This window comes from Streptomyces olindensis, assembly GCF_040645895.1.
Classification (GTDB): Bacteria; Actinomycetota; Actinomycetes; order Streptomycetales; family Streptomycetaceae; genus Streptomyces; species Streptomyces olindensis.
On sequence record NZ_JBEYZD010000003.1, the window covers coordinates 1 to 55,635 of the forward strand.

General features: G+C 73.3%; 53 protein-coding genes (1 of these 53 only partly in view). 18 read left to right on the top strand and 35 right to left on the bottom strand.

What is annotated here, in order from left to right:
* Positions 1–123: 123 nt before the first annotated feature.
* The 4 genes from pepN to ABZ948_RS02135 form a co-directional block, all read right to left on the bottom strand.
* Positions 124–2,625: an aminopeptidase N gene (gene pepN / locus ABZ948_RS02120; protein ID WP_359756404.1), complete on the bottom strand. Its 2,502-nt coding sequence runs from the start codon at positions 2,623–2,625 to the stop codon at positions 124–126.
* Between the two features lie 67 nt (positions 2,626–2,692).
* Positions 2,693–3,244 (bottom strand): response regulator, encoded by a 552-nt coding sequence (locus ABZ948_RS02125; RefSeq protein WP_359756406.1) that lies wholly within the window; start codon positions 3,242–3,244, stop codon positions 2,693–2,695.
* 128 nt (positions 3,245–3,372) lie between these two features.
* Entirely contained in the window at positions 3,373–3,723 is a 351-nt protein-coding gene (locus ABZ948_RS02130) for a chorismate mutase (protein ID WP_359756408.1), read from the bottom strand.
* A 45-nt stretch (positions 3,724–3,768) separates the two neighbouring features.
* Complete coding sequence (locus ABZ948_RS02135) at positions 3,769–4,221, bottom strand: GNAT family N-acetyltransferase (RefSeq protein ID WP_359756409.1); 453 nt, start codon at positions 4,219–4,221, stop codon at positions 3,769–3,771.
* A 124-nt stretch (positions 4,222–4,345) separates the two neighbouring features.
* Between ABZ948_RS02135 and ABZ948_RS02140 the strand changes: the two genes are divergently transcribed.
* Positions 4,346–5,233, top strand: coding sequence for a hypothetical protein (locus ABZ948_RS02140; protein WP_359756411.1), 888 nt, complete (start codon positions 4,346–4,348; stop codon positions 5,231–5,233).
* A 15-nt stretch (positions 5,234–5,248) separates the two neighbouring features.
* Here ABZ948_RS02140 and ABZ948_RS02145 read toward each other — a convergent pair whose 3' ends face one another.
* Positions 5,249–6,166, bottom strand: coding sequence for an SDR family oxidoreductase (locus tag ABZ948_RS02145; protein ID WP_359756412.1), 918 nt, complete (start codon positions 6,164–6,166; stop codon positions 5,249–5,251).
* A complete protein-coding gene (locus ABZ948_RS02150; RefSeq protein ID WP_359756414.1) occupies positions 6,150–6,926 on the bottom strand; it encodes an SDR family oxidoreductase in 777 nt (258 codons plus the stop codon). The genes ABZ948_RS02145 and ABZ948_RS02150 overlap by 17 nt, the downstream gene beginning before the upstream one ends.
* Before the next feature lie 54 nt (positions 6,927–6,980).
* On the opposite strand from ABZ948_RS02150, the gene ABZ948_RS02155 reads away from it, so the two are divergent.
* Genes ABZ948_RS02155 through ABZ948_RS02170 form a run of 4 tightly spaced genes read left to right on the top strand, consistent with a single transcriptional unit; the run spans position 6,981 to position 10,325 of the window.
* Positions 6,981–7,727: an enoyl-CoA hydratase family protein gene (locus ABZ948_RS02155; protein WP_359756416.1), complete on the top strand. Its 747-nt coding sequence runs from the start codon at positions 6,981–6,983 to the stop codon at positions 7,725–7,727.
* Complete coding sequence (locus tag ABZ948_RS02160; RefSeq protein WP_359756417.1) at positions 7,724–8,560, top strand: CoA transferase subunit A; 837 nt, start codon at positions 7,724–7,726, stop codon at positions 8,558–8,560. Before ABZ948_RS02155 ends, ABZ948_RS02160 begins: the two co-directional genes overlap by 4 nt.
* Positions 8,557–9,276, top strand: coding sequence for a CoA-transferase subunit beta (locus tag ABZ948_RS02165; protein ID WP_359756418.1), 720 nt, complete (start codon positions 8,557–8,559; stop codon positions 9,274–9,276). The genes ABZ948_RS02160 and ABZ948_RS02165 overlap by 4 nt, the downstream gene beginning before the upstream one ends.
* Positions 9,273–10,325 (top strand): NAD(P)H-dependent flavin oxidoreductase, encoded by a 1,053-nt coding sequence (locus ABZ948_RS02170; protein WP_359756420.1) that lies wholly within the window; start codon positions 9,273–9,275, stop codon positions 10,323–10,325. The genes ABZ948_RS02165 and ABZ948_RS02170 overlap by 4 nt, the downstream gene beginning before the upstream one ends.
* On the opposite strand, the gene ABZ948_RS02175 is transcribed toward ABZ948_RS02170, so the two are convergent.
* From ABZ948_RS02175 to ABZ948_RS02185, 3 genes are read right to left on the bottom strand one after another with little or no spacing between them, the layout of a single operon-like run.
* Positions 10,309–11,466 carry an acetyl-CoA C-acetyltransferase gene (locus ABZ948_RS02175; RefSeq protein WP_359756422.1) on the bottom strand — a complete coding sequence of 386 codons (1,158 nt, stop codon included), beginning with the start codon at positions 11,464–11,466 and terminating at the stop codon, positions 10,309–10,311. The two genes, ABZ948_RS02170 and ABZ948_RS02175, sit on opposite strands and share 17 nt — an antisense overlap.
* Positions 11,467–11,489: 23 nt before the next feature.
* Positions 11,490–12,128, bottom strand: coding sequence for a TetR/AcrR family transcriptional regulator (locus ABZ948_RS02180; protein ID WP_359756424.1), 639 nt, complete (start codon positions 12,126–12,128; stop codon positions 11,490–11,492).
* A gap of 15 nt (positions 12,129–12,143) precedes the next feature.
* Positions 12,144–12,932 carry an SDR family oxidoreductase gene (locus ABZ948_RS02185; protein ID WP_359756426.1) on the bottom strand — a complete coding sequence of 263 codons (789 nt, stop codon included), beginning with the start codon at positions 12,930–12,932 and terminating at the stop codon, positions 12,144–12,146.
* A gap of 48 nt (positions 12,933–12,980) precedes the next feature.
* Here ABZ948_RS02185 and ABZ948_RS02190 point away from each other — a divergent pair, with 48 nt between their 5' ends.
* Together ABZ948_RS02190 and ABZ948_RS02195 are read left to right on the top strand one after the other, a co-directional pair.
* Positions 12,981–14,120: an acyl-CoA dehydrogenase family protein gene (locus ABZ948_RS02190; protein ID WP_359756427.1), complete on the top strand. Its 1,140-nt coding sequence runs from the start codon at positions 12,981–12,983 to the stop codon at positions 14,118–14,120.
* A 100-nt stretch (positions 14,121–14,220) separates the two neighbouring features.
* Complete coding sequence (locus tag ABZ948_RS02195) at positions 14,221–15,222, top strand: acyl-CoA dehydrogenase family protein (RefSeq protein ID WP_359756428.1); 1,002 nt, start codon at positions 14,221–14,223, stop codon at positions 15,220–15,222.
* Here the strand turns inward: ABZ948_RS02195 and qcrB are convergent.
* Positions 15,197–16,852: a cytochrome bc1 complex cytochrome b subunit gene (gene qcrB / locus ABZ948_RS02200; protein WP_359756430.1), complete on the bottom strand. Its 1,656-nt coding sequence runs from the start codon at positions 16,850–16,852 to the stop codon at positions 15,197–15,199. The genes ABZ948_RS02195 and qcrB overlap by 26 nt on opposite strands.
* 75 nt (positions 16,853–16,927) lie before the next feature.
* Entirely contained in the window at positions 16,928–17,230 is a 303-nt protein-coding gene (locus ABZ948_RS02205; protein WP_435857451.1) for a MerR family transcriptional regulator, read from the bottom strand.
* 13 nt (positions 17,231–17,243) lie between these two features.
* Between ABZ948_RS02205 and ABZ948_RS02210 the strand changes: the two genes are divergently transcribed.
* On the top strand, positions 17,244–17,729 hold the full coding sequence (locus ABZ948_RS02210; RefSeq protein ID WP_435857448.1) for an aldo/keto reductase: 486 nt from the start codon (positions 17,244–17,246) through the stop codon (positions 17,727–17,729).
* A gap of 1 nt (position 17,730) precedes the next feature.
* On the opposite strand, the gene ABZ948_RS02215 is transcribed toward ABZ948_RS02210, so the two are convergent.
* Together ABZ948_RS02215 and ABZ948_RS02220 are read right to left on the bottom strand one after the other, a co-directional pair.
* Positions 17,731–18,447 carry a vWA domain-containing protein gene (locus ABZ948_RS02215; RefSeq protein ID WP_359756433.1) on the bottom strand — a complete coding sequence of 239 codons (717 nt, stop codon included), beginning with the start codon at positions 18,445–18,447 and terminating at the stop codon, positions 17,731–17,733.
* A gap of 12 nt (positions 18,448–18,459) precedes the next feature.
* Entirely contained in the window at positions 18,460–19,191 is a 732-nt protein-coding gene (locus ABZ948_RS02220) for an ABC transporter ATP-binding protein (RefSeq protein WP_359756434.1), read from the bottom strand.
* A 138-nt stretch (positions 19,192–19,329) separates the two neighbouring features.
* Between ABZ948_RS02220 and ABZ948_RS02225 the strand changes: the two genes are divergently transcribed.
* Genes ABZ948_RS02225 through ABZ948_RS02235 form a run of 3 tightly spaced genes read left to right on the top strand, consistent with a single transcriptional unit; the run spans position 19,330 to position 26,462 of the window.
* A complete protein-coding gene (locus ABZ948_RS02225; protein WP_359756435.1) occupies positions 19,330–22,665 on the top strand; it encodes an FtsX-like permease family protein in 3,336 nt (1,111 codons plus the stop codon).
* A 21-nt stretch (positions 22,666–22,686) separates the two neighbouring features.
* Positions 22,687–25,419 carry an ABC transporter permease gene (locus ABZ948_RS02230; protein WP_359756436.1) on the top strand — a complete coding sequence of 911 codons (2,733 nt, stop codon included), beginning with the start codon at positions 22,687–22,689 and terminating at the stop codon, positions 25,417–25,419.
* On the top strand, positions 25,416–26,462 hold the full coding sequence (locus ABZ948_RS02235; protein ID WP_359756437.1) for an ABC transporter ATP-binding protein: 1,047 nt from the start codon (positions 25,416–25,418) through the stop codon (positions 26,460–26,462). The genes ABZ948_RS02230 and ABZ948_RS02235 overlap by 4 nt, the downstream gene beginning before the upstream one ends.
* A 101-nt stretch (positions 26,463–26,563) precedes the next feature.
* Here ABZ948_RS02235 and ABZ948_RS02240 read toward each other — a convergent pair whose 3' ends face one another.
* From ABZ948_RS02240 to ABZ948_RS02250, 3 genes are all read right to left on the bottom strand, one after another.
* Positions 26,564–28,027, bottom strand: a complete 1,464-nt coding sequence (locus ABZ948_RS02240; RefSeq protein WP_359756438.1) for a glutamate synthase subunit beta — start codon at positions 28,025–28,027, stop codon at positions 26,564–26,566.
* Positions 28,020–32,624 carry a glutamate synthase large subunit gene (gene gltB / locus ABZ948_RS02245; protein ID WP_359756718.1) on the bottom strand — a complete coding sequence of 1,535 codons (4,605 nt, stop codon included), beginning with the start codon at positions 32,622–32,624 and terminating at the stop codon, positions 28,020–28,022. Before gltB ends, ABZ948_RS02240 begins: the two co-directional genes overlap by 8 nt.
* Positions 32,625–33,006: 382 nt before the next feature.
* Positions 33,007–33,738, bottom strand: coding sequence for a VIT1/CCC1 transporter family protein (locus ABZ948_RS02250; RefSeq protein ID WP_359756440.1), 732 nt, complete (start codon positions 33,736–33,738; stop codon positions 33,007–33,009).
* Between the two features lie 215 nt (positions 33,739–33,953).
* On the opposite strand from ABZ948_RS02250, the gene ABZ948_RS02255 reads away from it, so the two are divergent.
* From ABZ948_RS02255 to ABZ948_RS02280, 6 genes are read left to right on the top strand one after another with little or no spacing between them, the layout of a single operon-like run.
* On the top strand, positions 33,954–35,018 hold the full coding sequence (locus tag ABZ948_RS02255) for an ADP-ribosylglycohydrolase family protein (RefSeq protein WP_359756441.1): 1,065 nt from the start codon (positions 33,954–33,956) through the stop codon (positions 35,016–35,018).
* On the top strand, positions 35,015–36,253 hold the full coding sequence (locus ABZ948_RS02260; protein WP_359756442.1) for an ADP-ribosylglycohydrolase family protein: 1,239 nt from the start codon (positions 35,015–35,017) through the stop codon (positions 36,251–36,253). The genes ABZ948_RS02255 and ABZ948_RS02260 overlap by 4 nt, the downstream gene beginning before the upstream one ends.
* A 7-nt stretch (positions 36,254–36,260) precedes the next feature.
* Complete coding sequence (locus ABZ948_RS02265; protein ID WP_359756444.1) at positions 36,261–37,430, top strand: ADP-ribosylglycohydrolase family protein; 1,170 nt, start codon at positions 36,261–36,263, stop codon at positions 37,428–37,430.
* Complete coding sequence (locus ABZ948_RS02270; RefSeq protein WP_359756446.1) at positions 37,418–38,779, top strand: ADP-ribosylglycohydrolase family protein; 1,362 nt, start codon at positions 37,418–37,420, stop codon at positions 38,777–38,779. Before ABZ948_RS02265 ends, ABZ948_RS02270 begins: the two co-directional genes overlap by 13 nt.
* A complete protein-coding gene (locus tag ABZ948_RS02275) occupies positions 38,776–39,987 on the top strand; it encodes a CaiB/BaiF CoA transferase family protein (protein WP_359756447.1) in 1,212 nt (403 codons plus the stop codon). Before ABZ948_RS02270 ends, ABZ948_RS02275 begins: the two co-directional genes overlap by 4 nt.
* A complete protein-coding gene (locus tag ABZ948_RS02280; RefSeq protein ID WP_359756448.1) occupies positions 39,984–40,796 on the top strand; it encodes an HpcH/HpaI aldolase/citrate lyase family protein in 813 nt (270 codons plus the stop codon). The genes ABZ948_RS02275 and ABZ948_RS02280 overlap by 4 nt, the downstream gene beginning before the upstream one ends.
* A gap of 72 nt (positions 40,797–40,868) precedes the next feature.
* Here ABZ948_RS02280 and lgt read toward each other — a convergent pair whose 3' ends face one another.
* The 11 genes from lgt to hisI form a co-directional block, all read right to left on the bottom strand.
* Positions 40,869–41,801, bottom strand: a complete 933-nt coding sequence (gene lgt, locus ABZ948_RS02285) for a prolipoprotein diacylglyceryl transferase (RefSeq protein ID WP_359756450.1) — start codon at positions 41,799–41,801, stop codon at positions 40,869–40,871.
* Positions 41,802–41,885: 84 nt separating this feature from the next.
* Entirely contained in the window at positions 41,886–42,662 is a 777-nt protein-coding gene (locus ABZ948_RS02290) for a DsbA family protein (protein WP_359756452.1), read from the bottom strand.
* 86 nt (positions 42,663–42,748) lie between these two features.
* Entirely contained in the window at positions 42,749–43,585 is an 837-nt protein-coding gene (trpA, locus tag ABZ948_RS02295) for a tryptophan synthase subunit alpha (RefSeq protein ID WP_359756453.1), read from the bottom strand.
* Positions 43,582–44,868, bottom strand: a complete 1,287-nt coding sequence (trpB, locus tag ABZ948_RS02300) for a tryptophan synthase subunit beta (RefSeq protein ID WP_359756455.1) — start codon at positions 44,866–44,868, stop codon at positions 43,582–43,584. The genes trpA and trpB overlap by 4 nt, the downstream gene beginning before the upstream one ends.
* Before the next feature lie 77 nt (positions 44,869–44,945).
* Entirely contained in the window at positions 44,946–45,146 is a 201-nt protein-coding gene (trpM, locus tag ABZ948_RS02305; protein WP_359756456.1) for a tryptophan biosynthesis modulator TrpM, read from the bottom strand.
* 21 nt (positions 45,147–45,167) lie between these two features.
* Positions 45,168–45,977, bottom strand: a complete 810-nt coding sequence (trpC, locus tag ABZ948_RS02310) for an indole-3-glycerol phosphate synthase TrpC (protein ID WP_359756457.1) — start codon at positions 45,975–45,977, stop codon at positions 45,168–45,170.
* Positions 45,978–46,117: 140 nt separating this feature from the next.
* Complete coding sequence (locus ABZ948_RS02315; protein ID WP_359756458.1) at positions 46,118–46,552, bottom strand: DUF2752 domain-containing protein; 435 nt, start codon at positions 46,550–46,552, stop codon at positions 46,118–46,120.
* An 82-nt stretch (positions 46,553–46,634) separates the two neighbouring features.
* Entirely contained in the window at positions 46,635–46,886 is a 252-nt protein-coding gene (locus ABZ948_RS02320; RefSeq protein WP_359756460.1) for an HGxxPAAW family protein, read from the bottom strand.
* Positions 46,887–46,995: 109 nt separating this feature from the next.
* Positions 46,996–47,646, bottom strand: coding sequence for a TIGR02234 family membrane protein (locus ABZ948_RS02325; RefSeq protein WP_359756462.1), 651 nt, complete (start codon positions 47,644–47,646; stop codon positions 46,996–46,998).
* Positions 47,647–47,687: 41 nt separating this feature from the next.
* On the bottom strand, positions 47,688–49,169 hold the full coding sequence (locus tag ABZ948_RS02330; RefSeq protein ID WP_359756463.1) for an anthranilate synthase component I: 1,482 nt from the start codon (positions 49,167–49,169) through the stop codon (positions 47,688–47,690).
* An 11-nt stretch (positions 49,170–49,180) separates the two neighbouring features.
* Positions 49,181–49,579 (bottom strand): phosphoribosyl-AMP cyclohydrolase, encoded by a 399-nt coding sequence (gene hisI / locus ABZ948_RS02335; RefSeq protein WP_359756464.1) that lies wholly within the window; start codon positions 49,577–49,579, stop codon positions 49,181–49,183.
* Positions 49,580–49,699: 120 nt separating this feature from the next.
* Between hisI and ABZ948_RS02340 the strand changes: the two genes are divergently transcribed.
* Positions 49,700–50,335, top strand: a complete 636-nt coding sequence (locus ABZ948_RS02340) for a TIGR03085 family metal-binding protein (protein WP_031115711.1) — start codon at positions 49,700–49,702, stop codon at positions 50,333–50,335.
* A 57-nt stretch (positions 50,336–50,392) separates the two neighbouring features.
* Here the strand turns inward: ABZ948_RS02340 and hisF are convergent, their stop codons facing one another.
* The 8 genes in view from hisF to hisD are tightly spaced (each overlapping or abutting the next) and all read right to left on the bottom strand, a layout consistent with a single transcriptional unit that may run on beyond the window.
* Positions 50,393–51,148: an imidazole glycerol phosphate synthase subunit HisF gene (hisF, locus tag ABZ948_RS02345; protein ID WP_359756465.1), complete on the bottom strand. Its 756-nt coding sequence runs from the start codon at positions 51,146–51,148 to the stop codon at positions 50,393–50,395.
* Positions 51,148–51,546 carry a RidA family protein gene (locus ABZ948_RS02350; protein WP_359756467.1) on the bottom strand — a complete coding sequence of 133 codons (399 nt, stop codon included), beginning with the start codon at positions 51,544–51,546 and terminating at the stop codon, positions 51,148–51,150. The genes hisF and ABZ948_RS02350 overlap by 1 nt, the downstream gene beginning before the upstream one ends.
* The gene (priA, locus tag ABZ948_RS02355) at positions 51,543–52,268 is read right to left on the bottom strand and encodes a bifunctional 1-(5-phosphoribosyl)-5-((5-phosphoribosylamino)methylideneamino)imidazole-4-carboxamide isomerase/phosphoribosylanthranilate isomerase PriA (RefSeq protein WP_359756469.1); all 726 of its coding nucleotides are present in this window, start codon (positions 52,266–52,268) and stop codon (positions 51,543–51,545) included. Before priA ends, ABZ948_RS02350 begins: the two co-directional genes overlap by 4 nt.
* Complete coding sequence (hisH, locus tag ABZ948_RS02360; protein ID WP_389614040.1) at positions 52,265–52,909, bottom strand: imidazole glycerol phosphate synthase subunit HisH; 645 nt, start codon at positions 52,907–52,909, stop codon at positions 52,265–52,267. Before hisH ends, priA begins: the two co-directional genes overlap by 4 nt.
* On the bottom strand, positions 52,906–53,070 hold the full coding sequence (locus ABZ948_RS02365) for a CG2302 family histidine operon protein (RefSeq protein WP_359756472.1): 165 nt from the start codon (positions 53,068–53,070) through the stop codon (positions 52,906–52,908). The genes hisH and ABZ948_RS02365 overlap by 4 nt, the downstream gene beginning before the upstream one ends.
* A complete protein-coding gene (gene hisB / locus ABZ948_RS02370) occupies positions 53,067–53,660 on the bottom strand; it encodes an imidazoleglycerol-phosphate dehydratase HisB (RefSeq protein ID WP_030932889.1) in 594 nt (197 codons plus the stop codon). Before hisB ends, ABZ948_RS02365 begins: the two co-directional genes overlap by 4 nt.
* On the bottom strand, positions 53,657–54,778 hold the full coding sequence (locus tag ABZ948_RS02375; RefSeq protein ID WP_359756474.1) for a histidinol-phosphate transaminase: 1,122 nt from the start codon (positions 54,776–54,778) through the stop codon (positions 53,657–53,659). The genes hisB and ABZ948_RS02375 overlap by 4 nt, the downstream gene beginning before the upstream one ends.
* Positions 54,775–55,635, bottom strand: the 3' portion of a protein-coding gene (hisD, locus tag ABZ948_RS02380) for a histidinol dehydrogenase (RefSeq protein ID WP_359756476.1). It continues 465 nt past the right edge of the window; the window shows 861 of its 1,326 coding nt (coding positions 466–1,326); its start codon lies off the right edge, out of view; the stop codon is at positions 54,775–54,777. The genes ABZ948_RS02375 and hisD overlap by 4 nt, the downstream gene beginning before the upstream one ends.

Consider the following 55,635-nt stretch of genomic DNA (forward strand, 5'->3'; position numbering starts at 1 on the left):
GCCGGGCATTACGGTGGGACACGAAGACCTCCGTGCGGTGCAGTCCTAGACAGCTCCACCACACCGGAGGTCTTCGCCATGATCAAGCCCTGCCCACGTTAACAACGCTCGTGATCAATACACCTAGACGTCCCGGTCGCTGCCGCTCTGGACCCGTAGCGCCCGCGTCAGGTCGTCCAGTTGGTCGACGAGCTTGCGGCGCAGTGCCGGGGTCGGGTCCGCGTCGCGCAGGCATTCCTCGCCGAGACGGAGGGTGTCCGCGTCGACGGCGTGGGCGGGGAAGGCCCAGCGGCCGGCGGCTTCGGCGATGGCGGGGCCGCGGCGCTCGGCGACGGCGACCGCGTCGGTGTAGTAGCGCGGCACGTACTCCCGCACCAGGTCGGCCTGTTCCGGCTGCCAGAAGCCGACGGCGGTGGCGGTGAAGAGGTAGTTGGACAGCTCGTCGGAGGCGAACATCGCCTCCCAGGCGCGGGACTTGGCCTCCGGGTCGGGCAGGGCGGCCCGGCAGCGGGCGGCGCCCTCCTGGCCGGTGGCGCTCGGGTCGCGTTCGAGTTCGGCGGCGATGGCGGCCTCGTCGGTCGCGCCGAGGACGGCGAGCCGGGCGAGCACGCGCCAGCGCAGCTCGGGGTCGAGTTCCGGGCCGCCGGGGACGGTGCCGTCGGCGAGCCAGGCGGCGATGGTGTCGGGGTGGGCGGCCACGTCGATGCGGTGGCGTACGGCGATCAGGCGCAGGCCGGGGTTGTCGCCGTCCTCGGTGCGGCGGATGAGGTCGCGGCACAGCTCGGAGAGGGTGGCGAGGGCGGCGGGCCGCTCCTCGGGGGTGACGTAGCGGTCGGCGATGTACCCGGACGCGAAGGCGAGGACGCCCTGGACGATGGCGAGGTCGGTTTCGAGCGGGAGGTGGGCGCGGGCGGTCTCCAGGTAGGCGCCGGGGGCGAGTTCGCCGTCGCGGACGGCGTCCCGCAGGGCGTTCCAGACGACCGCGCGGGTGAGCGGCTCGGGCAGGCCGGAGAGATCCTTGCGGACGGTCTCGAAGGACTCGGGGTCGAAGCGGACCTTGGCGTAGCTGAGGTCGCCGTCGTTGAGGAGGAGCAGCGCCGGGCGCTTGCCGATGGGGTGGGCGCCGTCCTGCGGGAGGTCCAGGTGGAGGCGTTCGCGCAGCACGAGGTGGCCGCCGTCGTCCCCGAGGTCCCGGTCGTACAGGCCGGCGGCGATGCGGTGCGGGCGGCTGCCGGCGCGGTCGACGGTGAGGGCGCAGGTGCCGTTGTCACCGGGGGCGACGCGTGGGGTGAGGGTGTCGACGCCGGTGGTGCGCAGCCAGGCGTCGGCCCAGGCGTGGACGTCGCGTTCGGTGGCGCTCGCGAGGTTGTCGATGAAGTCGGCGAGGGTGGCATTGGCGAACTTGTGCCGGGCGAAGTGGTTGTTGATGCCGGCGAGGAAGTCCTTCTCGCCGAGCCAGGCGACGAGCTGCCGCAGGGCGCTGGCGCCCTTGGCGTAGGAGATGCCGTCGAAGTTCAGCAGCGCGGAGGCGGTGTCGTCGACGGCTTCGGGGGCGACGGGGTGGGTGGAGGGGCGCTGGTCGGCGTCGTAGCCCCAGGACTTGCGGGTGACGCCGAAGTCGGTCCAGGTGTCGGTGAAGCGGGTGGCTTCGGTGAGGGTCTGGTAGCCCATGTACTCGGCGAAGGACTCGTTGAGCCAGATGTCGTCCCACCACTTGAGGGTGACGAGGTCGCCGAACCACATGTGGGCCATCTCGTGGGCGACGACCATGGCGCGGGTCTGGCGCTCGGTGTCGGTGACGGCGGAGCGGTAGACGAACTCGTCGCGGAAGGTGACCAGTCCGGGGTTCTCCATGGCGCCGGCGTTGAACTCGGGGACGAACGCCTGGTCGTAGGAGTCGAACGGGTAGGGCTCGTCGAACTTCTCGTGGTAGCGGTCGAAGCACGCGCGCGTGACGTCGAGGAGTTCGTCGGCGTCGGCCTCGAGGTGGGGGGCGAGGGAGCGGCGGCAGTGCAGGCCGAAGGGCAGGCCGCGGTGCTCGGTGCGCACGGAGTGCCAGGGGCCGGCGGCGACGGCGACGAGGTAGGTGGAGATCAGCGGCGTGGGGGCGGCCTGCCAGAGGCCGTCGCCGGTGTGCTCGGTGATGCCGTTGGCGAGGACGGTCCAGTCCTCGGGGGCCCGCACGGACAGCTCGAAGACGGCCTTCAGGTCGGGCTGGTCGAAGGCGGCGAAGACGCGCTGGACGTCGTCCAGGAAGAGCTGCGTGTAGACGTAGGTCTCGCCGTCGGTGGGGTCGGTGAAGCGGTGCATGCCCTCGCCGGTGCGGGAGTAGCGCATGTGCGCGTCCACGCGCAGTTCGTGCTCGCCGGCGGTGAGGTTCTTCAGGGGGAGGCGGTTGCCGTCCAGGGCTTCCGGGTCCAGGGGTTGTCCGTCGAGGGTGACGGAGCGCAGCTCGGCGGGCTTGACCTCGACGAAGGTGTCCCCGTCCGCGCGGGCACTGAACCTGATCGCGGTGCGGGAGCCGAAGGTGTCGTCGCCGCTGGTCAGGTCGAGTTCGATCGTGTAGCGGTGGACGTCGAGGAGCTCTGCTCGGGTCTGCGCTTCGTCGCGCGTCAGTACGGACATGCAGGACATGCTGCCTGATGGCACGGGCAAGGCACAGAGGCGGATCGGTACGTGCCCAATGTCCGGTCTATGTGCGGTCTTTTTCGAGCTCCCCGGCGTGCGCCCCCAGGGGTCGCTGCGTGGGCACGCGGGCTTCCGGATGCGGCAGGCCGGGGCGCGGGGGGTGCGCGGCCGGCTCGGTGTGCTCCCGGACGACGGAGCGCAGCCGGCGCACCTCCCGCTCCAGGGCGAGGTGGCGCCGGTGGGCGTCGTAGAGGTAGCGGACCTTGGTGCGCAGGGCCCAGGGGTCCACGGGTTTGAGGACGAGGTCGGCGACGCCGAGTCCGAAGGCGGCGGTGGTCAGTTCGTGGTCGGCGCCGAAGCCGGTGAGCAGGATGACGGGGATGTGCTGGGTCTGTTCGACGCGCCGCATGTAGCGCACGACCTCCAGTCCGCTGACGCCGGGCATGCGTACGTCGAGCAGGAGCAGGCCGACCTGGCCGCGGAGCACCTGCTTGAGTGCCTCGTCGCCGCTGGTGGCCCGGCCGAGCTGGTAGCCCAGCGGGGCCAGGGCGCTCTCCAGCGCGTACAGCGTGTCCTCGTGGTCGTCGACGATGAGGATCCTGGTATCCGACGGCATGGCCCGACGCCCCTCCCTCGTGGAGGACCAGAGTAAGTCCGGGACACTGACGCGCAGTGCTCGTCAGCTGACATGCTGTGCACAGCGCAGCATGCACCGCCCGGGCCGCCGTGTCACCACCCCCGAGGTCAGTTACCGGCGGTCGCGGAGCCGTTGAGTGCCTCGTCGGCGATGCGCTCGTGGTGGCGGATCACCTCGGCGACGATGAAGTTGAGGAACTTCTCCGCGAAGGCCGGGTCCAGTTTGGCGTTCTCGGCGAGGGCGCGCAGCCGGGCGATCTGGCGGGCCTCGCGCGCCGGGTCGGCGGGCGGCAGCTGGTGCCGTGCCTTGAGGTGGCCGACCTGCTGGGTGCACTTGAAGCGCTCGGCGAGCATGTGGACGACGGCCGCGTCGATGTTGTCGATGCTGTCGCGCAGCCGTGCGAGTTCCGCGCCGACCGCGGGGTCGACATCACCGGTGGGGGTGTTGCTGGTGGTCATGGAGGGTCAGCGTAGAGGGCCGGGGCCGGGCGGCCGCAGGGTGTCTCACGCATCGGCCGGGCCGAGCCGCTTGTGGAAGTGGACGTCCTCGTGGCCGCCGGGCACGCCCTCGACGCGGGCCCGTTCCCGGTAGCCGAGCCGCGGGTAGAAGCCGGGTGCCTGGAAGCTGTACGTGGAGACGATCATGTCCGTGCAGCCGCGCCGGACGGCCTCGGTCTCCGCGGCGCGCATCAGGCGGCTGCCCCAGCCGGCGTGCCGCTGGTCCTCGCGCACCCAGAGCATGTCCACCGAGCACAGGCTGCCCCAGGTCCAGGCGGTGAGGCCGCCGACGAGATCGCCGGTCGCGTCGGTGGCGCGGACGGAGAGGGCTTCGGTGGGGGCGCCGCCGGCGGCGGCGGTGTTGAAGGCGGTGAGCTCCTCGTCGAGCCGCTTCTCGAGGTCGTCGTCCTGGCCGCCCACCTGGAGCGCGGCGGCCACGGAGCGCTGTTCACCGGTCACGGCCCGGATTCTGCCAGCGGCCCCGGGGGAGGACGACCGGTTTTCGCCGGGGCCGGGCCGACCCGCGGCGCGCCGCGCCCTCGTACAGTGGAACCGGGTTTCAGGGGCGTCTTGGGGGTGAGGCGTGGCCAACGACGGGCCGGTCGAGCACGGCTACCCGCATCTGGAGACGGTGCGGGCCGCGATCACGGCGCTGTACAGGCGGCTGTCGTACGACACGATCCAGACGTTCGCGACCAGTGTGCTCCCCGCCGACGTGGCGTTCGGCGACGCCGACGACCTGTATCTGGGGGCGCAGCGGGTGGCGCACGAGCTGGTGCGGCACTACCGGCTGCCGGACGCCCGGCTGATCGTGAGCTTCCGGGAGATGCGGCACGCGGCGAACGTCGAGCTCGCGGCCGGGCCGGAGTACTTCGTGGAGCTGAACGACCGGTTCCGCAGGCATCGGCGGGACATCGGGGCGGCGCTCGCGCACGAGGTGATGCACGTGTACCTGCACCGCCTGGACCTGTCCTTCCCGGGCGTTAGGGACAACGAGATCCTGACGGACACGGCGACGACGTACCTGGGCGCGGGGTGGCTGCTGCTGGACGCGTTCCGGGAGGACGGGGCGTCGTCGCAGAAGCTGGGGTATCTCACGCCGGAGGAGTTCGGGTACGTGCTGGCCAAGCGGGCGCTGGTGTTCGGGGAGGACCCGTCGGTGTGGTTCACCAGTCCGCAGGCGTACACGGCGTACGTGAAGGGCAGGGAGCTGGCCCTTCACGACGGCCGGCAGCCGCCGTTGACCGCGGCGGGGTGGGCGGGGCGGCGGAGGTACGCCAGGGACCGGCGGCACGCGTCGGCGGGGCCGCCGCAGCCGGGGGTGCGGTACGCGTTCTCCCCTGACGGGGGCGGCCGGTTGCGGGTGTCGTTTCCCTGTCCGACGTGTCATCAGCGGATCAGGGTGCCGGTGCGGGGGCGTGTGCGGGCGCGGTGTGCGTTGTGCCGGAGTGTGCTGGAGTGCGACACGTGACACCTGGGGGCGCTCTCACGCCCCGTGGACGGCCCCGTAGACGGCCCCCGGCGGATCGGCCTCCGCCAGGAGCTCGCGGGTCCGCTCCCCCGCCTCCGCCGGGCACCACCGCCCGCCCTTGTCCGCGCTCGGCCCGCGCCTCCAGCCCTCCATGACCGTGATCCGGCCCCCCTCCGCCTCGAAGACCCGGCCCGTCACCCCCGCGCTCGCGGCCGAACCAAGCCAGACCACCAGGGGGGAGACGTTGTCGGGGGCCATCGCGTCGAAGCCCTCGTCGGGGGCCGCCATGGCGTCGGCGAAGGTGTGCTCCGTCATGCGGGTCCGGGCGGCGGGAGCGATGGCGTTGGCCTGGACGCCGTAGCGGCGCAGTTCGGCCGCGGCGACCAGCGTCAGGGCGACGATCCCGGCCTTGGCGGCGCTGTAGTTGCCCTGCCCGACCGAGCCGAGCAGGCCGGCTCCGCTGCTGGTGTTGACGATCCGGGCGTCGGGCCGGCGGCCCGCCCTGGCCTCGGCCCGCCAGTGGGCGGCGGCGTGCCGCAGGGGCAGGAAGTGGCCTTTGAGGTGGACGCGCACAACGGCGTCGAAGTCGTCCTCGTCGAGGTTGACGAGCATCCGGTCGCGCAGGAAGCCCGCGTTGTTGACGAGGGTGTCGAACCGGCCGTACGCCTCCAGGGCCGTGGCGACGAGCGAGGCGGCGCCGTCGGTCGTGGCGATGTCGCCGCCGTGCGGCACGGCCTCGCCGCCCCGCGCGCGGATCTCCTCGGCGACCCGGGCGGCGGGCCCGCCGGGTTCGGGGGTGCCGTCGAGGCCCACGCCGAGGTCGTTGACGACCACCAGCGCCCCCTCGGCCGCGAACGCCAGGGCGTGGGCCCGGCCGAGCCCGCGGCCCGCGCCCGTGACGACGACGACCCGCCCCTCACAGATTCCGCTCATGTCGGCTCTCCTTGTCGGCAACAGGCGTGTGACCGGCGTGCGCCGCGTCCAGGAACGCCGGCCGCTCTCCGCCCCCGTGCACGAGCAGGCTCGCCCCGCTGATGTACGCGGCGGCGTCGGACGCCAGGAAGACCGCGGCCGCGCCCACGTCGGACGGCTCGGCGAGACGGCCCAGCGGGACCGTGCGGGAGACGGCGGCGACGCCGTCCCGGTCGCCGTAGTGGAGGTGGGACAGCTCGGTGCGGACCATGCCCACGACGAGGGTGTTGACCCGGATGTCGGGCGCCCACTCCACGGCCATCGAGCGGGCGAGGTTCTCCAGGCCCGCCTTGGCGGCGCCGTAGGCGGCGGTGCCGGGTGAGGGGCGGCTGCCGCTGACGCTGCCGATCATGACGATCGCCCCGCGGGCGCGCCGGAGGTGCTCGTACGCGGCGAGGGACACGGCCAGCGGGGCGAGGAGGTTGAGTTCGACCACGCGCGCGTGCCGGTCCGGCCCGGCCTCGGTGAGCAGCCGCGGGGGTGCGCCGCCCGCGTTGTTGACGAGGACGTCGAGCCGGGGCAGGGCGGCGAAGAAGCGCCGGACGGCCTCGGTGTCCCGGACGTCGAGCGGCATGAACTCGGTGCCGGGGGCGGCCACTCGCGGAGGGCGGCGGGCGCAGACGACGACTTGGGCGCCGGCCCGGGCGAGGGCACGCGCGATGCCGGCACCGACGCCCCGGGTCCCGCCCGTGACGACGGCGACCTTCCCGTCCAACTCCATCCGCTGCTACCTTCCACCTAACAAACGTTTGGTGGAAAGGTAGCTGATGCGGCCATGGGTGTCTCCACCTCGTGCGGGGAAAAGGGCATCGCCGTCGTCACGGTCGACTTCCCGCCGGTGAACGCCCTGCCGGTGGCCGGCTGGTTCGCCCTGGCCGACGCGGTGCGCGCGGCGGGGCGCGACCCGGAGGTCCGCTGCTTGGTGCTGGCGGCGCGGGGGCGCGGGTTCAACGCGGGCGTGGACATCAAGGAGCTGCAGCGGGACGGGAACAGCGCGCTGATCGGCGTCAACCACGCCTGCGCGGAGGCCTTCACGGCGGTGTACGAGTGCGAGGTGCCGGTCGTGGCGGCGGTGCAGGGTTTCTGTCTGGGCGGCGGCGTCGGCCTGGTGGGGAACGCGGACGCGATCGTGGCCAGCGAGGACGCGGTGTTCGGGCTGCCGGAGCTGGACCGGGGCGCCCTGGGCGCGGCCACGCATCTGTCCCGGCTGGTCCCGCAGCACCTGATGCGGGCCCTGTACTACACGGCGCGCACGGCGAGCGCGGCGGAGTTGCACGCGCACGGCTCGGTGTGGCGGGTGGTGCCGCGCGGGGAACTGCGCGCGGCGGCCCTGGAACTGGCCCGGGAGATCGCCGCCAAGGACGGCCGGCTGCTCCGCCTGGCGAAGGCCGCGCTCAACGGCATCGACCCGGTCGACGTGCGCCGCTCCTACCGCTTCGAGCAGGGCTTCACCTTCGAGGCGGGCCTGAGCGGAGTGGGCGAGCGGGTGCGGGCCGGCTTCGGGAAGGAGGGGCGCGAATGAGCGACAAGACGATGACCGCCGACGAGGCCGTTGCCCGGCTGCGCAGCGGCATGACCCTCGGCATCGGCGGCTGGGGCTCGCGCCGCAAGCCCATGGCCCTGGTCAGAGCGGTGCTCCGGTCGGGGATCACCGATCTCACGGTGGTCTCCTACGGCGGCCCGGACGTGGGTCTGCTGGCCGCCGCCGGGCGGATCCGGAAACTCGTCACGGCCTTCGTCACCCTCGACTCGATCCCCCTGGAGCCGCACTACCGCGCGGCCCGCGAGCGGGGCGCCTTCGCGCTGACGGAGATCGACGAGGCGATGTTCATGTGGGGGCTGCACGCGGCGGCCAACCGGCTGCCCTTCCTGCCGGTGCGAGCGGGGCTCGGCTCGGACGTGATGCGGGTCAACCCCGGCCTGCGCACGGTCACCTCGCCGTACGAGGACGGGGAGACGTTCGTGGCGATGCCCGCCCTGCGGCTCGACGCCGCCCTGGTGCACGTCAACCGCGCCGACCGGTCGGGCAACGGGCAGTATCTCGGCCCCGACCCGTACTTCGACGACCTGTTCTGCGCGGCGGCCGACACGGCGTACCTGAGCTGCGAGCGGATCGTCGACACGGCCGAGCTGACGAAGGCGGCCCCGCCGCAGACGCTGCTGATCAAGCGGCACACGGTCACCGGTGTCGTCGAGGCCCCGAACGGCGCGCACTTCACGTCCTGCGCGCCGGACTACGGGCGTGACGAGGCCTTCCAGAAGACGTACGCGACCACACCCTGGCCCGAGTTCGCGGCCCGGTTCCTCGCCGGGGACGAGCAGGCGTACCAGTCGGCCGTCCGGGAGGGGACATGACGGGGGCCACCCGCGCCGAGTACTGCGTGATCGCCTGCGCCGAGGCATGGCGGGGCGACGGCGAGGTGCTGGCCAGTCCCATGGGCCTGATCCCCTCCCTCGGCGCCCGGCTGGCCCGGCTCACCTTCGCGCCGGACCTGCTGCTGACCGACGGCGAGGCGATGCTCGTCCGCCCGGACGGGACACCGGAGGGCTGGCTGCCGTACCGGCAGCACCTGGCCCTGGTCACCGGCGGGCGGCGGCACGTGATGATGGGCGCGAGCCAGCTCGACCGGTTCGGCAACCAGAACATCTCCTGCATCGGCGACTGGGAGCGGCCGCGGCGGCAGCTGCTCGGAGTGCGCGGCGCCCCCGTCAACACCCTCAACAACCCGACCAGTTACTGGGTCCCGAGGCACTCCCGGCGGGTCTTCGTGGAGCGGGTCGACCTGGTCTGCGGCGTCGGGTACGACCGTGCGGCCGGGGCGCCGTACCACCGCATCCCGCGGGTCGTCTCCGACCTGGGCGTCTTCGACTTCGCCACGTCCGACCGGTCGATGCGGCTGGCGTCGCTGCACCCGGGGGTCACGGTGGAGCAGGTCAGGGAGGCGACGGGCTTCGAGCTGGCCGTCCCGGACGGGGTGCCGGCGACCCGCGAGCCGACCGCGGTGGAACTCCGGCTGATCCGGGAGGCCCTCGACCCGGGCGGCACCCGGGCCGGGGAGGTCGCCGCGTGAGGGAGACGCCGCTGACCCGGCTGACCGGCGTCCGCCATCCGATCGTGCAGACCGGGATGGGCTGGGTGGCCGGCCCCCGCCTGGTCTCCGCCACGGCGAACGCGGGCGCCCTCGGCATCCTGGCCTCCGCGACGATGACACTCGACCAGTTGCGCGCGGCCGTACGGGAGGTCCGGGGGCGCACGGACCAGCCGTTCGGGGTGAACCTGCGCGCCGACGCGGCCGACGCGGGCGACCGCGTGCGGATCCTCGTCGAGGAGGGTGTCCGGGTCGCCTCCTTCGCCCTCGCCCCGTCCCGGGAGCTGATCGGCGAGCTCAAGGAGGCGGGCGTGGTGGTCATGCCGACCGTGGGGGCGCGGCGGCATGCCGAGAAGGTCGCGGCTTGGGGCGCGGACGCGGTGGTCGTGCAGGGCGCGGAGGGCGGCGGGCACACCGGCGAGGTGGCCACGACCGTGCTGCTGCCGCAGGTGGTGGACGCGGTGCGGATCCCGGTCGTCGCGGCGGGCGGGTTCTTCGACGGGCGCGGGCTGGTCGCGGCCCTGTCCTACGGGGCGGCGGGCATGGCGATGGGCACGCGGTTCCTGCTGACGTCGGACTCGACCGTGCCGGACGCGGTGAAGGCGCGGTATCTGGCGGCGAGCGTGCGGGACGTGACGGTGACCAGGGCGGTGGACGGGCTGCCGCACCGCATGCTCCGGACGGAGCTGGTGGACGCGCTGGAGCGCTCAGGTCGTGCCCGGGCGCTGCTCCACGCCGTGCGCCGGGCGGCCGGTTTCCGGCGGCTGTCCGGGCTGACCTGGCGGCAGACGGTCCGCGACGGGCTCGCCCTGAAGCACGGCAAGGACCTGTCCTGGAGCCAGGTGCTGCTCGCCGCGAACACGCCGATGCTGCTGAAGTCCGCGATGGTGGACGGCCGTACGGATCTGGGGGTGATGGCGTCCGGGCAGGTCGCCGGGGTGATCGACGACCTGCCGTCGTGCGCGGAGCTGGTGGAGCGGATCATGCGGGAGGCCGACGAGACGCTGGCGCGGCTCAGAGCCGTTCGATGATCGTCACGTTGGCCTGGCCGCCGCCCTCGCACATGGTCTGCAGGCCGAACCGGCCGCCGGTGCGCTCCAGTTCGTGCAGCAGCGTGGTCATCAGCTTCACGCCCGTGGCGCCGAGGGGGTGGCCCAGGGCGATGGCCCCGCCGTTGACGTTGACCCGCTCCGGGTCGGCGCCGGTCTCCTTCAGCCAGGCCAGGACGACCGGGGCGAACGCCTCGTTGATCTCGACGAGGTCGATGTCGTCGATGGTCATGCCGGTCTTCTTCAGGGCGTGGGCGGTGGCGGGGATGGGGGCGGTGAGCATGCGGATCGGGTCCTCGCCGCGCACCGAGAGGTGGTGCACGCGCGCGCGTGGCGTGAGCCCGTGGTCGCGCACGGCCCGCTCGGAGGCGAGCAGCATGGCCGCCGCCCCGTCGGAGACCTGCGAGGAGCAGGCGGCGGTGACCGTGCCGCCGTCGAGGACCGGCTTGAGGGCGGCCATCTTCTCCAGGGAGGTGTCCCGGCGCGGGCCCTCGTCGGTCGTGACCTCCGCGTACGGCACGGTCTCGCGGGCGAAGCGGCCCTCGTCGACGGCCCGCAGCGCCCTCCGGTGGGAGCGCAGGGCGAACTCCTCCTGGTCCGTCCGGCCGATCCCCCACTTCGCGGCGATCATCTCGGCGCCCACGAACTGGTTGACGGGCTTGTCCCCGTACCGGGCCCGCCAGCCCGCGCTGCCCGCGAACGGGCCCCGCGTCAGCCCGAGCGGCTCGGCGGCCTGCCGGGTGGCGAAGGCGATGGGGATCATCGACATGTTCTGCACGCCGCCCGCGACCACCAGGTCCTGCGTGCCGGACAGCACGGCCTGGGCGGCGAAGTGCACGGCCTGCTGCGAGGAGCCGCACTGCCGGTCGACGGTGACGCCCGGCACCTCCTCGGGCAGCCCCGCCGCCAGCCAGCAGGTCCGCGCGATGTCCCCGGCCTGCGGCCCCACCGCGTCCAGACAGCCGAGGACGACGTCCTCCACGGCGGCCGGGTCGGCGCCCGAGCGGCTCATCAGCTCCTTGAGCACGTGCGCGCCGAGGTCGGCCGGGTGGACCTCGCTCAGCCCTCCCCCGCGCCGCCCGACGGGCGTGCGGACCGCTTCGACGATGTAGGCCTCGGCCATGACGACTCCCTCGCGTCTGGGCGTTACTCGCGTACGGCGATCCCGTCCAGCACCATCGACAGGTACTGCCGGGCGATCTCGTCCGGGCTGTGCTGTCCGCCGGGCCGGTACCAGGAGGCGGCGACCCACACCGTGTCGCGTACGAACCGGTAGGTGAGCCGGACGTCCAGGTCGGCGCGGAAGGCCCGCTCGGCGACGCCGCGCTCCAGCGTGGACAGCCAGGCCTTCTCGAACCTGCGCTGCGACTCGGCGAGGAACGCGAACCGCTCCTGCGCCACCAGCTGCCTGCTCTCCTTCTGGTAGATCGCGACGGCCGCCCGGTGCCGGTCGATCTCCCGGAACGACTCGGTGACCAGGGCCTGAAGCGTCTCGCGCGGCCCGAGTCCGGCGCCCAGGACGGTGTCGTAGCCGTCCCACAGCTCGTCGAGGAAGGTGCGCAGGATCTCCTCCAGCATCGACTCCTTGGAGTCGAAGTGGTAGTAGAGGCTGCCGGCGAGCATCCCCGCGTGGTCCGCGATCTTGCGGACGGTGGTGGCGTTGTAGCCCTGCTCGGCGAAGACCTCGGCGGCGGTGGAGAGGAGTTCGCCGCGGCGATCGCCGGAGGTGGCGGCCGCGGCGGGCCCGGTGGCGGTCACCTGGGGCTTCTTCTTCGTAGGAGGCACGGGTCCATTGTCGTCCTAGGGGTGCCTGCTGCTGACGGAGACCACTTCTCCGGTCATGTAGGAGGAGTAGCCGGAGGCGAGGAACACGATCACGTTGGCCACCTCCCATGGCTCGGCGTGGCGCCCGTAGGCCTCGCGGGCGGTCAGCTCGGTGAGCAGCTCGGGGGTCGTCACCTTCACCAGGTGCGGGTGCAGGGCGAGGCTGGGCGCCACGGCGTTGACCCGCACCCCGTAGGCGGCGGCCTCGACCGCCGCACACCGGGTCAGCGCCATCACGCCCGCCTTCGCGGCGGCGTAGTGGGCCTGGCCGGCCTGGGCGCGCCAGCCGACGACCGAGGCGTTGTTGACGATCACGCCGCCGCCGGTGTCGCGCATGAGGCGCAGGGCGGCGCGGGTGCACCGGAACGTGCCGTTCAGCGTCACGTCCAGGACGCGGGACCACTGGTCGTCGGTCATGTCGACCAGTTCGGCGGTGCCGCCGAGGCCGGCGTTGTTGACGACGACGTCGAGGCGCCCGTGTTCCCGCACGGCGGTGTCGAAGAGGGCGCGGACCTGCGTCTCGTCGGTGACGTCGCAGGGCACGGCGGAGACCGGGCCGGTGCCGAACTCACCGGCCAGCTCCGCCTCGTACTCCTTGAGCCGCCGCACGTGCGCGTCGCTGATCAGCACGCGCGCGCCCTCCTCCAGAAGGCGCCGCGCCGTGGCCCCGCCGATGCCCGCGCCGGCCGCCGCGGTGACGACGGCGGTCCGCCCTTCCAGCAGGCCGTGACCGGGCACGTACGACGGACTCTCGACGTCTGTCATGGGCTCACGCTAACCTACCAAACACTTGTTAGGGAAGGAGGGGTGGCCGTGGACCTGGCGTTCTCCCCCGCGGACGAGGCGTTTCGCACCGAGGTGCGCGCGTGGCTGCACGCGCACGTGCCGCGTGAACCGCTGCCCTCCCTGGAGACCGAGGAGGGCTTCGCCGCGCACCGCGCCTGGGAGGCGGAGCTGGCCGCGGACCGCTGGTCGGTGGTCGACTGGCCGTCCGAGTACGGCGGGCGGGACGCGGGGCTCGTGCGTTGGCTGCTCTTCGAGGAGGAGTACTACGCGGCGGGCGCGCCGGGCCGGGTCGGTCAGAACGGCATCCATCTGCTCGCCCCGACCCTCTTCGCCCACGGCACCGCGGAGCAGCGGGCCCGCGTGCTCCCCCCGATGGCCCATGGTGAGGCGGTGTGGGCGCAGGCCTGGTCGGAGCCGGAGGCCGGTTCGGATCTGGCGTCCCTGCGGGCGAGGGCCGTGCGCACGGACGGGGGCTGGCGTTTGAGCGGGCAGAAGACCTGGTCCTCACGGGCCGCGTTCGCCGACCGCGCCTTCGGCCTGTTCCGCAGCGACCCGGACGCGCCGAAGCCCCACCAGGGCCTGACGTACCTGATGTTCGGCCTGCGGGCTCCCGGTGTCACGGTCCGCCCGATCGCCCGGCTCGACGGCAAGCCGGCGTTCGCGGAGCTGTTCCTGGACGAGGTCTTCGTGCCCGACGAGGACGTGATCGGCGCACCGGGCCAGGGCTGGCGGATCGCGATGTCGACGGCGGGGAACGAACGCGGGCTGATGCTCCGCTCCCCCGGCCGTTTCCTCGCCTCGGCGCGGCGGCTGGCCGGCCTGTGGCGGGAGCGGGGCGGCCCGGTGACCGCGCGGGACCGGGTGGCCGACGCCCTGATCGGTGCCCGCGCCTATCAACTCTTCACGTACGCGGCGGCCTCCCGCTTCCTGGACGGCGAGTCCGTCGGCCCGGAGTCGAGCATGAACAAGGTCTTCTGGTCCGAACTGGACCTGGCGCTGCACGAGACGGCCCTCGACCTCCTCGGCCCCGAGGGCGAACTGGCCGGCACGGACTGGGCGGAGCGGTACGTCTTCGCGCTGGCCGGGCCCCTCTACGCGGGGACGAACGAGATCCAGCGCGACATCATCGCCGAACGGCTGCTCGGCCTGCCGAAGGGGCGCCGCTGATGCCGGGGGCTCCGCGGGGGCCGGGGATCTCGCTGCCGCCTGGGGCGCCGCAGGTCTCACCCGAGCGGCTGACCCGGCTCACACCGAAGGAGCGCCGCTGATGCGTTTCCTCCTCGATGCCGAGCAGCGCGCCTTCGCCGCGTCGCTGGACGCCCTGCTGACGGCGGCGGACACACCGGCCGTGGTGCGGGAGTGGAGCCGGGGCGACCACGCGAGCGGGCGGGCGCTGTGGTCCCGGCTCGCGGCGGCGGGCGTGTTCGCGCTGGCGGTGCCGGAGGCGTACGAGGGCCTGGGGCCGCGGCCCGTGGAACTGGCCGTCGCCTTCGTGGAGCTGGGCCGTCACGCGGTGCCCGGGCCCCTCGTCGAGACGGTCACGGCGGCGGTGCTCCTGGCGGACTCCGCCCCGGGCACCGCGAAGCGGCTCCTGCCCGGCCTGGCGAACGGGGAGACGATCGCGACGGTGACCCCACCGGGGCCGACCGGACCCGCGCCGGAACAACCGGATCTTCCTCAGGGCCCCTACGCCCTCGACGGCGACGTCGCCGCCCTCCGGCTCTGCTGGGAACCCGACGGCGTCCGCCTCTCCCCCGGCCACGGCCCCGTCCTGCCCTCCCTGGACCCCGCCCGTCGCCTGACGCCCGTCACCCCGGGTGGTGAAATCCTCGCCGCACCCTCGCCTGCCGCCCTCCCCTGGGCCCGGCTCGCCACCGCCGCCCAGGCCCTCGGCGTGGGCCTTGCGCTGCTCGACAGGACCGTCGATCACGTCAAGCGGCGTCACCAGTTCGGCGTGCCCGTCGGCTCGTTCCAGGCGGTCAAGCACCGGCTGGCCGACGCGAAGATCGCCCTGGAGTTCGCGCGCCCCCTGGTCTTCGGCGCCGCGCTGACCCTGGACCCGGCCGACGTCGCCGCCGCCAAGGTCGCCGCGTGCGAGGCCGCGTACGCCACCGCCCGTACGGCGCTGCGCCTGCACGGCGCGATCGGCTACACCGCGGAGTACGACCTGTCGCTGTGGCTGACCAAGGCCCGGGCCCTGCGCGCCGTGTGGGGCGCCCCCGAGGAGTGCCGGGCCCTGGTCGTCAGTGCCGGTGATCGCCGCTGGTGATCTCCCGGTACTCCTCCACCGTCGGCTTCTCGATCCGCGCGTCGGGCCCGAACATGGCGTGCGCGAGCCGGGCGCGCAGCCGCTCGGACCACTTGACCTTGCGGCGTACCCCGCCCGCGTCGACCTCGGGCCCGACCTCGTACGGCGGGTTCTGCTCGTGCTGGGTGAGGGTGAACAGCTCGGCCTGCGCGAGGGGCTCGTGCACCTCGATGTACTCGCCGGTCGGCAGCCGCTTGATGGTGCCGGTCTCCCTGCCGTGCAGGACCTTGGCGCGGTCGCGGCGCTGGAGCCCCATGCAGATCTTCTTGGTGACGATGAAGGCGACGACCGGCAGCACGAACACGCCGATCCGCACGAACCAGGTGATCACGTTGATGGACAGGTGCAGATGGGTGGCGACGATGTCGTTGCCGCCGCCGATCAGCAGCACCGCGTACAGGGTCAGCCAGGCCACCCCGAGGCCGGTGCGCACGGGCACGTTCCGCGGCCGGTCCAGGATGTGGTGCTCGCGCTTGTCGCCGGTGATCCACGCCTCGATGAACGGGTAGGCGCCGAGCGCGAGCAGGATCAGCGGGAACAGCGAGAAGGGGATGAACACGCCCAGGACCAGCGTGTGGCCCCAGAGGTTGATCTCCCATCCCGGCATCACCCGGATCAGGCCCTCGGAGAAGCCGAGGTACCAGTCGGGTTGGGCGCCGGTGGTGACCAGGTCCGGGCGGTAGGGGCCGAAGGCCCACACGGGGTTGATCTGGGCGATCGCGCCCATCACCGTCAGCACGCCGAAGACGAGGAAGAAGAAGCCGCCGGCCTTGGCCATGTAGACCGGCAGGAACGACATCCCGACCACCGACCGCTCCTTGCGCCCGGGCCCCGGGAACTGGGTGTGCTTGTGGTAGAAGACCAGGATCAGATGGGCCGTCACCAGGCCCAGCATGATCCCGGGCAGCAGCAGCACATGGACCGGGAAGAGGCGCGAGATGATGTCGTCGCCCGGGAACTCCCCGCCGAACAGGAAGAACGCCACGTACGTCCCGACGATCGGGATCGACAGGATCGCGCCGTGCGCGAAGCGGATGCCGGTGCCGGACAGCAGGTCGTCGGGGAGGGAGTAGCCGGTCAGGCCCGTGATGATGCCGAGCATCAGCAGGGTCCAGCCGAACACCCAGTTGAGTTCGCGCGGCTTGCGGAAGGCGCCCGTGAAGAACACCCGCATCATGTGCACCAGCATGCCGGTGATGAAGACCAGCGCGGCCCAGTGGTGGATCTGCCGGATCAGCAGTCCGCCGCGCACGTCGAAGCTGATGTCCAGCGTGGACTCGAACGCCCTGGACATGAGCACGCCGTTCAGCTCCGTGTAGGAGCCGTGGTAGACGACCTCCTGCATGCTCGGTTCGAAGAACAGGGTGAGGTAGACGCCGGTGAGGATCAGCACGACGAAGCTGTAGAGGGTGACCTCGCCCAGCATGAAGGACCAGTGGTCCGGGAAGACCTTGCGCATGTTGGCCTTGGCCAGCGCGTAGAGCCCCAGCCGGCCGTCCGCCCAGTCGGCGAGCTTCTCGCCCTTGCCCGCGGGAGGTCTCCTGCGGGCGGAGGCCGTCCCGTACACCCGTCGTGCGCCGTCGTCGCCCATACGTCGTCGCCTCCCCGTCGGATCCTTCCCAGCGTGGCACGGCTGCACGACGGCGCCAACGGGGCGAGGAGGCGGCTAGGCCAAGGGGGCGAGCAGGCGGCTCAGCGACCGCCGGGAGCCCTCCAGCCGGGCGATGCGCTCCTCGATGCCGTGCAGCTGGTCCAGGAGCAGCGGGATCATGCAGGGCTCGATCTCGGTGTCGGCGCCGCAGACGCAGTCCAGCACCTCACGGATCACCCGGGAGGGCAGGCCGGCGTCGAGGAGCGCGCGGATCCGGCGCACGGTCAGGGGCGCGTCGGCGGCGTACACGCGCCGGCCGCCCGGGGTGCGGTCGGCGTCGAGCAGTCCCTGTTCCTCGTAGCTCCCGGTCCGGCGGATCGGCTACGGCGCGATGCGCCTGGCGAACGCCCCGCACGAGCGCTCCGGCATGACCGCCCCCATCTGGACCGCGCCCACCGACCGCCCCGAGGCGATCGCCCTGCTGCGCGAGGCGGTCGACCTCGGCGTGACCTTCTTCGACACCGCCGACGCCTACGCCCTCGGCTCGAACGAGGAACTCCTGCTCGGCCGGCTGCGCACCGACCGCATCGACCTGTTCCAGCTGCACCGGATCGACCACACGGCCGCGCGCGGGATCGCGTTCCTGCCGTACTTCCCGGTGGCCATGGGCGAGCGCGCCCGCTCGGGCGGTCCTGTCGCGCGGGTCGCGGCGGAGCTGGGCGCGACCCCGTCCCAGACGGCTCTCGCCTGGCTGCTGCACCGCGCCCCGAACGTGATCCCGATCCCCGGCACCTCGTCCCCCGCCCATCTGGCGGAGAACGCCGCCGCCCTGGAAGTCACCCTCACGGAGGACCAGTTCAAGCGCCCGGGCGCCTGATTCACACGATCCCCCGGGCCCGCGCGGCCACGAGCCACTTCGGGAACTCCCCCACCAGCCGGTCGTACAGCTCGGCGTCCGACACCTTCCGCGGGTCCTCGCCCGCGTGGAAGAACCCGGCGTTGTCGACGACCCGCTTGTCCGGCACGGCCAGCTCGTCCAGCTTGCGCAGGAAGTCGAACTGCTTGCTGCGCGGGTCACCGAAGCCGATGAACTGCCAGAACAGCGGCAGCTTCGCCGCCTTGCACAGGTACCGTTCGGCGGCGAGCTTGTTGATGGGCCCGCCGTCGGTCTGGAAGACGACCAGGGCGGGCTCGGCCGTGCCGCTGTCGAGGTAGTGGTCGATGACGGCGTCCATCGCCAGGTGGTAGCTGGTCTTCCCCATGTGTCCGAGCCCCGCCACGATCCGGTCGATCCGCCCCTGGTGATCGGCCAGGGCGATCTCCGTCTCGGCGTCGACGTCGGTGGAGAAGAACACGACCGGTACCGTGCCGTCGTCGTCCAGGTGCGCCGACAGCCCGAGCACCCGGTCGGCCAGGGCCTGCACACTGCCGTCCTTGTAGTACGGCTTCATCGAGCCGGAGTGGTCGACGACGAGGTAGACCGCGGCGCGCAGCCCGTCCAGCCCGTGCTTGGTGAGGGACACCCCGGCGCTCTTGTAGAGGTTCACCAGCGCGGGAGCGCTCTGCTGGACCTTGGTGAGACTGATCGCGGCCATGGCCTCACTCTCTCACCCCTCGACGACCACTCCGTCGCTCAGTTCCAGCACCCGGTCGGCCAGGCCGAGGAGTTGGGGGTCGTGGGTGGCGACGAGGGCCGTGACGCCCTCGCTGCGGACGACGGCCCGCAGCAGCTCCATGACCGCGAGGCCGGTGGCGGCGTCGAGCTGGCCGGTCGGCTCGTCGGCGAGCAGCAGGGCCGGGCGGTTGGCGAGCGCCCGGGCGATGGCGACGCGCTGCTGCTGCCCGCCGGACAGCTCGGCGGGCCGCTGCGCCTCGTGGCCGGCGAGGCCCACGAGGGCCAGCAGCAGCGCCACCCGTTCGTCGCGTTCGCGCGGCTCGGTCCGGCGCAGCCGCAGCGGCACGCCGACGTTCTCGGCGGCGGTGAGGATGGGGATGAGCCCGAAGGACTGGAAGACGAAACCGATCCGGTCGCGGCGCAGTTCCAGCAGCCCGCCCTCGCCCAGGGCCGACAGGTCCGTGCCGCCCACGACTACCCGGCCGCGCTGCGGGGAGTCGAGGCCGCCGATCAGATGGAGCAGCGTCGACTTGCCGGAGCCCGAACGGCCCTTGAGCGCGACCAGTTCACCGCGCCGCACGGCGAAGGTGGCCCCGCGCAGCGCGTGGACGACCGCGGCGCCCGTGCCGTAGGAGTGGTGCAGGTCCTCCACGCGCAGCATCGGCTCGTCGGAGGCGTCGTCGGCGAGGGCGGCACCGGACCCCGGGCTGGTGTTCTCGGTCATCACCGCATCCCATACGGAACCGGTCCGGACGGTCAAGAGCTGAACGACCCAGGTTCGAACGCATGTGCCGTACTCGTAAGTCCATGATATGCATGCCGAGTTGGGGAAACAGTGGCTCGGCCATCGGGTGGGGGAAGAGTGACGGGCTTACTGCTGCTGCGCCTGCGCGCGCACCGGCTGCTGCTCACGGCCGCCCTGCTCGCCGTCCTGCTGACCACCTCGGTGCTCGCCGCCCTCACGGCCTTCTCCGGCTCCGTCGGGGACGCGGCACTGCGCGGCACCCTGGGCGGCCGGGCCGCGGCCTCCGCCTCCCTCGTCGTCGAGGCGGACGTGCCCCGGGAGCGGCGGGACGCGGCACAGCGGGCCGTGGTGCGCGGGGCGCGGGAGGCGTTCGGCGGACTGCCGGTGACCGTGCGGAGGCTGGAGCGGTCCGGGCCGTACGCGCTGCCCCGCTCCCTGCAGAGCGCCGAGGCCCGCGCCGGGGAGCCCGACCTCACGCACCTGGCCGCCCTGGACCGGTCACGGATCAGGCTCGTCTCGGGCACCCTGCCGGGACCGGCCCCGGCCGCCCGCACGGCCGCCGTGCCCGTCGCCCTGCCGGAGGCGGCCGCCGAGAAGCTCGGGCTCGAGCCCGGGGCGCAGGTCACGCTCACCGACCGGCTGGGCGGCGAGCCCCTCCGGGTGCGGGTGACCGGCGTGTACCGGGCGGCCGACAGCTCCGATCCCTACTGGCAGGCGGACACGCTCGGCGGCCAGGGCGTGCGCACCGTCGCCTTCACCACGTACGGGCCGCTGCTGGCCGACGCGTCGGTGCTCGCCTCCGGCCGCGCCACCGAGGACGGCACGGGCTGGGTGGCGACGGCCGACTACCGGACGTTCACCACCGACGGCATGGACGCGCTCCGCGCGGCCGCCGTCCGCGCGGCCGGGGCCCTGCGCGAGGACCCGGCGCTCGGCGGTGACGCCGATGTGCGCACCGGGCTGCCCGAGGTGCTCGACCGGACCGGGCGGACCCTGCTGGTGTCCCGCTCCACGCTGCTGATCGTCTCCGTGCAGCTGGTGCTGCTCGCCGGGTACGCGCTGCTGCTGGTGGCGCGGCTGCTGGGCAGTGAACGGGCGGGCGAGACCGAGCTGTTGCGGGCCAGGGGCGCGTCGCGCGGGCGGATCATCTCGCTCGCGGCGCTGGAGGCGCTGCTGCTCGCGGTCCCCGCCGCGGTCTGTGCCGCGCTGCTGTCCGGGCCGCTGGCGCGGCTGCTGGCCCGGTGGTCCTCACTCGACCGGATCGGGCTGCGGCTCGACACGGCGCCGTCGGGCGGGGTCTGGCTGGTCGCGTCCGGGGTGGCGGTGGCGTGCGCGGCGGCGGTCGTGGCGCCCGCGCTGGCGGCGACGGCGGGTACGACGGTACGGCTGCGGCGCGTGCGCGCGGCCACGGCGGCCGCGCCCGTGCGCGCCGGAGCCGACATCGGGCTGCTGCTGATCGCGGGTGTGGCGTACTGGCAGCTGGAACGGCAGACCGACGCGACCGGCGGCGGGGTGCTCAGCCGGGACCGGGCCGGGGAGCTGGGCATCGACCCGCTGCTGGTCGCGGCGCCCGCGCTGGCGCTGCTGGCCGGCACGGTGCTGACGCTGCGTCTGCTGCCGCTGCTGGCCCGGCTCGCCGAGCGGCGGTCCGCGAGGGGGCGCGGGCTGCCGGCGGCACTGGCGGGCTGGCAGTTCAGCCGGCGCCCGCTGCGCGGGGCGGGCCCGGTGCTGCTGCTGGTCATCGCCGTGGCGACGGGGATGCTGGCGATCGGGCACGGCGCGTCCTGGGACCGGTCGCAGGACGACCAGGCCGACTTCCGGACGGGCGCCGCCGTCCGGGTCCTCGACCACCGGCCGGGCAGTCCCGGCCAGACCGGCCTCTACGCCGCGCTGCCCGGGGCCCGGGACGCCGCGCCCGCGCACCGCACCACCCTGGCGCTCTCCGGCGACCGCGAGGCGACGGTCCTCGCCCTGGACACGGCCCACGCCCGGGACGGCATGCTGATGCGCGGCGATCTCGCCGAGCAGCCCCCGGCGGCACTGCTGCGGGCCCTCGACCCGCCCGCGCGGGACGACGACCGGGCGCTGCGGCTCCCCGACGGCACCCGGCGGATCACCCTCGACGTGCGGATCGCCGACGAGCGGTCCCGCACGGGGCGCTCCCCTTCCGGCCGCGCGCCCCTGCTCACGGTGGTCGTGGAGGACCGGTACGGCATCGCGTACCGGCTGGGCGCCGGGAGCGTCCCGGTGGACGGCCGGGTCCACCGGGCCACGCTCGACCTGGACGTGACGGCGACGGGCCGCCGTGCCGCCCCGGCCGGACCGCTGCGGCTGACCGGGCTGCAGCTCGACGACACCTCCCCCGCCGTCCGACCGGAACACCACCGGTTCACCCTCGAACGGCTGCTCGCCACCGGCCGCGACGGCGCCGCGCGGACCGTCCCGGCGCCCGCCGGGACGCGCTGGCGGGGCGACCGGTCCGTGACGGAGAACGGCGAGGTCGTCGCCCGTTCGGCCGCCGGGCCGGCCGTGTCGGGGACCGCGCCGATGACCGTGGCGTACGGCACCGGCGCCGACCCCGACGCGAACGAGGGAGCCTCGCGGATCTACACGGTCCGCGTCGCCACCACCGGAGCCGGGGCACCGCGCGGCCTCTTCGCCGTCGCCACCCGGGACTTCCTGCGGGCGGCGGGGGCCGGGCCCGGCGACACCATCGACGTACCGCTGTCCGGGGAGCAACTGCGGGTGCGGATCGTGCGGTCGGTCGAGGACCTGCCGACCACCGCCGCCGGCCTGGACGGGGAGGCCGTGGACGGCGGGGCGCTGCTGCTCGACCTGCGGGCCGTCGACGCCGTGCTGGCCCAGCGGGCCGCGACGCCGCTCGCCCCCACCGAGTGGTGGGTGAGCGCCGCCCCCGGCAAGGCCGCCGAGGTCGTCGCGGCGCTGCGGGCGCGTCCCGACCTCGAACCGCAGCGGGTGCTGGTGCGGGACGAGACCGCGGCCGAGCTGCTGCGGGACCCGCTCGGCGCCGGGCCGCGCTCGGCGCTGACGGCGGTGGCGCTGGCCGCCGTGGCCCTCGCCGCCGGCGGGTTCGCGGTGAGCGCGGCCGGGGCGCGGCGGGAGCGGTCGGCGGAGTTCGCGGTGCTGCGCGCCCTGGGCACGCCCCGCCGGGATCTCGCCCGGCTCGTCGCGACGGAGCAGAGCCTGCTCATCGGCGCCGGTCTGCTCGCCGGGCTCGGGCTCGGCACCGTCCTGACCCGGGCCGTCGTGCCGCTGATCGTGCTGAGCTCCTCGGCCGCGCGGCCGGCCCCGCCCGTCCTCGTCGAACTCCCGGTGTCCCGGGTGGCCCTGCTCCTGGCGGGGGTGGCCGCCCCGCTGCTGCTGATCACCGTCGCGTCGGCGCTGCGCCGTGCCGAGCCGGCGGTGGCGCTCCGCCATCAGGGGGAGGACTGAGCCATCAGGGGGACGACTGAGATGCCGCCGAACGCGCAGGGCGCGCCGTGGGTGCGGACCCGGCTGCGGACCGCGCCCTGGTCCGCCGTCACCTTCGGTGTGCTGGTGCTGGTCACGGCGTTCCTCGCGGCCGTCCTGCCCCGGGCCGTCGAGGCGTACGAGACGGACGGGCTGCGCGAGGCCGTCGCCGAGGCCTCGCCCGAGTCCACCGTGCTGGAGCTGAAGGCGCCGCCACCCGGTCTCGAACGGCCGGAGGCGGCCCGGGCGGACGCGGTCCTGCCGGAGGCGCTCGCGGCGGTCGACGCCCAGGCGCGGACGCTGCTGCCCGGGCCGCTGCGGGCGGACCCGGCCGAGTCGGCGTACGGGGTGCGGACCGGAAAGAGCCTGGAGGCCCTGGACGCCTCGCTGCCCCGGCCGGACGGGCTGCCGCCGCGGTTCACCCTGCTGGCGCAGTCGGGAGCGGCCGGCCACGCCACCGTGCGGGAGGGACGGCTGCCCACCGCCGGCGCGGTGAGCGTGGACACCAGGTCGGTCGAGGGCGCCGTGACCAGCGACACCGCCCGCACGCTGCGGCTGCGGGCCGGCTCCACCCTCAGCCTGGCGGGCTTCCCCGACGGGCCGCTGACCGTGCGGATCACCGGCGTCCTCGAACCCCGCCACCCGCAGCGGAGTTACTGGTCCGCAGAACCGGTCCTGCGCACCCCGGCCCTGGCCACCACCTCCGGCCGGCCGCCGCAGTTCTACTGGGAGGCGGGCGTCCTGCTGGCGCCCGGAGCCGCGCCGGCGCTGCTGGGCGGCCAGGGCGAGCCGGAGAAGTACTGGCGCATCGCGCCCGCGACCGGGCGGCTCACCGGGTCGGACACCTCGGCACTCCTCGCGGCGGTCGCGTCCCTGGAGGACGGGCCCGGGCTGGTGCGGATGCGCGGGGTCGCCGGTCCGACGGCGCAGCTGTCCACCGGTCTGGAGCAGGTGATCGGCGCCTACGCCGAGACCCGGGAGGCGATCACGCCCGTGGTCGCCGTCGCGGCCTTCGGGATCGCCGCGGTCGCCGTCGTCGTCCTGGTCATGGCCGCCGGCCTGGCCGCCGCCCGCCGCGACGAGGAACTCGCCCTGCTGCGGGCCCGGGGCGGCTCCCTGCGCGGCATCGGCGGGCGGCTGCTGGCCGAGACCGCGGTGCCGGCGGTGCCGGCGGCGGCCTGCGGCCTGCTGCTCGCCCTGCTCGTGGTGGACGAGGGCCCGCCGCTGCCCGCCGTGCTCGGGGCGGGCGCCGTGGCCCTGCTCGCCTGTGCCGGGCTGCCGGTGCGCGCGGTCGTGGCGCATCGTCGGCCGCGGGCGCACCGGGAGCGCGACGACCTCGCCCACGCCCGGCCCGGCGCGCGCCGCACGGTCGCCGAACTGACCGTGCTGGTGCTGGCGGCCGGCTCGGTGGCGGCGCTGCGCCGCCGCGGTACGGAAGGGTCGGGAGACGTGCTGGTGAGCGCCGCACCGGTGCTCGTCGGGGTGGTCGCCGCGCTGCTCCTGGTGCGGCTGTACCCGCTGCCGCTGCGGTGGGCCGCCGGTCCGGCCGGGCGGCTGCGCGGCCTGGTCGGGTTCCTGTCGCTGGCCCGCGCGGGCCGCTCCCCGGCGGCGGTCGCCGTGCTGCCGCTGCTCGCCCTGCTGACCGCCCTGACGATGGCGGCGTTCGGAGGGTCCGTGCTGACCGGCGTGGCGGACGCCCGGGACCGGGCCGCGCTGCTGGAGGCGGGCGCGGACGCGCGGATCGACACCACCGACGGCGACCCGCTCCCGGCGGAACTGGCCCCGGCGGTACGGGGGGTGGCGGGCGTACGGCAGGTCACGGCCGTGCGTTTCGAGTTCGCCGGGGAGCGCCCCTCGGACGAGACGCGGTCGCTGACCGTGGTCGGGGTGGAGCCGGGGACGTACGCGGACGTGGCCCGGCGGATGGGGCTCGGGAGTTTCCCGGCCGGCCGGCTGGGCGCCGGGGGCGGGGTGCTGGACGCCGTCGCCTCACCCGAGGTCGCGGAGCGGCTCGGGCGGGCGCCGCGCCGGATCGTCACGGACGGCGGGCCCGTCACGGTTCGGATCACCGCCGTCCGCCCCCGCACCCCGGCCGTCCCCGAGGGCGAGTTCCTGCTGGTCGACGCGGCGGGCCTGAAGGGCCGCGGGGGTCCCACGACCCTGCTGGCGGCCGGTGCCGGACTCGACGCGAAGGCGCTGCGGGCGGCCGTGCGCGGCGCCGGGCCCGGCCTCTCCGTGACCCTGCGCGGCGAGGAGCGGGCGGCGCTGTCCGACTCGCCGCTGCAGAGGGGCGCCGAACGGATCTACCTCTGGGCCGTCGTCGCCGGTGCGGGGTACGCCGTGCTCGCCCTGGTGCTCGGCCTGCTGCGGGCCGCGCCGGAACGGGCCGCGCTGCTGGCCCGGCTGCGCACCCTGGGCCTGACGACCCGCCAGGGGCGCCGGCTGCTCGGCCTGGAGGCGCTGCCCCAGGCGCTCCTCGCGGCCGGCGGGGGCATGGCCGTCGGCTGGGCCACGGTGGGGCTGCTCTCACCGGGCGTCGACCTGGACCGGCTCGCCCTGGCCGACGCGTCCGGCGGCGGGGTGCCGGGCGGTGCCGTGCTGCGGGCCGACGTGTGGGCGCTGGCCCTGCCGGCCGCGGTCACGGTGCTGCTGGCGGCGGCGGTGGCCGTCGCGCAGGCCTGGTGGGCGGGGCGCCGGACACCGATCACTCACCTCAGGGCAGGAGATATGCGATGAGCGGTACGACGGAGTCGCTCGCGGAGCTGGAGCGGCGGGCGGCGCACCACCGCGACCGGCCGGCGTACGGGCACGATGCCCTGATCGCCTGCGACCGGCTGGTGCGCGTCTTCGCCAAGCGCGGCGGCGGGGACGCGGTGGAGGTGCAGGCGCTCCAGGGGCTGGATCTGCTGGTCCGCGAGGGCGAGTTGATGGCGCTGGTGGGGGCGTCCGGCAGCGGCAAGTCGACGTTGATGAGCATCCTCGCGGGCCTGGACGTGCCCACCGCGGGTGCCGCGAAGGTCGCGGGGCACGATCTGCTGGCGATGGACGCCAAGGCGCGGCTGCGGTACCGGCGTGAGGTGGTCGGCTTCGTCTGGCAGCAGACGGCCCGCAATCTGCTGCCGTATCTGACGGCGGCGCAGAACGTGGCGCTGCCCATGCAGCTGGCGGGCCGCTCCCGGAGGGAACGGGCCGGGCGGGCGGACGAGTTGCTCTCCCTGCTGGGCGTCGCGGACTGCCGGGACCGGCGTCCGCAGCAGATGTCCGGCGGCCAGCAGCAGCGCGTCGCGATCGCCGTCGCCCTCGCCAACGCCCCCGCCGTGCTGCTCGCCGACGAGCCTACCGGCGAGCTGGACTCGGCGACCGGGCAGCAGGTCTTCGCGGCGTTCCGCCGGGCCAACGAGGAGCTGGGCACGACGATCGTCATCGTCACGCACGACCAGGCGGTGTCCGACGAGGTCCGCCGCACGGTCGCGATCCGCGACGGCCGCACCTCGACGGAGGTCCTGCGCCGCACGGAGGTCGACGAGGCGGGCCGGGAGTCCCTGGTGGCGCGCGAGTACGCGATGCTCGACCGCGCGGGCCGCCTGCAGCTGCCGGCCGAGTACACGGCGGCCCTGGGCATGCGGGACCGGGTGCTGCTGGAGCTGGAGGAGGATCACGTCCAGGTATGGCCGGACGGGAACGGCAACAGCAACAGCAACAGCAACAGCAACAGCAACAGCAACAGCAACAGCAACGGAAACGCGAAGGGGGACGCGAACGGGGACGAAACCGGCTGAGGACGTGCGACAGCGCCTGCCCGGGCGTCCGGTCGGGGACTGTCGGGCAGACGCTGTCTGTGTTCCGTACGCCGTTGTACGGGACGTCTTGTGAGGTTCCGTCAGACCATCAGGGCCCGGTCCGTCGGGCGGATCGGCGCCGGCAGGTCGCTGGCGCCCGTGAGGTGGCGGTCCACTCCGCGCGCCGCCGAGCGGCCCTCCGCGATCGCCCAGACGATGAGCGACTGGCCGCGGCCCGCGTCACCGGCGACGAACACGCCCGGCACGTTGGTCTGCCAGTCGGCGTCGCGGGCGATGTTGCCGCGCTCGTCGAGCTCCAGGCCGAACTGCTCGACCAGGCCGTTCTCGCGGTCGGTGCCCGTGAAGCCCATCGCCAGCGTCACCAGCTGGGCCGGGATCTTGCGCTCGGTGCCCGGCTTCGAGGTCAGCTTGCCGTCGATGAACTCCACCTCGGTGAGGTGCAGCCACTGGACGTTGCCGTCCTCGTCGCCCTCGAAGTGGGTCGTCGAGACGGAGTAGACGCGCTCGCCGCCCTCCTCGTGGGCCGAGGTGACCTTGTACAGCATGGGGAAGGTCGGCCAGGGCTGGTTGGTCGGGTGCCGCTCGTCGTTCGGGCGGGGCATGATCTCCAGCTGCGTGACGGAGGCCGCGCCCTGGCGGTGGGCGGTGCCCACGCAGTCCGCGCCGGTGTCGCCGCCGCCGATGACCACGACGTGCTTGCCCTCGGCGGAGATCGGGGGCGCCACGTAGTCGCCCTCCTGGACCTTGTTGGCCAGGGGCAGGTACTCCATGGCCTGGTAGATGCCCTTGAGCTCGCGGCCGGGCACCGGCAGGTCGCGGGCCGTGGTCGCGCCGACGGCCAGGACGACCGCGTCGTAGCGCTTCTTCAGGTCCGTGGCCTTCAGGTCGCGGCCGATCTCGATGCCCGTGCGGAAGCGGGTGCCCTCCGCGCGCATCTGCTCGATGCGGCGGTTGATGTGCCGCTTCTCCATCTTGAACTCGGGGATGCCGTAGCGGAGGAGGCCTCCGATGCGGTCCGCGCGCTCGTAGACGGCGACGGTGTGGCCGGCGCGGGTCAGCTGCTGGGCGGCGGCGAGGCCCGCCGGGCCCGAGCCGACGACCGCGACGGTCTTGCCGGACAGGCGCTCCGGGATCTGCGGGGCGACGTCCCCGGTCTCCCACGCCTTGTCGATGATCGAGACCTCGACGTTCTTGATGGTGACCGGCGGCTGGTTGATGCCGAGCACACACGCCGACTCGCACGGGGCCGGGCACAGGCGGCCCGTGAACTCCGGGAAGTTGTTCGTCGCGTGCAGCCGCTCCGACGCCGCGCCCCAGTCCTCGCGGTAGGCGTAGTCGTTCCACTCGGGGATGAGGTTCCCCAGCGGGCAGCCGTTGTGGCAGAACGGGATGCCGCAGTCCATGCAGCGGCTGGCCTGCTTGCTGATGATCGGCAGCAGGGAGCCGGGGACGTAGACCTCGTTCCAGTCCTTGACGCGCTCCTCGACGGGGCGGGACTTGGCGACCTCGCGCCCGTGGTTCAGGAAGCCCTTCGGGTCAGCCATTGATCGCCGCCTCCATCATCTTCTCGTGGGTCTCGGTCTCGGAGAGACCGGCTCGCTCGGCGGCGTCCTTGGCGGCGAGCACTGCCTTGTACGTGCTGGGGATGATCTTGCTGAAGCGCTCGACGGCGGTGTCCCACTCGGCCAGGAGCTTCTCGGCGACGGTGGAGCCCGTCTCCTCCTGGTGGCGGCGGACCACGTCGTGCAGCCACTGCTTGTCGGTGTCGTCCAGCGCCTCGATGGCGTCCACGTTGCCCACGTTGACGTTGTCCCGGTCGAGGTCGATCACGTAGGCGATACCGCCGGACATGCCGGCCGCGAAGTTGCGGCCCGTCTCGCCGAGGACCACCGCGTGACCACCGGTCATGTACTCGCAGCCGTGGTCGCCCACGCCCTCGGAGACGACCGTCGCGCCGGAGTTGCGGACGCAGAACCGCTCACCGGTCTTGCCGCGCAGGAACATCTCGCCGCCGGTGGCGCCATAGCCGATGGTGTTGCCGGCGATGACGCTGTACTCGGCGAGGTGGTCGGCCGCGCGGTCCGGGCGGACGATGATCCGGCCGCCGGACAGGCCCTTGCCGACGTAGTCGTTGGCGTCGCCCTCCAGGCGCAGCGTCACACCGCGCGGCACGAACGCGCCGAAGGACTGGCCGGCGGAGCCGGTGAAGGTGATGTCGATGGTGTCGTCGGGCAGGCCCGCGCCACCGAACTTCTTCGTCACCTCGTGGCCGAGCATGGTGCCGACCGTGCGGTTGATGTTGCGGATCTCGACCTGGGCGCGCACCGGCTGGGCCTCGGTGGCGTCCGAGGCGGCCAGGGCGTCCGCGGCCAGCTTGATCAGCTGGTTGTCGAGCGCCTTCTCCAGGCCGTGGTCCTGGGCGATGAGCTGGTGGCGCACCGCGCCCTCGGGCAGCTCGGGCACGTGGAACAGCGGCTCCAGGTCCAGGCCCTGCGCCTTCCAGTGGTTCACCGCGCGGGTGACGTCGAGGGCCTCGGCGTGGCCGACGGCCTCCTCGATGGAGCGGAAGCCCAGCTCGGCGAGGATCTCGCGGACCTCTTCGGCGATGTACTGGAAGAAGTTCACGACGTACTCGGCCTTGCCGTTGTACCGCTCGCGCAGCACCGGGTTCTGCGTGGCGATGCCGACCGGGCAGGTGTCCAGGTGGCAGACGCGCATCATGACGCAGCCGGAGACGACGAGCGGCGCGGTCGCGAAACCGAACTCCTCGGCGCCGAGCAGCGCGGCGATGACCACGTCACGGCCGGTCTTCAGCTGGCCGTCCGTCTGGACGACGATCCGGTCGCGCAGGCCGTTGAGCAGCAGGGTCTGCTGGGTCTCGGCGAGGCCCAGCTCCCACGGACCACCGGCGTGCTTCAGCGAGGTGAGCGGGGAGGCACCCGTACCACCGTCGTGACCGGAGATCAGGACGACGTCCGCGTGCGCCTTGGACACACCCGCGGCGACCGTGCCGACGCCGACCTCCGAGACCAGCTTCACGTGAATCCGCGCCTGCGGGTTCGCGTTCTTCAGGTCGTGGATCAGCTGCGCCAGGTCCTCGATGGAGTAGATGTCGTGGTGCGGCGGCGGGGAGATCAGGCCCACGCCCGGCGTCGAGTGCCGCGTCTTGGCGACCCAGGGGTAGACCTTGTGGCCGGGCAGCTGGCCGCCCTCGCCGGGCTTGGCGCCCTGGGCCATCTTGATCTGGATGTCGTCGGAGTTGACCAGGTACTCGGAGGTCACGCCGAAGCGGCCGGAGGCGACCTGCTTGATCGACGACCGGCGGGCCGGGTCGTACAGGCGCTCCGGGTCCTCGCCGCCCTCACCGGTGTTGGACTTGCCGCCCAGCTGGTTCATGGCGATGGCGAGGGTCTCGTGCGCCTCCTGCGAGATGGAGCCGTACGACATGGCACCGGTGGAGAAGCGCTTGACGATCTCGGAGACCGGCTCGACCTCGTCGATGGAGATCGGCTGCCGGTCCGACTTGAAGCCGAACAGGCCGCGCAGCGTCATCAGCCGCTCGGACTGCTCGTTCACGCGCTCGGTGTACTTCTTGAAGATGTCGTACCGGCCGGAACGCGTGGAGTGCTGGAGGCGGAAGACCGTCTCCGGGTCGAACAGGTGCGGCTCGCCCTCGCGGCGCCACTGGTACTCGCCGCCTATCTCCAGCGCGCGGTGCGCCGGGGCGATGCCGGAGGCCGGGTAGGCCTTGGCGTGCCGGGCGGCGACCTCCTTGGCGATGACGTCGATGCCGACGCCGCCGATCTTGGTGGCCGTGCCGTTGAAGTACTTCTCGACGAAGGCCTCGTCGAGACCGACGGCCTCGAAGACCTGGGCGCCGCGGTAGGAGGCGACGGTCGAGATGCCCATCTTCGACATGACCTTCAGCACGCCCTTGCCGAGGGCGTAGATGAGGTTGCGGATGGCCTTCTCGGGCTCGACGCCGGGCAGGAAGGTGCCGGCGCGGACCAGGTCCTCGACGGACTCCATCGCCAGGTACGGGTTGACGGCGGCGGCGCCGTAGCCGATGAGCAGGGCGACGTGGTGGACCTCGCGGACGTCGCCGGCCTCGACCAGCAGGCCCACCTGGGTGCGCTGCTTGGTGCGGATGAGGTGGTGGTGGACGGCCGCGGTGAGCAGCAGCGACGGGATCGGCGCGTGCTCGGCGTCGGAGTGGCGGTCCGACAGGACGATCAGGCGGGCACCGTTGTCGATGGCGGCGTCGGCCTCGGCACAGATCTCCTCGATCCGCGCGGCCAGCGCGTCACCGCCGCCGTGCACCCGGTACAGGCCGGACAGGGTCGCGGCCTTGAAGCCGGGCATGTCGCCGTCGGCGTTGATGTGGATGAGCTTGGCCAGCTCGTCGTTGTCGATGACCGGGAAGGGCAGCACGACGCTGCGGCAGGAGGCCGCGTTCGGGTCGAGCAGGTTGCCCTGCGGGCCCAGCGAGGAGCGCAGGGAGGTGACGAGTTCCTCGCGGATGGCGTCCAGCGGCGGGTTGGTGACCTGCGCGAACAGCTGCGTGAAGTAGTCGAACAGCAGCCGCGGGCGGTCCGACAGCGCGGCGATCGGCGAGTCGGTGCCCATCGAGCCGATCGGCTCGGCGCCCGCCTTGGCCATCGGCGCGAGGATGACGCGCAGCTCCTCCTCGGTGTAGCCGAAGGTCTGCTGGCGGCGGGTGACCGAGGCGTGGGTGTGGACGATGTGCTCGCGCTCGGGCAGGTCGCCCAGCTCGATCTCGCCGGCCTCCAGCCACTCCGCGTACGGGTTCTCGGCGGCCAGCTCGGCCTTGATCTCGTCGTCCTCGATGATGCGGTGCTCGGCGGTGTCGACGAGGAACATGCGGCCGGGCTGCAGACGGCCCTTGCGGACGACCCTGGAGGGGTCGATGTCCAGGACGCCGACCTCGGAGCCGAGGACGACGAGGCCGTCGTCGGTGACCCAGTAGCGGCCGGGGCGCAGGCCGTTGCGGTCGAGGACCGCGCCGACCTGGGTGCCGTCGGTGAAGGTGACACAGGCCGGGCCGTCCCAGGGCTCCATCATCGTGGAGTGGAACTGGTAGAAGGCGCGCCGGGCCGGGTCCATGGAGTCGTGGTTCTCCCACGCCTCCGGGATCATCATCAGCACCGAGTGCGGCAGGGAACGGCCGCCCAGGTGCAGCAGCTCCAGGACCTCGTCGAAGGAGGCGGAGTCGGAGGCGTCCGGGGTGCAGATCGGGAAGATCCGCTCCAGGTCGTCGCGGCCGCCGAAGAGGTCGGAGACGAGCTGCGACTCGCGGGCCACCATCCAGTTGCGGTTGCCCTTGACGGTGTTGATCTCACCGTTGTGCGCGACGAAGCGGTAGGGGTGGGCCAGCGGCCACGACGGGAACGTGTTCGTCGAGAACCGGGAGTGCACGAGCGCGATCGCGGAGGCGAAGCGGCGGTCGGACAGGTCCGGGAAGAAGGGCTCCAGCTGGCCGGTGGTCAGCATGCCCTTGTAGACGATGGTCCGCGCGGACAGCGACGGGAAGTACACGCCGGCCTCGCGCTCGGCGCGCTTGCGCAGCACGAAGGCCTTGCGGTCGAGGGCGATGCCCGTGGCGGGCACGGCGGTGCCGTCGCTGACGAAGATCTGGCGGAAGACCGGCATGGTCGACCGGGCGGTGGCGCCCAGCAGCTGCGGAGCGACGGGCACCTCGCGCCAGCCGAGGACGGTCAGGCCCTCGTCGGCGGCGATCGTCTCGATCTGTGAGACGGCTTCGGCGGTGGCGTCCTCCGGCAGGAAGGCGATGCCGACCGCGTAGGCACCCGCCTCGGGGAGTTCGAATCCGGCCACGTCACGGAAGAAGGCGTCCGGGACCTGCGACAGGATTCCGGCGCCGTCACCCGAGTCGGGCTCGGAGCCGGTGGCACCGCGGTGTTCGAGGTTGCGCAGGACGGTCAGAGCCTGCTCGACCAGGGTGTGGGACGCCTCGCCGGTGAGGGTGGCGACGAAGCCGACGCCGCAGGCGTCGTGCTCGTTGCGGGGGTCGTACATACCCTGCGCAGCAGGGCGAGCATCCATGAACGACCAGTTCTGGCCATTCGCGGAGTGCTGGGACGGCTGGCGCGGCGTACGCATCGGCTCTCCCGTCGTCGTCATGTGGCATATGCAAAGTGCCGAGGGACGACGTTGGCCCTCGCGTGATCGCAAAATTTCGTGCAGGTTACATGATGGAGCGGTTCTCGGGAACCGGGATAACCCGTTCCAACATGCGGACACCGCTGGCTCGCGGCGGGGGTACCGCGCCCGCGGTGGAAGCTATGGGGGGCCAGCACGGAACGACCGGGTGAGATCGATGCCCGTCGGGCCCGACGGTGGTACGGGCGTCTTCGCCCGCCCCACTGGGATGCGCGGCGGGCCTCATTGCCCGCAGCGCTTACGGCTCATGCCCCGTGGTTGCAGGTTCGAAACCAGCGAGTAACGGCTACTTATGCGGCCCATCGCATAAGTCGGAGCCGCGCTATCCTACGGCCGTTCCGAACAGCGTGCCCAGGGCGTACGTCACACCGGCCGCGGCACCCCCCAGGAACAGCTGGCGCAAACCGCTGTACCACCAGGTCCGGGCGGTCACCCTCGCCACCACCGCACCGCACATGAAGAGCCCCAGCAGCGCCAGCAGCACGGCCGGCCACAGGCTGCTCGCCCCCAGCAGATAGGGCAGTACGGGAATCAGCGCGCCCAGCGCGAAGGAGCCGAAGCTCGACACGGCGGCCACGGTGGGCGAGGGCAGATCGGCGGGGTCGATGCCCAGCTCCTCACGGGCGTGGATCTCCAGTGCCTGCTCGGGATCCTTCGACAGCTGCCGGGCCACCTCCGCGGCCAGTCCCGGCTCGACGCCTCTCGCCTCGTAGAGCGCGGCCAGCTCGGCCTCCTCGTCCTTCGGATGCTTGCGCAGCTCGCGCCGCTCCACGTCCAGCTCGGCCTCGACGAGCTCGCGCTGCGAGGCGACGGAGGTGTACTCGCCGGCGGCCATGGAGAAGGCGCCGGCGGCCAGGCCCGCGAGCCCGCTGAGGACGACGGTGTGCTGACCGGCCGCCCCGCCCGCGACACCGGTCATCAGGGCGAGGTTGGAGACGAGGCCGTCCATCGCACCGAACACCGCGGGACGCAGCCAGCCGCCGTTCACGTCCCGGTGGGTGTGGTTGTCCCGGTGCGCCTCGTGCAGCGCCGCCTCGGTCTCGATGATGGCCATGGAAAGAACCCCACTCCCCTACTTTGGACAAGTTCCAGAGTTTTACAACACCAAAACTACGCCCGGAATTCCGTTCCCGCCAGCAAGGAAAGGCTGGGCTAACCTGCGGTTTTACCGTTTTCCGCTCACTTGATCATGGGCCCGCGCAGATGTCGACCGGGTGATGCTGGGGCTCGTGAGGCTCGCCGGGGTCGTCGCAGTGGGACACATGCCGTATGGCATCGATCGCCTGCATCCCCTCCGCCCCGGCGCCCGGGGACGCCGCCGGACTCCGCGCGCGGGCCCGGGGCGCACTGCTGGGCCTGGCCGTCGGTGACGCCCTCGGGGCGCCCGCCGAGAACATGAAGCCGTCCGAGATCCGCGCCCGGTGGGGCCGCATCACGGGCTACGTGGCCGAGAAGCCGTCCGGCACGGACGACACCGAGTACGCGATCTTCTCCGGCCTCCTCCTCGCCCGGCACGGCTCCGCCCTCACCCCGGCCCATGTGGAGGCGGCCTGGCACGAACTGATCGCCGACCGCGACGAGGGGCCCTTCCGGGGCGCCGGGTTCAGTGAACGCGGCACGCTGGAGAACCTGCGCCGGGGCCTGGCCGCCCCCATCTCCGCCCAGCACCGGCACGCCTGGAGCGACGGCCTGGCCATGCGCGCGGCCCCCTTCGGGGTGTTCGCGGCGGGCCGCCCCGCGGAGGCGGCCCGGCTGGTCGCGATCGACGGCTCGGTGAGCCACGACGGCGAGGGCATCTACGGCGGCCAGGCGGTGGCGGCCGGGGTGGCGGCGGCGATGGCCGGGGCCCCGCCGATCGCGGTCGTGGCCGCCGCCCTGGCGGTCGTGCCCGACGACTCCTGGACGGCCCGCAGCCTGCGCCGCGCGGTGACCGTGGCCCACCGCGGCGAACGCGCGGTCCGCTCGGCGGTCGTCATCGGCGGCTACCCCTGGACCGACCTGGCCCCCGAGGCGGTCGCCCTCGCCTTCGGCGCGTACGCGGCGGCCGACGGCGACTTCGAGCAGTCCGTCCTGACCGCGGTGAACATGGGCCGCGACGCGGACACGACGGCGGCGGTGGCGGGCGCGCTGGCGGGCGCGACCAGGACGATGTCGGCGATCCCCGCGGCCTGGGCGTCGGCCATCACCCCGGCCCGGGGCACCTGCCTCCCGGCGATGGCGGGCCACCACGTCCTGGAGGTGGCGGACCTGCTGACACCGGCGGCCCCCGGCCCACAACCGGAGCCGACGGACTTCGTCCTGGCGGCGGGCGAGGGAACGGAGGCCGTTTCATGACAACGCACGAGCCCGCGGCCGCCGACGGCGAGGTCGCCCCACGGGAGACCAGGACCCCTCGGGTGACAGTCACGGGCGGTGCGCGGGCGGGAGACAAAAGGGCCGAAGGCGAAGCCGAGGCCCCCGGACGCGCCGAAGGCCTCCTGCTGGGCCTGGCGGCCGGCGACGCCGCCGGCTGGCCCGCCGCCCGCCACCGAGCCGCCCGGATGCCCGACTGGACCCGCCGCCTCACCCGCGAACTCGACACCTTCGCCGAACACAACGCGACGACCACCCTCCCCGTCCCCATCGCCCTGAACCAGCCCCCCGAGCCCCTCCGCCTCGGCCCCTCCGACGACGCGGAATGGGCGGCCTTCGCCGCGGAAGCCCTCCTCCTCGCCGGCGACGACACCGTCCTGAACGACCTCGGCCGGGACCGCCGCACCCGCGCGGCGATCGACCTCACCTGGAACGCCCTCGCCGGCGAGGTCGCCGCGGCGGCGGACCGCGCCCCCGAGATCGAGTCCGCCGTCCTCCCCCTGCGCGCCCGCATCTCCGTCCGCGCCGGCCTCGGCAACCTCGCCACCGGCCTGCGCCCGCCCGCCACCGGCCACGACAACCCGCACTACTTCGACGACGCCGCCTGCGTCCGCGCCTGCGTCCTGGCCGTGGCCCACCCGGGCGACCCCCGCCGCGCCGCCGGCCTCGCCGAGTTCGACGCCCGCTACACCCAGGACGGCGACGGCGTCCACGGCGCCCGCGCCATGGCGGCGGCGCTCGCCCTCGCCCTGGCCGGCGCGCACGTCGACGCCTGCGTCACGGCGGCCCTCGCCGAACTCCCGGAGGAGACGGAGATCGGCCGCAACGCCCGGCACGCACTGAAGCTCGCCGCCGCCGCGGACAGCGCCTTCGCCCTGGTCCCGCCCCTGGAGCACCAGATCGTCGACCACGTCTACAGCTACGGCATCGCCGCCGCCGAGACCGTCCCGGTCGCCCTCGCCCTGGCCACCGCGGCCCGCGGCCGCATCACCGAGGCGGTCCCGGCGGCGGCCTGCCTGTCCCGCGTCGCGGACTCCGCCCCGGCCCTGGCGGGCGCCCTCACCGGAGCCCTCGGCGGCGGCGCGTCGATCCCGGCGTCCTGGCGCGAGACCTGCCGCACGCTCTCCGGCTGCGTCCTGCCCCGCCTCACCGGCACCGACCTCGTGGAACTCGCCGGACTCCTGGAAGCCGCACAACCGGCCCGCCCGGGTGGATGATGCGGCCATGCAGCCCAAACCACACCAAAACGCCCCACTGGACGAGAGGATCACCGGAGCGCTGGTCGGAGCGGCCGTCGGCGACGCCCTCGGCGGCCCCGTCGAGGGCTACGCGCCGGAGCAGATCCTCGAACGCCACGGCGGCCGCGTCCACGGCATCGTCGGCCCCTGGCACGGCGACGACTGGCGCACGGCCCGGCCCCTCGCCCCGTACCACAAGGGCGACGGCCACGTCACCGACGACACCTTGATGACGCACGCCCTGGTCCGCGTCTACGCCCGGGTCCGCGACCACCTCGACGCCTACGCGATCGCCGACCACCTGGTCCCCGACCTGATGACCGAGCCCCGCTGGATCCCGGAGCTGGAGACCGAGGCCCTCCCCCTCCAGCGGATCTTCCTCGCGGAGAAGTGGCTGGTCGCCAGGCTCCACTACGGTCATGCCGACCCGCGCGAGGCCGGCACCGGCAACATCGTCAACTGCGGTGCGGCGATGTACATGGCCCCGGTCGGCCTGGTCAACGCGGCCGACCCGCGGGCCGCGTACGCCGAGGCCCTGGACGTCGCCGGCGCGCACCAGTCGTCGTACGGCCGTGAGGCGGCGGGCGTCCTGGCCGCGGCGGTGGCAGCGGCCTGCACCCCCGGAGCGACCCCGGACTCGGTCGTCTCGGCGTGCCTGTCCCTGGCGAAGGACGGTACGCGCACGGCGATCGAGCGGGTCTGCGAGGAGGCCGCCCGCCACACGGACTTCGAGTCGGCGCTGCGCCCCCTGCGCGAGGCGGTGGCCCCCTACGACACGGTGGGCCCCGACTACCGCGCCCCGTCCCTGGGCGCCCGCCGCCCCTCCCGCCTGCACGCGATCGAGGAACTCCCCGTCGCCCTGGGCATGCTGCTCCTCGCACAGGGCGACTACCGCCATGCGGTGCTCGGCGCCGTGAACTACGGCCGGGACTGCGACTCCATCGCCACGATGGCGGGCGCCCTGGCGGGAGCCCTGGGCGCACCGGTCCCGGAGGACTGGGCCAAGGCCGTCGCGGAGGCCAGCCGCCTGGACCTCTGGGAACCGGCGGCCACGCTCACGGAGGTGACCCGCGAGATCTTCGCCCGGGACGTCTCCCGCCGCCGCGCCCACGAACGGGCCTTCGCATCGCTCGGAGGCGGGGAATGCTCCGACTGACCTGGGTCCAGCCGGAGGACCTGCTCGGCCACGAACTCCGCCAGGCGGCGCAGGACGGCCGCGAACCGAAGGCCGTCGCGGCCCGCTGGCGAGCGGCGGGCGGCCCCGAGGCCCCCACCACGGCGGGCGCCTCCCCCACCCCGGTGTCCCGCTACCTCCGCCAACTGGCGGAAGACCTCCTGGACGAACTGGCGGACCTGCCCAGCGCGTTGGCGGACGACGAACCGACGGACCTGGAGCGGATCAGGGCCGTGTGCGCCGACTGGCCGGAGCCCGCCCCCGCCTCCGCCACACCCCACCGGCCCCTCGAAGCCGCCTGGCTGGGCCGGGCCACCGGCTGCCTCCTCGGCAAACCCGTCGAGAAACTCCCCCTGGAAGCCATCCGCCACCTGGCCAGGGCAACCGGCAACTGGCCCCTCACCACCTACTTCACGGCCAAGGGCGTCCCGGGCGAACTCCTCGCCGCACACCCCTGGAACCGCCGCTCGGCCACAACCTCCCTCGCCGAGAACATCGACGGCATGCCCGAGGACGACGACCTCAACTACCCCCTGCTCAACCTGGTCCTCCTCCAACGGCACGGCAGGACCTTCACCACCACGGACGTGGCCCGCACCTGGCTCGACGAACTCCCCGCCGGCCGCACCTTCACCGCCGAGCGCGTCGCCTACCGCAACCTCCTCACCGGTCTGGAACCCCCGCACACGGCCCGACACCGCAACCCGTTCCGCGAATGGATCGGCGCCCTGATCCGTGCCGACGTCCACGGCTGGACCAACCCCGGCGACCCGGCAGCCGCGGCCGCACAGGCCCACCGTGACGCCACCCTCACCCACACCGCCAACGGCGTCTACGCGGCGATGTTCACGGCGGCAGCCATCGCGACCGCCGCCACCGGCACCGCCGACGTCCACACCTGCCTGCGCACCGGCCTCACGGTCGTCCCACCACGCTCCCGCCTCGCCCGAGCCGTCCGCCAGGCCATCGAACTGGCCCGCGAGCACACCGACTTCGACACGGTCGTCGACGCACTCCACGCCACCCACGCCGCCACCCACCACTGGGTGCACGCCGTCCCCAACACCGCCCTGATCGCCGCCGCCCTCACCCACGCGGACGGCGACTTCACCGGCTCCATCTGCCGTGCGGTGAGCGGCGGCTGGGACACCGACTCCAACGGCGCCACGGCCGGCAGCATCGCCGGGCTGCTCGCGGCAGACCCCGCGGCGCTCCCCGACCGCTGGACGGCCCCGCTGAAGAACCGCCTGTCCACCTCCATCGGCGACTTCAACGGCATCGGCTTCGACACCCTCGCCCACCTCACCCACCGGGAGACCCACCGCTCATGACCGCGCCCCAGTCCGCGCCTCTGCCCGCGCCCCTCACCGGGCTGCGCGTCCTCGACCTCGCCACCCTCTTCGCCGGACCGATGGCCGCCACCCTGCTCGGCGACTTCGGCGCGGAGGTCATCAAGGTCGAGCACCCCGGGAAACCGGACCCCTCCCGCGGCCACGGCCCCTCGAAGGACGGCGTGGGCCTGTGGTGGAAGATGCTCGGCCGCAACAAGCGGACCATCACCCTGGACCTGTCGAAGCCCGGCGGCCGCGCCGCCCTGCTGCGCCTCGCCGCCACCGCCGACGTGATCGTCGAGAACTTCCGCCCCGGCACCCTGGAGAAGTGGGACCTGGGCTGGCCGGAGCTGTCGGCCGCCAACCCCCGCCTGGTGCTGGCCCGCGTCACCGGGTTCGGCCAGTTCGGCCCCTCCGCTCACCGCCCCGGCTTCGGCACCCTCGCCGAGGCGATGAGCGGCTTCGCCGCGATCACCGGCGAGCCGGACGCGCCCCCGACCCTGCCGCCGTTCGGCCTGGCCGACGCCATCGCGGGCCTGACCACGGCGTACGCGGTGATGACGGCCCTCGCCGCCCGGGAGCGCACCGGGGAGGGGCAGGTCGTCGACCTGGCCCTGATCGAGCCGATCCTGGCCGCCCTCGGCCCCCAGCCCCTCTGGTACGACCAGCTCGGCCACGTCCAGTCCCGCACCGGCAACCGCTCCCCGAACAACGCCCCGCGCGGTGTCTACCGCACCGCCGACGGCACCTGGGTCGCCGTCTCCACCTCGGCCCAGTCGGTCGCGGAACGCGTGATGCACCTGGTCGGCCGCCCGGAACTGATCGACGAGCCGTGGTTCGCGACCGGCGCCGACCGCGCCCGCCACGCCGACGTCCTGGACGAGGCCGTCGGCTCCTGGATCGCCGAGCGCACCCGCACCGACGTCCTCGCGGCCTTCGAGAAGGCGGAGGCGGCGGTGGCCCCGGTCCAGGACGTCCGGGACGTGATGGCCGACCCGCAGTACCAGGCGCTGAACACCATCACCACCGTCGACGACCCGGAACTGGGCCCGCTGCGCATGCAGAACGTCCTCTTCCGCCTCTCCGCCACGCCCGGCGCGATCCGCTGGGCCGGCCGCCCGCACGGCGCCGACACCGACGAGGTCCTCACCGAACTGGGCCTGTCCCCGGACGACCTCACGGCGCTGCGCGCGGAGGGCGCCCTGTGACGGCGTTCCCGCTCACCTGGCTCTACGCCCCGGGCGACCGCCCGGACCTGGTGGCGAAGGCCCTCACCCGCGGCGCCGACGTCGTCGTCGTCGACCTGGAGGACGCGGTCGCCCCCGACCGGAAGGAGTACGCCCGCGCCGCCACCGCCGACCTGCTCGCCGACCCGCCGCCGGTCCCGGTGCACGTCCGCGTCAACGCCCTGGACGGCCCCTGGGCCGAGCGGGACATCGCCACCCTCGCGACGGCCCCCGGCCTGTCCGGGCTGCGACTGCCCAAGGTGACCTCCCCGGCCGGGATCACCCGCGTCGCGCCCCGGGTCACCGCCGGGCTGTACGCCCTGCTGGAGACGGCCCTCGCCGTGGAACAGGCGTACGCCGTCGCCACCGCCCACCCGAACCTGCGCGGCATCGCGCTCGGCGAGGCGGATCTCCGGGCCGACCTGGGCGTACGGGACGACACGGGCCTCGACTGGTCCCGCTCCCGGGTCATCGTGGCGGCCCGGGCGGCGGGCCTGCCCCCACCGCCGCAGTCGGTCCACCCCGACACCCGTGACCTGGAGGGCCTGGCCGCGTCCTGCGCGCACGGCCGCGCCCTGGGCTTCCTGGGCCGCGCCGCGATCCACCCCCGCCAGCTCCCGGTGATCGAACGGGCCTATCTGCCCACCGAGGAGGAGATCGAGCGGGCCGAGACGGTCCTCAAGGCGGCCGCCGCGCGGCAGGGCGCCCAGGCCCTGCCGGACGGGCGCTTCGTCGACGCGGCGGTGGTGACGGCGGCCCAGCGCACCCTCTCCCTGGCCCGCCGCCGCTGACCATCCCCCCACCGGAAAACGCCGAGGGCGCCCGACAAGCTCCGGGCGCCCTCGGTCACGTACGGCAGACCGTCAGATCTTCTTCGCCGACCCCGCCTCGTCATCGACCTGGCTCTTGGCCCCGTCCTTACGGGACTCCGCCTCGTCCTCGGTCGCGGCGTCCCCGCCGGTCTCACCGCCGGAGGCCTCCGCTCCCGGCTCCACCACTTCTTCCCGGCCGGGCCGCTTCTTCGACGACAGCACCAGGTACGTCACGGCGAGCAGGAACACGAGGATCGCGGTCCACACGTTCAGCCGGACGCCCAGGATGTGGTGGGCGTCGTCGACGCGCATGTACTCGATCCACCCGCGCCCGGCGCAGTACGCGGCGACGTACAGCGCGAACGCCCGCCCGTGCCCGAGCCGGAAGCGGCGGTCCGCCCAGATGACCAGGAGCGCGACGCCGATGCACCACAGCGACTCGTACAGGAACGTCGGGTGGTAGGTGCCCGGCACCCGCCCGTCCGCCGAGGAGGTGATCTCCAGGGCCCACGGCAGGTCGGTGGGCTTGCCGTACAGCTCCTGGTTGAACCAGTTGCCCCAGCGGCCGATCGCCTGCGCGAGGGCGATGCCCGGCGCGACGGCGTCGGCGTACGCGGGCATCGGGATGCCACGGCGGCGGCAGCCGATCCACGCGCCGAGCGCGCCGAGCGCGATCGCGCCCCAGATGCCGAGGCCGCCCTCCCAGATCTTGAAGGCGTCCACCCAGTCGCGGCCCTCGCTGAAGTACAGCTCGTAGTCCGTGATCACGTGGTAGAGGCGGCCGCCGACGAGGCCGAAGGGCACGGCCCAGACAGCGATGTCGGCCACCGTGCCGGCCCGCCCGCCCCGGGCGATCCAGCGCTTGTTGCCGAGCCAGACCGCGACGAAGACGCCGATGATGATGCAGAACGCGTAGCCGCGCAGCGGAATGGGGCCGAGGTACAGCACCCCGCGCGACGGGCTGGGAATGAAGGCAAGTTCCATGGCAAGGTCGACGCTACCGTGCGGGACCGGGCCCCGGGCAGGGGGCCCGGCTACGGGTCCATAACAGGGGCGTGAGAAAACGCCTTACGCCTTGTTCGCCTCCTGCACCATCTGCTTCAGCTTGGCCGGCGTCATCGTCCGGTCCTGGTAGATGTTCTTGCCGTCGAACAGGACGGTCGGCGTGCCGGAGAAGCCGCCCTTGTCGAAGGCCTGGTGGGACTTGTCGACCCAGGCGTTGTGCGTGCCGTCCTCGACGCAGGTGCGGAAGGCCGGGGTGACCAGGCCGTCGACCTTGCCGGCCAGCTCGATCAGCTTGTCGGTGCTCGCGTAGGCGTCGTCGATCTCGGGCGGCTGGTTGTCGAAGAGCACGTCGTGGTACGCGGGGAACTTCCCGGCGTCCTGGGCGCAGGCCGCGGCGTTGGCCGCGTTGCGGGAGCCGCTGCCGCGCATGTTGCCGTCGATGAGGGTGACCAGGTGGTACTCGACCTTGAGCTGGCCGGCGTTGGTCAGCTCGTGGATCACGGGCCGGTATGCCGTCTCGAAGGACTTGCAGGCCGGGCAGCGGAAGTCCTCCCACACCGTGAGCGTGGACTTGGCGCTGTCCTTGCCGACCGGGATCGCCAGGCCGTCCTTGCCCTGGGCGCCCGAGGGGGCCACGACCGGGCCCGAGGCCTCGCCGCCGTCGTCCTTGCCGGCGTTGGCCGCGACGACGCCGATCACCGCCGCGAGTCCCAGGACGGCGACGACGGCGCCGCCGACGATCAGCGCGCGCCGGCGCTTCTCCGCGGACTTCTGCTTCTCGCGCTCGGCCGCCATCTTCTCCCGGGCGGTGCGCTTTCCCTCACGGTTCTTCTCGCTCACACCCCGGAAACGAACCGGGGAGGCGCACCGCGCCTCCCCGGCCTCAGGTCCACCCGTACGAGGGACCTGTATGACTTCCGGCTTTCTTACGCCCGCCCGCGCACGCCCTTTGCGAGGTCGCCGGCGAGCGCGCGCACGGCCTCGACGCCGGCCGCGTCGTCCGGGGCGTCGAGCATCGCCTTGACGAAGGCCGAGCCGACGATCACGCCGTCGGCGAAGCCGGCGACCTCGGCGGCCTGGGTGGCGTTGGAGACGCCGAGCCCGACGCACACCGGCAGGCCGGTGCCGGTGGCCCGGGTGCGTTCCACCAGGTCCTTGGCCTGCGAGCTGACGGTGGCGCGGGTGCCGGTGACGCCCATGAGGGAGGCGGCGTAGACGAAGCCGCTGCCCGCCGCGGTGATCTGCGCGAGCCGCTCGTCCTTGCTGCTGGGAGCGACGACGAAGACGGTCGCGAGACCGTGCTTCTCCGCGTGTTCCCGCCACAGCGCCGACTCCTGCACGGGCAGGTCGGGCAGGATGCAGCCCGCGCCGCCCGCCTCGGCCAGCTCCGCCGTGAACCGCTCGACGCCGTAGCGGTCGATGGGGTTCCAGTACGTCATGACGAGGATGGGATTGCCGGTGGCCTCGTGGGCCTCGCGGACCGTGCGCATCACGTCGGCGATCTTGACGCCGCCGCGCAGGGCGATGTCGTCGGCGGTCTGGATGACCGGGCCGTCGAGGACGGGGTCGCTGTGCGGCAGGCCCACCTCGACGACGTCGGCGCCGCCGTCGATGACGGCCTTGATCGCCTCGATGCCACCGTCCACGGTCGGGAACCCGGCCGGGAGGTAGGCGATGAGGGCGGAGCGCCCCTCGGACTTCGCCGTGGCGAGGGTGTCGCTCAGCAGCTGGCCCCTCTGACTGTTCACAGCAGCGCCGCTCACTTGGCGTCCCCCTCGATCTCGGCGGTGTCGGTGTCCGCGTCGGCGGCGACCTCGGCGTCGGTGTCGTACAGGCCGAAGTAGCGGGCGGCGGTGTCCATGTCCTTGTCGCCGCGGCCGGACAGGTTGACCACGATCAGCCCGTCCTTGCCCAGCTCCCTGCCGACCTCCAGGGCACCGGCCAGCGCGTGGGCGCTCTCGATGGCCGGGATGATGCCCTCGGTGCGCGACAGCAGGCGCAGGGCCTGCATGGCCGCGTCGTCGGTGACCGCGCGGTACTCGCCGCGGCCGGAGTCCTTCAGGTAGGAGTGCTCGGGGCCGATGCCCGGGTAGTCCAGACCGGCCGAGATCGAGTAGGGCTCGGTGATCTGGCCCTCGTCGTCCTGGAGGACGTAGGAGCGGGAGCCGTGCAGGATGCCGGGCTCGCCGGCGGTCAGGGTGGCCGCGTGCTCGCCGGTGTCGACGCCGTGGCCGGCCGGCTCGCAGCCGATGAGGCGGACGCCCTCGTCGGGGATGAAGGCGTGGAAGAGGCCGATGGCGTTGGAGCCGCCGCCGACACAGGCGATCGCGGCGTCGGGGAGACGGCCGGCCCGCTCCAGGAGCTGGCGGCGGGCCTCGACGCCGATGACGCGGTGGAAGTCGCGGACCATGGCCGGGAAGGGGTGGGGTCCGGCGACGGTGCCGAAGAGGTAGTGCGTGTGGTCGACGTTGGCGACCCAGTCGCGGAAGGCCTCGTTGATGGCGTCCTTCAGCGTGCGGCTGCCGGACTTCACGGCGATGACCTCGGCGCCGAGCATGCGCATGCGGGCGACGTTCAGCGCCTGGCGCTGAGTGTCGATCTCACCCATGTAGATCGTGCACTCGAGGCCGAAGAGGGCACAGGCCGTGGCGGTGGCGACGCCGTGCTGGCCGGCGCCGGTCTCGGCGATGACGCGGGTCTTGCCCATGCGCTTGGTGAGCAGGGCCTGGCCCAGCACGTTGTTGATCTTGTGGGAGCCGGTGTGGTTGAGGTCTTCCCGCTTCAGGAAGATCCGGGCACCGCCGGCGTGCTCGGCGAACCGGGGCACCTCCGTGAGCGAGGAGGGCCGGCCGGTGTAGTGGACCAGGAGGTCGTCGAGTTCCTTGGCGAACTCCGGGTCGTGCTTGGCCTTGTCGTACTCGACGGCCACCTCGTCGACGGCGGCGACGAGGGCCTCGGGGATGAACTTGCCGCCGAAGGCCCCGAAGTAGCCTTCGGGGTTGGGGGTTTGCCCCTCGGGGTCGGGGATGAAGAACTGGCTGGGCATGCGGATACCTCACGGTGAGTGTGTGTGTTGATCACTATTCGCCGTGGGGGCGGGGAAGGACTGTAGGCCGCGGGCCGTCAGTGGCTTGTCGCGCAGTTCCCCGCGCCCCTTGCGGGGCGCTGCTGCCATCGCATGCCGTTGACCTGCCCGGGCTCGTCACCGATGACGTACCGGACGCGGCGGCCGTGGACCCGGCGCGCGGGTGCGCGGCAGCCGCGGGGGCGGCAGCCGCGCGCGAGGCGGGCGTACCGGTCCACGGTCGTCATGGTGAGAGTCATCGGGGCAAGCCTAGCGGGAGATCAGCTCCGGCCGTGCCGGAGTGCGGGGTGTTCGCCCGCCGCCACCAGGTCCGAGACCGCCGTCTTGGGGTCCTTGCCGGTGACGAGGGACTCGCCGACCAGGACCGCGTCCGCGCCGGCGTTGGCGTAGGCGATCAGGTCGTGCGGGCCGCGGACGCCGGACTCGGCGATCTTGATGATGTGGGCGGGGATCTCCGGTGCCACCCGCTCGAAGGTGCCGCGGTCGACCTCGAGGGTCTTGAGGTTGCGCGCGTTGACGCCGATCACCCGGGCGCCGGCGTCGACCGCGCGCTCGACCTCGTCCTCGTCGTGGACTTCCACGAGCGGCGTGAGCCCGATGGACTCGGCGCGCTCGATGAGGGACTCCAGGGCGGGCTGGTCGAGGGCGGCGACGATCAGCAGCACGACGTCGGCGCCGTAGGCGCGGGCCTCCCACAGCTGGTACGAGGTGACGATGAAGTCCTTGCGCAGGACGGGGATGTCCACGCGGGCCCGGACCGCCTCCAGGTCGGCGAGCGAGCCGCCGAAGCGCCGCTGTTCCGTCAGCACGGAGATGACGGCCGCGCCGCCCGCCTCGTAGTCGGCGGCGAGCCCGGCCGGGTCGGCGATCGCGGCCAGCGCGCCCTTGGAGGGGCTGGAGCGCTTGACCTCGCAGATGACCTTGACGCCGTCGCCGCGCAGTGCGGCCGCGCCGTCCTTGGCCGCGGGAGCCTTCGCCGCGCGCTCCTTGAGCTCGTCGAGGCTGACGCGCGCCTGCCGCTCCGCGAGGTCGGCACGGACTCCGTCGATGATCTCGTCGAGCACACTCACGCGAGCGGCCCCCTTCCAGACTCTTGACAGTTCCAGCGACCGATCGACAAACCGATGGTCACTGCGATGGTATCCGCAGCGGGGCGTAGGCTTCGCATCCGGTTGACGCCGGTCCCACTACCTGGACATCCGCTGGTTGATCAAGGATGGAGCCAGCCTCCGAAGGGCAGGTTCCGGACAACGGTGAAGACCAGCAGCAACGCGCCGAGGCTCCACACCAGCCCCGGGCGCGGGTCGATCCGCATGGCACGCCCGCGCACCGCGTGGACCACCCATACGGTCCACAGCACCACGAAGGCCAGATAGCCGAGGACGGCGAGCGCGTTGGCGTGCAGGGCCGCCGGGAGGTCGCCGTGGACGAAGGCGTGCGCGCTGCGCAGTCCGCCGCAGCCGGGGCAGTACAGGCCCGTGTAGTGCAGCAGCGGGCAGACGGGGTAGTGGCCGGGTTCGTTGGGGTCGACCGCGCCCACGTAGGCGAAGGCGGCGGCGACGGCCGTGAGGATCCCGGCGGGGGCGGCCAGGCGGCCCGGGAGGCCGTGCGTCGTCCTTCGGCTGTCGGCGTTCACGACAGGCATTGTGCCCCGCCCACGCGTGAGGGGCGGCCCCGGCACCCGAATGCCGGCCGCCCCTCGGCGACAACCCGGTGGTCCGCCGGGATCAGCCCTCGGCGCGGGCCGGCTCGCGGTCGCCCGTCATCTTGTGCGGCGCGTGCAGTTCCTTGGGCTGGCCGAGGCCCATCATCCGCATGATGCCGCCGACGACACCGCCGAGCACCACGACGACCATGCCCGCCCAGAAGCCCGCCGGCTGGTCCATCACCATGAACGCGCCCGCGACGCAGAAACCGATGAAGGCGATCGTGACACCGGTCCAGGCGGCCGGGGTGTGACCGTGGCTGCTGCCCGCCATTGCTTGCTCCTCGTTGCTGTGTGCGTGTCTGAGCAGGACGCTCGGGCCCATTGTCCCGCACGCGCGCGTGCGGGGTGAGCGGGGGTGGTCCGGCGCTCCCCCGGGTGGCTCAGGCCCCGGTCGGGTCCTCGCCCCGGTCGAGTGCCTTCCACAGGTCCTCGGGCCGGTCGGGGTCGACGGCGGGAGCCTTGCGGCGGGGCTGGGGCGCGCCGCCGCGCTCGTAGCGGCCGGACATCGCGGGCCACAGCCGGCCGTAGCGCAGGGCGAGCAGCCCGGCCAGCAGGAGCAGGACACCGCCGACGGCCGCGACGTACGGCCAGGCGGTGTGGCTGAGGGCGTCGACGGAGGCGGAGGTGTCGCCGGAGGCCTGGGCGGCCTTCTCGTCGAGGGCGGAGCTGTCGGAGGCGCCGAGCAGGGCGGCGGCGACGGTGCCCGCGCCGGAGAGCGCCAGCAGCACGGCCACGACGACCCGGCCGGCCCGGCGGACGGCGAAGACGGCGACGAGCGCGGCGAGGCCCACTATGGCGAGCGCCGCGGGGACGCCCGTGACGTCGCTGCCCTGGGCGGTCAGGGGGAACGCGCCGCCGGCCACCGTCGCGGTGCCCTCCGACCACTGCTGCCGGGTGGCGAGCAGGGCCACGGCCGCGCCGAGCGCGCCGCACAGCAGCGCGACGGCGAGGCTCAGACGGCCGGCGCGGGCGGATCCGGTGGATCCGGCGGCCTCGGAACGGGGGTGAGGTACAGCAGTCACGTACCCCACTATCGCCTGAACCCCGGGCGAACCGTCACCCGGGGTGCATCTCAGGCCTTTCCCAGCCGGTTCGCCGTGTGCACGGCCCGCAGGACGGCCGCCGCCTTGTTGCGGCACTCGGTGTCCTCGGCGACCGGGTCGGAGTCGGCGACGATGCCCGCCCCGGCCTGCACGTAGGCGGTGCCGTCGCGCAGGAGGGCGGTGCGGATGGCGATGGCCGTGTCGGAGTCGCCGGCGAAGTCGAGGTAGCCGACGCAGCCGCCGTACAGGCCGCGCCGGGACGGCTCCAGTTCGTCGATGATCTGCATGGCGCGGGGCTTCGGGGCGCCGGAGAGGGTGCCGGCCGGGAAGCAGGCGGTGAGGACGTCGAAGGCCGTGCGCCCGGCGGCCACGCGGCCCGTCACCGTCGAGACGATGTGCATGACGTGCGAGTACCGCTCGATGGACATGAAGTCGACGACCTCGACGGAGCCGGGCTCGCAGACCCGCCCCAGGTCGTTGCGCCCCAGGTCGACGAGCATGAGGTGCTCGGCGCGCTCCTTGGGGTCGGCGAGCAGCTCGTCGGCGAGGGCCTGGTCCTCCTGCGGGGTGGCGCCGCGCCAGCGGGTGCCGGCGATGGGGTGGACCATGGCCCGGCCGTCCTCGACCTTGACCAGGGCCTCCGGGGAGGAGCCGACGACGTCGAATCCGTCGAAGCGGAACAGGTACATGTACGGGGACGGGTTGGTGGCCCGCAGCACCCGGTAAACGTCCAGCGCGCTCGCCGTGCAGGGCGTCTCGAAGCGCTGGGAGGGGACCACCTGGAAGGCCTCGCCGGCCCGGATGCGCTCCTTGATGTCCTCGACGGCCTCCTGGAAGTCGGGGCCGCCCCACAGCGCCGTGTACGCGGGCAGCTCGGAGGGCGGGAGGACGGCCGGGGGCTGGGCGACCGGGCGGGAGAGGTCGGCCTGCATGGCGTCGAGCCGGGCGACGGCGTCGGCGTGGGCCTCGTCGACGCCGGTCTCCAGGTCGTTGTGGTTGATCGCGTTGGCGATCAGCAGGACCGAGCCCTCCCAGTGGTCCATGACGGCGAGGTCGCTGGTGAGGAGCATGGTCAGCTCGGGCAGCTTCAGGTCGTCCCGCTCGCCGGGGCCGATCTTCTCCAGGCGGCGGACGATGTCGTAGCCGAGGTAGCCGACCATGCCGCCGGTGAAGGGCGGCATGCCCTCCTGGTGGGGGGTGTGCAGCGCCTCGATGGTGGCGCGCAGGGCGGCGAGGGGGTCGCCGTCGGTGGGGACGCCGACGGGCGGGGCGCCGAGCCAGTGGGCCTGGCCGTCGCGCGCGGTGAGCGTGGCGGCGCTGCGGACTCCCACGAACGAGTACCGGGACCACGAGCGGCCGTTCTCCGCGGACTCCAGCAGGAACGTGCCGGGGCGCTCGGCGGCGAGCTTGCGGTAGAGCGCCACCGGCGTGTCGCCGTCGGCGAGGAGCTTGCGGGTGACCGGGATGACCCGCCGGTCGGTGGCGAGCTTGCGGAACGTCTCGAGGTCCATGGCGGCTGACCTTACTGATCCGGGGCGGAGACGTCGGAGCCGCCGTCGTCCTTGAGGAGGACGTCCTCGTCGAAGCAGGTGCGGGCGCCGGTGTGGCAGGCGGCGCCGACCTGGTCGACCTTGACGAGCACGGTGTCGGCGTCGCAGTCCAGGGCGACGGACTTCACCCACTGGAAGTGGCCGGAGGTGTCGCCCTTGACCCAGTACTCCCGGCGGCTGCGGGACCAGTACGTGCACCGGCCGGTGGTGAGGGTGCGGTGCAGGGCCTCGTCGTCCATCCAGCCCAGCATGAGCACCTCTCCGGTGTCGTACTGCTGGGCGATGGCGGGCAGGAGGCCGTCGGCGCTGCGCTTGAGGCGGGCGGCGATCTCCGGGGCGAGGCGGCTGGGCCGGGCGGGCGTGCTGGTCATGCCGACCATTGTGCCGCGCGCCATTGACGGCGCAGGCGCGGTGTCCACTGGGCGGACCGGCCCGGACCGGGAACGGCAGGTCCGCTGGGCGGACCCGGGGGGCGGTCGTAGGCTGACTCCATGTCGACCCATGCCAAGCGTGAACGACTTCTCCTCGCCGACCTGTTGGAGACCGCGGGCCCGGACGCGCCCACCCTGTGCGAGGGCTGGACGACCCGGGACCTCGCCGCCCACGTGGTGGTGCGCGAGCGCCGCCCGGACGCCGCCGGGGGAATACTGATCAAGCAGCTCGCGCCGCGTCTGGACCGGGTGATGGCGGAGTACACGGACAAGCCGTACGAGGAGCTGATCCAGCTGATCCGTACGGGCCCGCCGCGTTTCTCGCCCTTCTCGCTCAAGCCGGTCGACGAGATGTCGAACATCATCGAGTTCTACGTCCACACGGAGGACGTCCGGCGCGCCCAGCCCGACTGGTCCCCGCGCGAGCTCGACCCGGTCTTCCAGGACGCCCTGTGGTCCCGCCTGGAGCGGACCGCCCGCCTGATGGGCCGCGGCGTCCCGACGGGCCTGGTCCTGCGGCGTCCCGACGGCCAGACGGCGGTCGCGCAGCGCGGCACACCGGTGGTCACGGTCACCGGCGAGCCGTCGGAGCTGGTCCTGTTCTCCTACGGCCGCCAGAGCGCGGCCAAGGTCGACCTGGACGGCGACGAGAACGCGATCGCGAAGCTGCACGAGACGAAGCAGCTCGGGATCTGAGGCGGGCACGAAGCAGCCCCGGCCGCGACGGGCGACCGGGGCTCCACCGCGCGGGTGTCACCGCACGGGGTGGCCGGCCTGGCTCAGGGTCTCCTTGACCTGGCCGATCCGCAGGTCCCCGAAGTGGAACACCGACGCGGCCAGCACCGCGTCCGCGCCCGCCTCGATGGCCGGCGGGAAGTCCGTCAGCCTGCCCGCGCCGCCCGAGGCGATGACCGGGACGGTGACGTGCTTGCGTACGGCCCGGATCATCTCCAGGTCGTAGCCGTCCTTGGTGCCGTCGGCGTCCATGGAGTTGAGCAGGATCTCGCCGGCGCCCAGTTCTGCGGCCCGGTGGGCCCACTCGACGGCGTCGATGCCGGTGCCCTTGCGGCCGCCGTGGGTGGTGACCTCGAAGGAGCCCGACTCGGTGCGGCGGGCGTCGACCGAGAGGACCAGGACCTGGCGGCCGAAGCGTTCGGCGATCTCGCGGATCAGGTCGGGGCGGGCGATGGCGGCGGTGTTGACGCCGACCTTGTCCGCGCCCGCCCTCAGCAGCTTGTCGACGTCCTCGGCGGTGCGCACGCCGCCGCCGACGGTGAGCGGGATGAACACCTGCTCGGCCGTGCGGCGCACGACGTCGTAGGTCGTCTCGCGGTTGCCCGACGAGGCGGTGATGTCGAGGAACGTCAGCTCGTCGGCGCCCTCGGCGTCGTACACCTTGGCCATCTCGACGGGGTCGCCCGCGTCGCGCAGGTTCTGGAAGTTGACGCCCTTGACGACCCGGCCGTTGTCCACGTCCAGGCAGGGGATGACTCGGACCGCCAGGGTCATCAGGTCACGGCTCCTCTGAATGCTTCGATTTCCACCGACACCAGCACGCGCGGGTCGACGAATCCCTCCACCACCAGGAAGGTCGCGACCGGGCGCACGGTGTCGAACAGCTCCTTGTGGGCGCGGCCCACCTCGTCCAGATCCCGCGAGTGCGCCAGGTGGACGCGCGTGCGGATCACCGACCCGGCGCCGAGCCCGAACTCGGCGATCGCGTCGAGCGCGCTGGTGAAGGCCACCTTCGCCTGCTCGTACGGGTCGCCCTCCCCGTACAGCACGTCGCCCTTGAAGGACGTGGTGCCCGCCACCAGCACGTGGTCGCCCGCCGCGACGGCGCGTGCAAAACCGAAGGACTCTTCCCAGGGACTTCCGCTCTGCACACGCCGCACGGCATCGCTCATGACGACACAGCCTCCAAGGCCTCTTCCAGGGTGAACGCCTTCGCGTACAGCGCCTTCCCTACGATCGCGCCCTCGACACCGAGGGGCACGAGGCCGGCGAGGGCCCGGAGGTCGTCCAGCGAGGAGACGCCGCCGGAGGCCACGACGGGGCGGTCGGTGGCCGCGCAGACGTTCTTCAGCAGTTCCAGGTTGGGGCCCTGGAGCGTGCCGTCCTTGGCGATGTCCGTGACGACGTACCGGGCGCAGCCCTCCTTGTCGAGGCGCTCCAGCGTCTCGTAGAGGTCGCCGCCGTCGCGGGTCCAGCCACGGCCGCGCAGGGTGGTGCCCCGGACGTCCAGGCCGACGGCGATCTTGTCGCCGTGCTCGGCGATGACCCCGGCGACCCACTCGGGGGTCTCCAGGGCGGCCGTGCCGAGGTTGACGCGGGTGCAGCCGGTGGCGAGGGCGGCGGCGAGGGTGTCGTCGTCGCGGATGCCGCCGGACAGCTCCACCTTGATGTCCATCGCCTTCGCGACCTCGGCGATCAGCTCGCGGTTGTTCCCGGTGCCGAACGCGGCGTCCAGGTCGACCAGGTGCAGCCACTCGGCGCCGGAGCGCTGCCAGGCGAGGGCGGCCTCCAGGGGGGAGCCGTAGGAGGTCTCCGTGCCGGACTCGCCGTGGACGAGGCGGACGGCCTGGCCGTCGCGGACGTCGACGGCGGGGAGGAGTTCGAGCTTGCTCACAGGGTTCCGATCCAGTTGGTGAGGAGCTGGGCTCCGGCGTCGCCGGACTTCTCGGGGTGGAACTGCGTGGCCCACAGGGCGCCGTTCTCGACGGCCGCGACGAACGGCTTGCCGTGGGTGGACCAGGTGACCTTGGGGGCCTCCATGGCGGGGTTGTGCGTCTCCAGCGACCAGTCGTGGACGGCGTAGGAGTGCACGAAGTAGAAGCGCGCGTCGGCGTCCAGGCCGGCGAACAGCTGCGAGCCGGGCGCCACGTCCACGGTGTTCCAGCCCATGTGGGGCACGATCTCGGCCTGGAGCGGCTCGACGGAGCCGGGCCACTCGTCGAGGCCCTCGCTCTCCACGCCGTGCTCGATGCCGCGGGCGAAGAGGATCTGCATGCCGACGCAGATGCCCATGACCGGGCGGCCGCCGGAGAGGCGGCGGTCGACGATCCAGTCGCCGCGTGCCTCGCGCAGGCCCTTCATGCAGGAGGCGAAGGCGCCGACGCCGGGCACGAGCAGCCCGTCGGCGTTCATGGCCTTGTCGTAGTCACGGGTTATCTCGACGTCGGCTCCCGCCCGGGCGAGGGCCCGCTCGGCGGAGCGGACGTTGCCGAAGCCGTAGTCGAAGACGACGACGCTCTTGCGGGGGGCGCTCAATTCCACACCTCCAGCCTCATGACGCCGGCCAGCAGGCACATGGCGGCGCCGATCGACAGCAGGACGATCAGGCCCTTGGGCATCTTCTGCTTGACGAAGGAGTAGATCCCGCCGACGAGGAACAGGCCGACGACGATCAGCAGGGTCGAGGTGCCGTTCACAGGGCGCCCTTCGTGGAGGGGAGGATGCCGGCCGCGCGCGGGTCGCGCTCGGAGGCGTACCGCAGGGCCCGCGCGAGCGCCTTGAACTGGCACTCCACGATGTGGTGCGCGTTGCGCCCGTAGGGCACGTGCACGTGCAGCGCGATCTGGGCCTGGGCCACGAAGGACTCCAGGATGTGCCGGGTCATGGTGGTGTCGTACTCGCCGATCATCGGCGCCATGTTCTCGGGCTCGGTGTGCACGAGGTAGGGGCGGCCGGAGAGGTCGACGGTGACCTGGGCCAGGGACTCGTCCAGCGGGACCGTGCAGTTGCCGAAGCGGTAGATGCCGACCTTGTCGCCGAGGGCCTGCTTGAAGGCGGCGCCGAGGGCGAGGGCGGTGTCCTCGATGGTGTGGTGCGAGTCGATGTGCAGGTCGCCCTCGGTCTTCACGGTCAGGTCGAACAGACCGTGGCGGCCGAGCTGGTCGAGCATGTGGTCGTAGAAGCCGACGCCTGTCGACACGTCGACCTTTCCGGACCCGTCGAGGTCTATCTCGACGAGCACCGACGTCTCCTTGGTGACTCGCTCCACGCGTCCCACGCGGCTCATGTGCTCTGCTCCTTCTTCAGTTCACGGACCGCGTCGAGGAACGCGTCGTTCTCTTCGGGGGTTCCGGCGGACACCCGCAGCCAGCCCGGAATGCCGTTGTCCCGGACCAGGACGCCCCGGTCGAGGATCTTCCGCCAGGCCGTGTGCGCGCCGCCCTCGCCGTCGAATCGCCCGAACTGCACGAAGTTGGCGTCGGACTCGACGACCTCGTAGCCGGTCGCGCGCAGTTCGGTGACCAGACGGTCCCGCTCGGCCTTGAGCTGCTCGACGTAGCCCAGCAGCGTGCCGGTGTGCTCCAGGGCGGCCAGGGCGGTCGCCTGGGTGACGGCCGACAGGTGGTAGGGCAGCCGGACCAGCTGGACGGCGTCGACGACGGCCGGGTGCGCGGCGAGGTAGCCGAGGCGCAGGCCCGCCGCGCCGAACGCCTTCGACATCGTGCGGGAGATGACGAGGTGGGGGCGGCCGTCCAGCAGCGGCAGCAGCGAGTCGCCGTGGCTGAACTCGATGTACGCCTCGTCCACCACAACCATCGACGGCTTCGCCGCCTGCGCGGCCTCGTACAGCGCGAGGACCGTCTCGGGCGGGACCGCGTTGCCCGTGGGGTTGTTGGGGGTGGTGATGAACACGACGTCCGGCCGGCTCTCGGCGATGGCCTTCTCGGCGGCGGCGAGGTCGATCGTGAAGTCGTCGTTGCGGGGCCCGGAGATCCAGCCCGTGCCGGTGCCGCGCGCGATGAGCGCGTGCATCGAGTACGACGGCTCGAAGCCGATCGCGGTGCGGCCCGGCCCGCCGAAGGTCTGCAGCAGCTGCTGGATGACCTCGTTGGAGCCGTTCGCCGCCCAGACGTTCGCGAGGCCGACCTGGTACCCGGACGTCGTCGTCAGGTACTCGGCGAGCTTCGTGCGCAGCTCGACCGCGTCCCGGTCCGGGTAGCGGTTGAGGTCGCGGGCCGCCGCACGGACCCGCTCGGCGATGCGTTCGACCAGCGGCTCGGGCAGCGGGTAGGGGTTCTCGTTGGTGTTCAGCCGTACGGGGACGTCCAGCTGGGGCGCGCCGTAGGGGGACTTGCCGCGCAGCTCGTCCCGTACGGGGAGATCGTCGATGCGTACGTCGCTCACTTGCCCTGCGGAACCTTCCAGTCGAACCTCGCCTTGATCGCCGCGCCGTGGGCCGGCAGGTCCTCCGCCTCGGCCAGCGTGACCACGTGGTGCGCGACCTCGGCCAACGCGTCCTTCGTGTAGTCGACGATGTGGATGCCGCGCAGGAAGGACTGGACGGACAGGCCGGAGGAGTGGCAGGCGCAGCCGCCCGTGGGCAGGACGTGGTTGGAGCCGGCCGCGTAGTCGCCGAGGGAGACCGGGGCCCAGGGGCCGATGAAGATCGCGCCGGCGTTCTTCACCCGGTCGGCCAGTGCGGCGGCGTCGGCCGTCTGGATCTCCAGGTGCTCGGCGCCGTACGCGTCGACCACCTTCAGACCCTCGTCCATGCCGTCGACCAGGACGATCGCGGACTGCCTGCCGGACAGGGCCGGGACGATCCGGTCGTCGACGTGCCGGGTCGCGGCGACCTGCGGCTCCAGCTCCTTCTCCACCGCGTCCGCGAGCTCCACGGAGTCCGTGACCAGGACGGCGGCGGCCAGCGGGTCGTGCTCGGCCTGGCTGATCAGGTCGGAGGCGACGTGCACCGGGTCGGCGGTGTCGTCGGCGAGGACCGCGATCTCGGTCGGGCCCGCCTCAGCGTCGATGCCGATCTTGCCGGTGAAGTAGCGCTTGGCGGCGGCGACCCAGATGTTGCCGGGGCCGGTGACCATGTTCGCGGGCGGGCAGGACTCGGTGCCGTGGGCGAACATCGCGACGGCCGTGGCGCCGCCGGCCGCGTACACCTCGTCGACGCCGAGCAGGGCGCAGGCGGCGAGGATCGTCGGGTGCGGCAGGCCGCCGAACTCGGCCTGGGCCGGGGAGGCGAGCGCGATGGA

What these genes read in the sequence shown, in the direction of transcription:
- pepN (WP_359756404.1), bottom strand. Translation starts at nt 2,625, where the DNA reads ATGTCCGTACTGACGCGCGACGAAGCGCAGACCCGAGCAGAGCTCCTC.
- ABZ948_RS02125 (WP_359756406.1), bottom strand. Translation starts at nt 3,244, where the DNA reads ATGCCGTCGGATACCAGGATCCTCATCGTCGACGACCACGAGGACACG.
- ABZ948_RS02130 (WP_359756408.1), bottom strand. Translation starts at nt 3,723, where the DNA reads ATGACCACCAGCAACACCCCCACCGGTGATGTCGACCCCGCGGTCGGC.
- ABZ948_RS02145 (WP_359756412.1), bottom strand. Translation starts at nt 6,166, where the DNA reads ATGAGCGGAATCTGTGAGGGGCGGGTCGTCGTCGTCACGGGCGCGGGC.
- ABZ948_RS02150 (WP_359756414.1), bottom strand. Translation starts at nt 6,926, where the DNA reads ATGGAGTTGGACGGGAAGGTCGCCGTCGTCACGGGCGGGACCCGGGGC.
- ABZ948_RS02155 (WP_359756416.1), top strand. Translation starts at nt 6,981, where the DNA reads ATGGGTGTCTCCACCTCGTGCGGGGAAAAGGGCATCGCCGTCGTCACG.
- ABZ948_RS02160 (WP_359756417.1), top strand. Translation starts at nt 7,724, where the DNA reads ATGAGCGACAAGACGATGACCGCCGACGAGGCCGTTGCCCGGCTGCGC.
- ABZ948_RS02165 (WP_359756418.1), top strand. Translation starts at nt 8,557, where the DNA reads ATGACGGGGGCCACCCGCGCCGAGTACTGCGTGATCGCCTGCGCCGAG.
- ABZ948_RS02175 (WP_359756422.1), bottom strand. Translation starts at nt 11,466, where the DNA reads ATGGCCGAGGCCTACATCGTCGAAGCGGTCCGCACGCCCGTCGGGCGG.
- ABZ948_RS02185 (WP_359756426.1), bottom strand. Translation starts at nt 12,932, where the DNA reads ATGACAGACGTCGAGAGTCCGTCGTACGTGCCCGGTCACGGCCTGCTG.
- ABZ948_RS02195 (WP_359756428.1), top strand. Translation starts at nt 14,221, where the DNA reads ATGCGTTTCCTCCTCGATGCCGAGCAGCGCGCCTTCGCCGCGTCGCTG.
- qcrB (WP_359756430.1), bottom strand. Translation starts at nt 16,852, where the DNA reads ATGGGCGACGACGGCGCACGACGGGTGTACGGGACGGCCTCCGCCCGC.
- ABZ948_RS02210 (WP_435857448.1), top strand. Translation starts at nt 17,244, where the DNA reads ATGCGCCTGGCGAACGCCCCGCACGAGCGCTCCGGCATGACCGCCCCC.
- ABZ948_RS02215 (WP_359756433.1), bottom strand. Translation starts at nt 18,447, where the DNA reads ATGGCCGCGATCAGTCTCACCAAGGTCCAGCAGAGCGCTCCCGCGCTG.
- ABZ948_RS02220 (WP_359756434.1), bottom strand. Translation starts at nt 19,191, where the DNA reads ATGACCGAGAACACCAGCCCGGGGTCCGGTGCCGCCCTCGCCGACGAC.
- ABZ948_RS02230 (WP_359756436.1), top strand. Translation starts at nt 22,687, where the DNA reads ATGCCGCCGAACGCGCAGGGCGCGCCGTGGGTGCGGACCCGGCTGCGG.
- ABZ948_RS02235 (WP_359756437.1), top strand. Translation starts at nt 25,416, where the DNA reads ATGAGCGGTACGACGGAGTCGCTCGCGGAGCTGGAGCGGCGGGCGGCG.
- ABZ948_RS02240 (WP_359756438.1), bottom strand. Translation starts at nt 28,027, where the DNA reads ATGGCTGACCCGAAGGGCTTCCTGAACCACGGGCGCGAGGTCGCCAAG.
- gltB (WP_359756718.1), bottom strand. Translation starts at nt 32,624, where the DNA reads ATGCGTACGCCGCGCCAGCCGTCCCAGCACTCCGCGAATGGCCAGAAC.
- ABZ948_RS02250 (WP_359756440.1), bottom strand. Translation starts at nt 33,738, where the DNA reads ATGGCCATCATCGAGACCGAGGCGGCGCTGCACGAGGCGCACCGGGAC.
- ABZ948_RS02255 (WP_359756441.1), top strand. Translation starts at nt 33,954, where the DNA reads ATGGCATCGATCGCCTGCATCCCCTCCGCCCCGGCGCCCGGGGACGCC.
- ABZ948_RS02260 (WP_359756442.1), top strand. Translation starts at nt 35,015, where the DNA reads ATGACAACGCACGAGCCCGCGGCCGCCGACGGCGAGGTCGCCCCACGG.
- ABZ948_RS02265 (WP_359756444.1), top strand. Translation starts at nt 36,261, where the DNA reads ATGCAGCCCAAACCACACCAAAACGCCCCACTGGACGAGAGGATCACC.
- ABZ948_RS02270 (WP_359756446.1), top strand. Translation starts at nt 37,418, where the DNA reads ATGCTCCGACTGACCTGGGTCCAGCCGGAGGACCTGCTCGGCCACGAA.
- ABZ948_RS02275 (WP_359756447.1), top strand. Translation starts at nt 38,776, where the DNA reads ATGACCGCGCCCCAGTCCGCGCCTCTGCCCGCGCCCCTCACCGGGCTG.
- lgt (WP_359756450.1), bottom strand. Translation starts at nt 41,801, where the DNA reads ATGGAACTTGCCTTCATTCCCAGCCCGTCGCGCGGGGTGCTGTACCTC.
- trpB (WP_359756455.1), bottom strand. Translation starts at nt 44,868, where the DNA reads ATGCCCAGCCAGTTCTTCATCCCCGACCCCGAGGGGCAAACCCCCAAC.
- trpM (WP_359756456.1), bottom strand. Translation starts at nt 45,146, where the DNA reads ATGACTCTCACCATGACGACCGTGGACCGGTACGCCCGCCTCGCGCGC.
- ABZ948_RS02315 (WP_359756458.1), bottom strand. Translation starts at nt 46,552, where the DNA reads ATGCCTGTCGTGAACGCCGACAGCCGAAGGACGACGCACGGCCTCCCG.
- ABZ948_RS02320 (WP_359756460.1), bottom strand. Translation starts at nt 46,886, where the DNA reads ATGGCGGGCAGCAGCCACGGTCACACCCCGGCCGCCTGGACCGGTGTC.
- ABZ948_RS02330 (WP_359756463.1), bottom strand. Translation starts at nt 49,169, where the DNA reads ATGGACCTCGAGACGTTCCGCAAGCTCGCCACCGACCGGCGGGTCATC.
- hisI (WP_359756464.1), bottom strand. Translation starts at nt 49,579, where the DNA reads ATGACCAGCACGCCCGCCCGGCCCAGCCGCCTCGCCCCGGAGATCGCC.
- ABZ948_RS02340 (WP_031115711.1), top strand. Translation starts at nt 49,700, where the DNA reads ATGTCGACCCATGCCAAGCGTGAACGACTTCTCCTCGCCGACCTGTTG.
- hisF (WP_359756465.1), bottom strand. Translation starts at nt 51,148, where the DNA reads ATGACCCTGGCGGTCCGAGTCATCCCCTGCCTGGACGTGGACAACGGC.
- ABZ948_RS02350 (WP_359756467.1), bottom strand. Translation starts at nt 51,546, where the DNA reads ATGAGCGATGCCGTGCGGCGTGTGCAGAGCGGAAGTCCCTGGGAAGAG.
- hisB (WP_030932889.1), bottom strand. Translation starts at nt 53,660, where the DNA reads ATGAGCCGCGTGGGACGCGTGGAGCGAGTCACCAAGGAGACGTCGGTG.